Origin of the sequence: Conexibacter sp. CPCC 205762, assembly GCF_030646155.1 — a bacterium.
Classification (GTDB): domain Bacteria; phylum Actinomycetota; class Thermoleophilia; order Solirubrobacterales; family Solirubrobacteraceae; genus Conexibacter.
In genome coordinates, this window is sequence record NZ_JAUTDN010000028.1 from 1 (window position 1) to 55,264 (window position 55,264).

At 72.4% G+C, this 55,264-nt stretch carries 54 protein-coding genes and 1 riboswitch (1 of these 55 cut by a window edge); of the genes, 36 read left to right on the forward strand and 18 right to left on the reverse strand.

Annotated features, from left to right (window positions below):
* The 9 genes from Q7L73_RS19105 to Q7L73_RS19145 form a co-directional block, all read left to right on the forward strand.
* The coding region (locus tag Q7L73_RS19105) for a hypothetical protein (protein WP_304715608.1) at positions 1 to 661 on the forward strand (661 nt) is incomplete at its 5' end.
* Between the two features lie 135 nt (positions 662 to 796).
* Positions 797 to 1,849, forward strand: coding sequence for an ABC transporter substrate-binding protein (locus Q7L73_RS19110; RefSeq protein ID WP_304695877.1), 1,053 nt, complete (start codon positions 797 to 799; stop codon positions 1,847 to 1,849).
* Positions 1,850 to 1,853: 4 nt separating this feature from the next.
* Positions 1,854 to 2,660, forward strand: a complete 807-nt coding sequence (locus tag Q7L73_RS19115) for an ABC transporter ATP-binding protein (RefSeq protein ID WP_304695875.1) — start codon at positions 1,854 to 1,856, stop codon at positions 2,658 to 2,660.
* A complete protein-coding gene (locus Q7L73_RS19120; protein ID WP_304695873.1) occupies positions 2,657 to 3,439 on the forward strand; it encodes an ABC transporter permease in 783 nt (260 codons plus the stop codon). Before Q7L73_RS19115 ends, Q7L73_RS19120 begins: the two co-directional genes overlap by 4 nt.
* Positions 3,436 to 4,851 carry an amidohydrolase gene (locus tag Q7L73_RS19125; protein WP_304695871.1) on the forward strand — a complete coding sequence of 472 codons (1,416 nt, stop codon included), beginning with the start codon at positions 3,436 to 3,438 and terminating at the stop codon, positions 4,849 to 4,851. The genes Q7L73_RS19120 and Q7L73_RS19125 overlap by 4 nt, the downstream gene beginning before the upstream one ends.
* Positions 4,852 to 4,888: 37 nt before the next feature.
* Positions 4,889 to 5,746, forward strand: coding sequence for a DUF6159 family protein (locus Q7L73_RS19130; RefSeq protein ID WP_304695869.1), 858 nt, complete (start codon positions 4,889 to 4,891; stop codon positions 5,744 to 5,746).
* Positions 5,747 to 5,899: 153 nt separating this feature from the next.
* The gene (locus Q7L73_RS19135; protein ID WP_304695867.1) at positions 5,900 to 8,398 is read left to right on the forward strand and encodes a PQQ-binding-like beta-propeller repeat protein; all 2,499 of its coding nucleotides are present in this window, start codon (positions 5,900 to 5,902) and stop codon (positions 8,396 to 8,398) included.
* Between the two features lie 178 nt (positions 8,399 to 8,576).
* On the forward strand, positions 8,577 to 9,764 hold the full coding sequence (locus Q7L73_RS19140) for a hypothetical protein (protein WP_304695881.1): 1,188 nt from the start codon (positions 8,577 to 8,579) through the stop codon (positions 9,762 to 9,764).
* Complete coding sequence (locus tag Q7L73_RS19145; protein WP_304695865.1) at positions 9,761 to 10,057, forward strand: hypothetical protein; 297 nt, start codon at positions 9,761 to 9,763, stop codon at positions 10,055 to 10,057. The genes Q7L73_RS19140 and Q7L73_RS19145 overlap by 4 nt, the downstream gene beginning before the upstream one ends.
* 1 nt (position 10,058) lies before the next feature.
* On the opposite strand, the gene Q7L73_RS19150 is transcribed toward Q7L73_RS19145, so the two are convergent.
* The gene (locus Q7L73_RS19150) at positions 10,059 to 10,196 is read right to left on the reverse strand and encodes a hypothetical protein (RefSeq protein WP_304695863.1); all 138 of its coding nucleotides are present in this window, start codon (positions 10,194 to 10,196) and stop codon (positions 10,059 to 10,061) included.
* Positions 10,187 to 10,603 (reverse strand): hypothetical protein, encoded by a 417-nt coding sequence (locus Q7L73_RS19155; protein WP_304695862.1) that lies wholly within the window; start codon positions 10,601 to 10,603, stop codon positions 10,187 to 10,189. Before Q7L73_RS19155 ends, Q7L73_RS19150 begins: the two co-directional genes overlap by 10 nt.
* Positions 10,604 to 10,709: 106 nt before the next feature.
* Between Q7L73_RS19155 and Q7L73_RS19160 the strand changes: the two genes are divergently transcribed.
* The 8 genes from Q7L73_RS19160 (at position 10,710) to Q7L73_RS19195 (ending at position 19,194) form a co-directional block, all read left to right on the forward strand.
* On the forward strand, positions 10,710 to 14,396 hold the full coding sequence (locus Q7L73_RS19160; RefSeq protein ID WP_304715611.1) for a DNA polymerase III subunit alpha: 3,687 nt from the start codon (positions 10,710 to 10,712) through the stop codon (positions 14,394 to 14,396).
* A 233-nt stretch (positions 14,397 to 14,629) separates the two neighbouring features.
* Positions 14,630 to 15,001: a c-type cytochrome gene (locus Q7L73_RS19165; RefSeq protein WP_304691786.1), complete on the forward strand. Its 372-nt coding sequence runs from the start codon at positions 14,630 to 14,632 to the stop codon at positions 14,999 to 15,001.
* Between the two features lie 29 nt (positions 15,002 to 15,030).
* Entirely contained in the window at positions 15,031 to 15,375 is a 345-nt protein-coding gene (locus Q7L73_RS19170; protein ID WP_304691787.1) for a TraR/DksA C4-type zinc finger protein, read from the forward strand.
* A 224-nt stretch (positions 15,376 to 15,599) separates the two neighbouring features.
* Positions 15,600 to 15,740: riboswitch (cyclic di-AMP (ydaO/yuaA leader) on the forward strand.
* A gap of 6 nt (positions 15,741 to 15,746) precedes the next feature.
* Positions 15,747 to 15,992 (forward strand): hypothetical protein, encoded by a 246-nt coding sequence (locus Q7L73_RS19175; protein WP_304691788.1) that lies wholly within the window; start codon positions 15,747 to 15,749, stop codon positions 15,990 to 15,992.
* A 239-nt stretch (positions 15,993 to 16,231) separates the two neighbouring features.
* Entirely contained in the window at positions 16,232 to 16,792 is a 561-nt protein-coding gene (locus tag Q7L73_RS19180) for a carboxymuconolactone decarboxylase family protein (RefSeq protein WP_304691789.1), read from the forward strand.
* Positions 16,793 to 16,857: 65 nt separating this feature from the next.
* The gene (locus Q7L73_RS19185; protein ID WP_304691790.1) at positions 16,858 to 17,259 is read left to right on the forward strand and encodes a helix-turn-helix domain-containing protein; all 402 of its coding nucleotides are present in this window, start codon (positions 16,858 to 16,860) and stop codon (positions 17,257 to 17,259) included.
* Between the two features lie 50 nt (positions 17,260 to 17,309).
* Positions 17,310 to 18,653, forward strand: a complete 1,344-nt coding sequence (locus Q7L73_RS19190; protein ID WP_304691791.1) for a glutamine synthetase family protein — start codon at positions 17,310 to 17,312, stop codon at positions 18,651 to 18,653.
* 10 nt (positions 18,654 to 18,663) lie between these two features.
* The gene (locus tag Q7L73_RS19195; protein ID WP_304691792.1) at positions 18,664 to 19,194 is read left to right on the forward strand and encodes a hypothetical protein; all 531 of its coding nucleotides are present in this window, start codon (positions 18,664 to 18,666) and stop codon (positions 19,192 to 19,194) included.
* Between the two features lie 25 nt (positions 19,195 to 19,219).
* On the opposite strand, the gene Q7L73_RS19200 is transcribed toward Q7L73_RS19195, so the two are convergent.
* The 4 genes from Q7L73_RS19200 to Q7L73_RS19215 all read right to left on the reverse strand — a co-directional run bounded on the left by Q7L73_RS19200 (position 19,220) and on the right by Q7L73_RS19215 (position 24,668).
* Positions 19,220 to 19,861, reverse strand: coding sequence for a hypothetical protein (locus Q7L73_RS19200; protein WP_304691793.1), 642 nt, complete (start codon positions 19,859 to 19,861; stop codon positions 19,220 to 19,222).
* A gap of 84 nt (positions 19,862 to 19,945) precedes the next feature.
* Positions 19,946 to 21,340: an FAD-dependent oxidoreductase gene (locus tag Q7L73_RS19205; protein ID WP_304691794.1), complete on the reverse strand. Its 1,395-nt coding sequence runs from the start codon at positions 21,338 to 21,340 to the stop codon at positions 19,946 to 19,948.
* A gap of 9 nt (positions 21,341 to 21,349) precedes the next feature.
* A complete protein-coding gene (locus Q7L73_RS19210) occupies positions 21,350 to 22,633 on the reverse strand; it encodes a calcium-binding protein (RefSeq protein ID WP_304691795.1) in 1,284 nt (427 codons plus the stop codon).
* A gap of 37 nt (positions 22,634 to 22,670) precedes the next feature.
* Entirely contained in the window at positions 22,671 to 24,668 is a 1,998-nt protein-coding gene (locus Q7L73_RS19215; protein WP_304691796.1) for a thioredoxin domain-containing protein, read from the reverse strand.
* 55 nt (positions 24,669 to 24,723) lie between these two features.
* Between Q7L73_RS19215 and Q7L73_RS19220 the strand changes: the two genes are divergently transcribed.
* The 4 genes from Q7L73_RS19220 to Q7L73_RS19235 all read left to right on the forward strand — a co-directional run bounded on the left by Q7L73_RS19220 (position 24,724) and on the right by Q7L73_RS19235 (position 27,873).
* Positions 24,724 to 25,116 (forward strand): Rid family detoxifying hydrolase, encoded by a 393-nt coding sequence (locus tag Q7L73_RS19220; protein ID WP_304691797.1) that lies wholly within the window; start codon positions 24,724 to 24,726, stop codon positions 25,114 to 25,116.
* Between the two features lie 2 nt (positions 25,117 to 25,118).
* Positions 25,119 to 26,348: a threonine ammonia-lyase gene (gene ilvA, locus Q7L73_RS19225; RefSeq protein WP_304691798.1), complete on the forward strand. Its 1,230-nt coding sequence runs from the start codon at positions 25,119 to 25,121 to the stop codon at positions 26,346 to 26,348.
* A gap of 99 nt (positions 26,349 to 26,447) precedes the next feature.
* A complete protein-coding gene (locus Q7L73_RS19230; protein ID WP_304691799.1) occupies positions 26,448 to 26,987 on the forward strand; it encodes a sigma-70 family RNA polymerase sigma factor in 540 nt (179 codons plus the stop codon).
* A gap of 28 nt (positions 26,988 to 27,015) precedes the next feature.
* On the forward strand, positions 27,016 to 27,873 hold the full coding sequence (locus tag Q7L73_RS19235) for a DICT sensory domain-containing protein (RefSeq protein ID WP_304691800.1): 858 nt from the start codon (positions 27,016 to 27,018) through the stop codon (positions 27,871 to 27,873).
* A 31-nt stretch (positions 27,874 to 27,904) separates the two neighbouring features.
* Here the strand turns inward: Q7L73_RS19235 and Q7L73_RS19240 are convergent, their stop codons facing one another.
* A complete protein-coding gene (locus tag Q7L73_RS19240; RefSeq protein ID WP_304691801.1) occupies positions 27,905 to 28,687 on the reverse strand; it encodes a gamma-glutamyl-gamma-aminobutyrate hydrolase family protein in 783 nt (260 codons plus the stop codon).
* 62 nt (positions 28,688 to 28,749) lie between these two features.
* Between Q7L73_RS19240 and Q7L73_RS19245 the strand changes: the two genes are divergently transcribed.
* The 8 genes from Q7L73_RS19245 to Q7L73_RS19280 all read left to right on the forward strand — a co-directional run bounded on the left by Q7L73_RS19245 (position 28,750) and on the right by Q7L73_RS19280 (position 40,325).
* On the forward strand, positions 28,750 to 30,384 hold the full coding sequence (locus tag Q7L73_RS19245) for a GMC oxidoreductase (protein WP_304691802.1): 1,635 nt from the start codon (positions 28,750 to 28,752) through the stop codon (positions 30,382 to 30,384).
* 162 nt (positions 30,385 to 30,546) lie between these two features.
* Entirely contained in the window at positions 30,547 to 32,247 is a 1,701-nt protein-coding gene (locus Q7L73_RS19250; RefSeq protein WP_304691803.1) for a methyl-accepting chemotaxis protein, read from the forward strand.
* Between the two features lie 77 nt (positions 32,248 to 32,324).
* Complete coding sequence (locus Q7L73_RS19255) at positions 32,325 to 33,536, forward strand: acyl-CoA dehydrogenase family protein (RefSeq protein WP_370552418.1); 1,212 nt, start codon at positions 32,325 to 32,327, stop codon at positions 33,534 to 33,536.
* A gap of 211 nt (positions 33,537 to 33,747) precedes the next feature.
* Positions 33,748 to 35,847 (forward strand): methyl-accepting chemotaxis protein, encoded by a 2,100-nt coding sequence (locus Q7L73_RS19260; protein WP_304691805.1) that lies wholly within the window; start codon positions 33,748 to 33,750, stop codon positions 35,845 to 35,847.
* 73 nt (positions 35,848 to 35,920) lie between these two features.
* Positions 35,921 to 38,002 (forward strand): methyl-accepting chemotaxis protein, encoded by a 2,082-nt coding sequence (locus tag Q7L73_RS19265; RefSeq protein WP_304691806.1) that lies wholly within the window; start codon positions 35,921 to 35,923, stop codon positions 38,000 to 38,002.
* Positions 38,003 to 38,075: 73 nt separating this feature from the next.
* Positions 38,076 to 38,393 (forward strand): hypothetical protein, encoded by a 318-nt coding sequence (locus Q7L73_RS19270; protein WP_304691807.1) that lies wholly within the window; start codon positions 38,076 to 38,078, stop codon positions 38,391 to 38,393.
* Positions 38,394 to 38,473: 80 nt separating this feature from the next.
* Positions 38,474 to 39,337: a hypothetical protein gene (locus tag Q7L73_RS19275; protein ID WP_304691808.1), complete on the forward strand. Its 864-nt coding sequence runs from the start codon at positions 38,474 to 38,476 to the stop codon at positions 39,335 to 39,337.
* A gap of 73 nt (positions 39,338 to 39,410) precedes the next feature.
* Positions 39,411 to 40,325, forward strand: coding sequence for a CoA ester lyase (locus Q7L73_RS19280; protein ID WP_304691809.1), 915 nt, complete (start codon positions 39,411 to 39,413; stop codon positions 40,323 to 40,325).
* Positions 40,326 to 40,405: 80 nt separating this feature from the next.
* Here the strand turns inward: Q7L73_RS19280 and Q7L73_RS19285 are convergent, their stop codons facing one another.
* Complete coding sequence (locus Q7L73_RS19285) at positions 40,406 to 41,452, reverse strand: CoA ester lyase (protein WP_304691810.1); 1,047 nt, start codon at positions 41,450 to 41,452, stop codon at positions 40,406 to 40,408.
* Between the two features lie 124 nt (positions 41,453 to 41,576).
* On the opposite strand from Q7L73_RS19285, the gene Q7L73_RS19290 reads away from it, so the two are divergent.
* Both Q7L73_RS19290 and Q7L73_RS19295 read left to right on the forward strand, forming a co-directional pair.
* Positions 41,577 to 42,095 (forward strand): MaoC family dehydratase, encoded by a 519-nt coding sequence (locus tag Q7L73_RS19290; RefSeq protein ID WP_304691811.1) that lies wholly within the window; start codon positions 41,577 to 41,579, stop codon positions 42,093 to 42,095.
* A gap of 71 nt (positions 42,096 to 42,166) precedes the next feature.
* Positions 42,167 to 44,011 (forward strand): phosphoenolpyruvate carboxykinase (GTP), encoded by a 1,845-nt coding sequence (locus Q7L73_RS19295; RefSeq protein ID WP_370552417.1) that lies wholly within the window; start codon positions 42,167 to 42,169, stop codon positions 44,009 to 44,011.
* A 50-nt stretch (positions 44,012 to 44,061) separates the two neighbouring features.
* On the opposite strand, the gene Q7L73_RS19300 is transcribed toward Q7L73_RS19295, so the two are convergent.
* Positions 44,062 to 45,030 (reverse strand): hypothetical protein, encoded by a 969-nt coding sequence (locus tag Q7L73_RS19300; RefSeq protein ID WP_304691813.1) that lies wholly within the window; start codon positions 45,028 to 45,030, stop codon positions 44,062 to 44,064.
* A 52-nt stretch (positions 45,031 to 45,082) separates the two neighbouring features.
* Between Q7L73_RS19300 and Q7L73_RS19305 the strand changes: the two genes are divergently transcribed.
* The gene (locus tag Q7L73_RS19305; protein WP_304691814.1) at positions 45,083 to 45,367 is read left to right on the forward strand and encodes a VOC family protein; all 285 of its coding nucleotides are present in this window, start codon (positions 45,083 to 45,085) and stop codon (positions 45,365 to 45,367) included.
* Here Q7L73_RS19305 and Q7L73_RS19310 read toward each other — a convergent pair.
* Complete coding sequence (locus tag Q7L73_RS19310) at positions 45,351 to 45,953, reverse strand: TetR/AcrR family transcriptional regulator (RefSeq protein ID WP_304691815.1); 603 nt, start codon at positions 45,951 to 45,953, stop codon at positions 45,351 to 45,353. The genes Q7L73_RS19305 and Q7L73_RS19310 overlap by 17 nt on opposite strands.
* 68 nt (positions 45,954 to 46,021) lie before the next feature.
* Between Q7L73_RS19310 and Q7L73_RS19315 the strand changes: the two genes are divergently transcribed.
* Positions 46,022 to 46,552 carry a DUF5701 family protein gene (locus Q7L73_RS19315; RefSeq protein WP_304691816.1) on the forward strand — a complete coding sequence of 177 codons (531 nt, stop codon included), beginning with the start codon at positions 46,022 to 46,024 and terminating at the stop codon, positions 46,550 to 46,552.
* 14 nt (positions 46,553 to 46,566) lie between these two features.
* Here the strand turns inward: Q7L73_RS19315 and Q7L73_RS19320 are convergent, their stop codons facing one another.
* The 3 genes from Q7L73_RS19320 to Q7L73_RS19330 are packed head-to-tail and all read right to left on the reverse strand — an operon-like array spanning position 46,567 to position 48,162.
* Positions 46,567 to 47,118, reverse strand: a complete 552-nt coding sequence (locus Q7L73_RS19320) for a methylated-DNA--[protein]-cysteine S-methyltransferase (protein WP_304691817.1) — start codon at positions 47,116 to 47,118, stop codon at positions 46,567 to 46,569.
* Between the two features lie 52 nt (positions 47,119 to 47,170).
* Positions 47,171 to 47,551 carry an FKBP-type peptidyl-prolyl cis-trans isomerase gene (locus tag Q7L73_RS19325; RefSeq protein ID WP_304691818.1) on the reverse strand — a complete coding sequence of 127 codons (381 nt, stop codon included), beginning with the start codon at positions 47,549 to 47,551 and terminating at the stop codon, positions 47,171 to 47,173.
* Between the two features lie 38 nt (positions 47,552 to 47,589).
* The gene (locus Q7L73_RS19330) at positions 47,590 to 48,162 is read right to left on the reverse strand and encodes a hypothetical protein (protein ID WP_304691819.1); all 573 of its coding nucleotides are present in this window, start codon (positions 48,160 to 48,162) and stop codon (positions 47,590 to 47,592) included.
* 63 nt (positions 48,163 to 48,225) lie between these two features.
* On the opposite strand from Q7L73_RS19330, the gene Q7L73_RS19335 reads away from it, so the two are divergent.
* A complete protein-coding gene (locus tag Q7L73_RS19335) occupies positions 48,226 to 48,834 on the forward strand; it encodes a molybdenum cofactor guanylyltransferase (RefSeq protein ID WP_304691820.1) in 609 nt (202 codons plus the stop codon).
* Here the strand turns inward: Q7L73_RS19335 and Q7L73_RS19340 are convergent.
* Entirely contained in the window at positions 48,767 to 49,924 is a 1,158-nt protein-coding gene (locus Q7L73_RS19340) for a lysylphosphatidylglycerol synthase transmembrane domain-containing protein (protein WP_304691821.1), read from the reverse strand. The genes Q7L73_RS19335 and Q7L73_RS19340 overlap by 68 nt on opposite strands.
* An 88-nt stretch (positions 49,925 to 50,012) precedes the next feature.
* Between Q7L73_RS19340 and Q7L73_RS19345 the strand changes: the two genes are divergently transcribed.
* Positions 50,013 to 51,029 carry a hypothetical protein gene (locus Q7L73_RS19345; protein ID WP_304691822.1) on the forward strand — a complete coding sequence of 339 codons (1,017 nt, stop codon included), beginning with the start codon at positions 50,013 to 50,015 and terminating at the stop codon, positions 51,027 to 51,029.
* Here the strand turns inward: Q7L73_RS19345 and moaA are convergent.
* The 4 genes from moaA to Q7L73_RS19365 all read right to left on the reverse strand — a co-directional run bounded on the left by moaA (position 51,026) and on the right by Q7L73_RS19365 (position 54,581).
* Positions 51,026 to 52,018, reverse strand: a complete 993-nt coding sequence (gene moaA / locus Q7L73_RS19350) for a GTP 3',8-cyclase MoaA (RefSeq protein ID WP_304691823.1) — start codon at positions 52,016 to 52,018, stop codon at positions 51,026 to 51,028. The two genes, Q7L73_RS19345 and moaA, sit on opposite strands and share 4 nt — an antisense overlap.
* A gap of 67 nt (positions 52,019 to 52,085) precedes the next feature.
* Positions 52,086 to 52,961 carry an alpha/beta fold hydrolase gene (locus Q7L73_RS19355; RefSeq protein WP_304691824.1) on the reverse strand — a complete coding sequence of 292 codons (876 nt, stop codon included), beginning with the start codon at positions 52,959 to 52,961 and terminating at the stop codon, positions 52,086 to 52,088.
* Between the two features lie 40 nt (positions 52,962 to 53,001).
* Complete coding sequence (locus Q7L73_RS19360; RefSeq protein WP_304691825.1) at positions 53,002 to 53,163, reverse strand: hypothetical protein; 162 nt, start codon at positions 53,161 to 53,163, stop codon at positions 53,002 to 53,004.
* A gap of 95 nt (positions 53,164 to 53,258) precedes the next feature.
* Positions 53,259 to 54,581, reverse strand: a complete 1,323-nt coding sequence (locus tag Q7L73_RS19365) for a glycerophosphodiester phosphodiesterase family protein (RefSeq protein ID WP_304691826.1) — start codon at positions 54,579 to 54,581, stop codon at positions 53,259 to 53,261.
* Positions 54,582 to 54,719: 138 nt separating this feature from the next.
* Between Q7L73_RS19365 and Q7L73_RS19370 the strand changes: the two genes are divergently transcribed.
* Positions 54,720 to 55,264, forward strand: the 5' portion of a protein-coding gene (locus Q7L73_RS19370; protein ID WP_304691827.1) for a hypothetical protein. 148 nt of this gene lie beyond the right edge of the window; only the first 545 of its 693 coding nucleotides appear in the window; the start codon lies at positions 54,720 to 54,722; its stop codon lies beyond the right edge, outside the window.

Sequence of the window (55,264 nt, forward strand, 5' to 3'; positions counted from 1 at the left end):
CGCCGCTGCGCCCGCCCACGCCGCCGCCCGCGCCACCCGCGGCGCCAACGCGCCCGCCCACGCCGCCGCCGCCCGCGGCACCCGCGGCACCGCGGCGCCCACCACGCGTGGCGCCGTCGCCCCCGTCGAACCCTCCGGCTGGGCGCGCGTCCGGCTGCGGATGGCGCGCGGCACGGTTGCGGGGGTGCTGGGGGAGATCGACGACCTCGCGCGGCTGCAGCCGACGCTCGACGGCCCGCGCGCGCTCGCCGCGCTCGCGCGCCTGCTGGCCGGTGACCCGACCGAGGCCCGCGCCCGCCTCCAGCAGACGCAGCCGGACGACCTCGCGCAGCTCTCCCACGCGGAGGGCGGCCAGCTCCACAGCTGGTCGGCGCTCGGCCTCGTCGCCGCCCGCACCGGCGCGCGCCAGCACGCCGCCGCGCTCTACGAGCTGCTGCGCCCGTTCGGCGACCGGCACGCGGTCGCGCCGTGGTCGACGTATCTGACGCCGGTCGCGCGCGCCCAGGCGGAGCTGGCCGGCTCGCTCGGCCTGCCGCAGGAGGCGCGCGAGCGCTTCCGTGCGGCGGTCGCGGCGGCGGAGGCGGTCGGCGCCGCCAGCACCGCTGCTGCGATCCGCCAGGAACTGGGGCGGTACGCTCCACCATTGCGTGACCGTCTGTAGGGGGTGCCGCCGCGAGGTGGCCGAGGACAGGGGATGATCTTTCGCCACGCGGCCAAAGACGCTTGACCAGCCGTGGGAAAGTCTTGGTACAGCCAACTGATCATGGTTCAACCAAGTGAACACACAAAGGAACCGATGAGACAGAAGAGGACGTCTGGGCGGCTGCTCGCGCTCGCGATCGCGTTGATCGCACTCGCCGCCACGTTTGCCGCCTGCGGCAGCAGCGACGACGACGCGGGCAGCGTCTCCACCAACGTCAGAACGACCGACAGCGGTCAGCTGGCTGAGATGACGAGAGCGACGCTCGTGCTCGACTTCGTGCCGAACGCCGTCCACGCCGGCATCTACCGCGCGCTCGCGGCCGGCTACTACAGAAGAAACAACATCGACCTGAAGGTCATCCAGCCGACCTCGACGGCCGACACGCTGCGGCTGATCAACGCCGACAAGGCCGACTTCGGCCTCGCCGACGGCCTCGACGTCGGCAACCAGATAGAGAGAGGGCTCGACATCGAGGCCTTCATGGCGATCGTGCAGAGACCGCTCGGCGGCGTCATCACGCTCGCGGCCGACAGAATCGCCAGCGGCAGAGACCTCGAGGGCAAGACCGTCGGCGTGACCGGCGTCCCGTCCGACAACGCCGTCCTCGACACGATCGTCGACAACGCCGGCGGCGACCCGGGCAAGGTCAAGGTCGTGACGATCGGCTTCAACGGCGTGCAGAACCTGGAGAGCGGCAAGATCGCCGGCTTCACCGGCTTCTGGCCCGCCGACGGCGTGCAGGTCCAGGTCGACGGCAAGCCGACGAAGGACTTCAAGCTCGACGAGAACGGCGGCCCCGCCTACCCGGGCCTCGTCGCCTTCTCGACCAGAAGCCACATGGCGAGAGACCCGGCGCTGATAAGAGCGTTCGCGGACGCGACGATCCAGGGCTACGAGGACACGATCAGAGACCCGGCGACCTCGCTGAGAGACCTGCTCGCGCAGAACAAGTCGCTCAGAGAGGACATCACCAGAGCGCAGCTCGACGCCTACGGCCCGCTCTTCCAGGGCGACGCCGCCAGCTTCGGCACGATCGACCCCGGAGCGGTCGACGCGCTGTCGACCTGGATGGTCGCCAGGAGACTCGCCAGAAGACCGTTCACCTCGGCCGAGTACGGCGGCAACGGCTACCTGCCTGCCGGCTGACGCGATGACGGCCGCGCCCGACAAGCTCGTCGTCGAGGACCTCTCGAAGCGCTTCGAGAGCGGCGACGACGGCGGCGCGGTCGTCGCGCTCGCGGGGGCCGGCCTGCGGGTCGCCCCCGGCGAGTTCGTCTCGATCGTCGGGCCCAGCGGCTGCGGCAAGTCGACGCTCTTCAACATCGTCGCGGGGCTGATCCGGCCGACCGCGGGCCGCGTCCTGCTCGACGGCGAGGAGCCGCGCGAGCTGCTCGGCCGCGTCGGCTACATGCCGCAGAAGGACCTGCTGATGCCGTGGCGCTCGGTGCTCGACAACGTCACGCTCGGGCTGGAGATGAGCGGCGTCGGACGCAGGCAGGCGCGCGCGCGTGCGCGTGAGGAGCTGGGCCGCTTCGGCCTGGAGGGCTTCGAGCGGCGCTGGCCGGGCGACCTCTCCGGCGGCATGCGCCAGCGCGCCGCGCTGCTGCGCACCTTCCTCGCCGGGCGCGAGCTGATGCTGCTCGACGAGCCGTTCGGCGCGCTCGACGCGCTCACCCGCCAGGCGATGCAGGAGTGGCTGCTGGAGATCTGGCAGAGCGATCGCAAGACGATCCTCTTCATCACGCACGACGTCGAGGAGGCGGTCTACCTGTCCGACCGCGTCTACGTGATGAGCGGCCGCCCCGGCAGCGTCCAGCTGTGCGTCGAGATCGACCTGCCGCGCCCGCGCGGCTTCGAGCTGCACGGCTCGCCGCAGTTCGTCGCGCTCAAGCAGCGGCTGCTGACGCCGCTGCACGAGGCGGCCCGCGCCCAGCTCGAAGCGCAGGTGGTCAGTTGACGCTGCGCGGGCGCTCGGCCGCGGCGCGCGTGCTGCCGCCGCTGCTGTTCGCCGTCGCGGTGCTGGCGCTCTGGCAGCTCGGCGTCAGAGTCAGCGGCACCGAGGAGTCGACGCTGCCCGCGCCGACGCAGGTCTTCAGCGCCGGCTGGGAGATACGCGACCTGCTGGTCGACAACGGCTGGGTCACGATCAAGGAGATCCTGATCGGCTACGCCGCCGCGATCGTGCTCGGCGTCGGGCTCGCGGTGCTGCTCGCCAGCTCGCTGCTGGCCGAGCGCGCGCTGTACCCGTGGCTGGTCGTCTCGCAGATGGTGCCGATCCCGGCGATCGCGCCGATCCTCGTGATCTGGACCGGCTTCGACCTGCGCCCGAAGGTGATCGTGATCGCGCTCGTGTCGTTCTTCCCGATCGCCGTCAACACGCTCGACGGGATCAAGGCGACCGAGCCGGAGCTGCTGAACCTGCTGAAGACGCTCGGCGCCGGCCGCTGGAGACGGTTCCGCGTCGCGCAGCTGCCGAGCGCGCTGCCGTTCCTCTTCTCGGGCCTGAAGATCGGCGCCGCGCTGGCCGTCATCGGCGCCGTCTTCGCCGAGTGGGTCGGCACCGACGCCGGCCTCGGCTACCTGATCCTGACGTTGAACAACCAGGTCGCGACGTCGGAGATGTTCGCGACGATCGCCGTGCTCGCGCTGATCGGCATCGCGCTCTTCGGGCTCGTGCTGCTGGCCGAGCGGCTGCTGATGCCGTGGCACCACACGAACCGGAGGGAGAGTCGTTGAGCGAGCGCACGACAGTCGTCCGCGGGGCCTGGCTGCTGGCGATGGACCCGGCCCGCGAGCTGCTGCGCGACGGCGCGGTCGCGTTCGGGTCCGACGGCGCGATCGCGGCCGTCGGCCCGTGGCCGGAGCTGCAGGCGCGCTTCCCCGCCGCCGCGGTCGTCGGCGACGGCAACGGGCTGGTGCTGCCGGGCTTCGTCAACGCCCACACGCACCTGACCGAGGGGCTGATCGCGGGGATGGGGGAGACCGCCTCGCTGTGGGAGTGGTTCGACCGCGTCGTCTCGCCGGCGGCGATGGTGACGACGCGCGAGGACGTGCGCGTCGGCGCGAAGCTCAAAGGGGCGGAGATGCTCTTGTCGGGCATTACGACCGTCAACGACATGTCCTGCCACCGCAACATCGGCGGCCTCGGCTCACTCGGCGCCGCCGACGGCCTCGCCGAGCTGGGGCTGCGCGGGATCGTCTCCTTCGGCGCCGAGAACCTCTACGACGGCGCCCCCGCCGAGGACCGCTTCATGGCCGAGCACGAGGCGCTCGCCGACCGCCTCGCGGGCGAGCCGCTGCTCGGCTTCCGGCTCGGGATCGGGACCGTCCTCGGCGTCAGCGAGGAGCTGATGACGCGCTCGGTCGCCGCCTGCCGCGAGCACGGCTGGGCCGTCCACACGCACCTCGCCGAGGTGCGCGAGGAGCTGACCGAGTCGCGCCACCTCAACGCCGGCCGCACGACGATCGAGCAGAGCCAGCACGTCGGCCTGCTCGACTGCGAGACGATCGCCGGCCACTGCATCTGGTGCGGCGAGGCCGACCTGTCGCTGCTGGCAGCGCGCGACGTCGCGGTCGCCCACAGCCCGGTCGCGAACATGCTGCTCGGCTCCGGCGTCGCGCCCGTGCCGCGGCTGCTGCGGGAGGGCGTGCGCGTCGGCGTCGCGACCGACGGCGCCGCCTCCAACGACAGCCAGGACATGTTCGGCGTGCTGAAGAGCGCGGCGCTGCTGCAGAAGGTCCACCACCTGCGCGCGGACGCGATCACGGCCGTCGAGGTCGTGCGGATGGCGACGCTCGGCGGCGCGCGGGCGTTGCGGCTGGATCATCTCGTCGGCTCGCTGGAGCCGGGCAAGCGCGCCGACGTCGTGCTGCTCGACGGCGACACGCCGGAGCTGGCGACGATCCACGACCCGTGGCAGCAGCTCGTCTACTGCGCGACCCCGCGCTGCGTCAGCGACGTGTGGGTCGACGGCGCGCGGCGGGTCGCCGGCGGGCGGCTCGTCGGGCACGAGCTGCGCGCGCTCGCGGGCGAGGCGCGCGCGCTCGCGACCGACCTGATCGAGCGCGCCGGCATGCACGGCGAGTCGGTCCTCGCCGGCGGTCGCGGCAGAGCGTTCGACGGCGCCGCGTCAGCTCCCTCTCGCTGAGCTTCAGGTTTCCCCGCTCGCGTCCGATACTCCGGGCATGAGCGGATCAGGTCGTATCGGACGCGGTTGGCGGTTGGCGAAGGAGAGCTGGGCTGTCCTGCGCGCCGACAGATCGCTGATGTTGTTCCCGGTCGTCGCGGCGATCGCGATCGCCGCCGCAGCGCTGCTGCTGGCCGGCCCCGGGGTCGTGGTGCTGGCGGTCGACGCCCCGGCCCCGATCGCCTACGCGCTGTGGGTGGTCGCCGCCTACGTGCTGACGTTCATCGGCATCTACTGCAGCGTCGCGCTCGCCGCGGCCGCCTCGCTGGCGATCGACGGCAAGGACACGACGCTGAGCGACGGCTTCTCGGTCGCGCGTCAGCGCGTCGGCATCGTCGCGACCTGGTCGCTGGTGCAGCTGACCGTCGGCGTGATCCTCAACGGGCTCGAGCTGCTGCTGCAGCAGAACGGCGTCGGCAAGCTCGTCTCGACGCTCCTGTCGAGCGTGCTGAGCGCCGCCTGGTCGGTGCTGACCTTCTTCGTCGTGCCGCTGCTGGCGCTGGAGGGGATCGGCCCGCGTGACGCGCTCAAGCGCTCCGGCAGCCTGATCAAGGAGCGCTGGGGCGAGGGCTTCGTCGGCGCCGGCTCGATCAGCGGCCTCGTCTTCCTGATCGTCGTGCTGCCGGGGATCGGGATCGGCGCGCTCGGCGTCGTCGCCGTCAGCTCCTCGGCCGCGCTCGGCGGCGCGCTGATCGCCGTCGGCGCCGCGGTCGTGATCGGCGGCCTGCTGATCTCCTCGACGCTGAACGCGATCTTCCGCGTCGCGCTGTACCGCTACGCGACCTCCGACGAGGTCGTCGGCGGGTTCGACCGCGCCAGCTTCGAGCAGGCGTTCGCCCCGCGCAAGCGGCGCTGATCGCCCGTCACGACGGCGCTCGGCAGGGCCGAGCGCCGTCCCTCACCCGGGACGCACGCGTCTCGGTTCGAATGGTACGATCTCTGTCGAAATTGGGACAACTATGTCTCATTTCGTCGTTTTGAGGTCCGGTCGCAAAACCCAGGAGCCGTCGTGGAAGTGGAGCAGGAACCGTCAGACAGAGCGCCGAGAACGCGCGCTCGCGAGCGCAAGAGCACGCCGATCATCCTCGTCGTGCTGCTGCTCACGATCGCGATGGCGGCGCTGACGGCGTACGTCATCGCCGACAACTCGGACGAGTCGAACAAGCAGATAGCGAGCGTCTCCAACGGCGAGGTCAAGCTGACCGCCGCCGAGGCGAAGGGTCGTGAGCTGTTCGGCGAGACCTGCGCCGCCTGCCACACGCTCAGATCGGCCAACGCCTCCGGTCAGATCGGCCCGAACCTCGATCAGCTCAAGCCGACCAGAGAGCTGGTCCTGAGCGCGATCGAAGTCGGCCGCTCGTCCGCCCGCGGCCAGATGCCCGGCGGGCTCTACTCGGGCGCCGAGGCCGAGGACGTCGCGGCCTACATCGTCCGCGCGACGAACAAGACGATCAGAGCGGCGCCGGCCTTCTCGGCCGCCGAGCTCGACGAGAAGCCGACCGACAACTGGATCACCAACGGCGGCACGCTCAGAAACGACCGCTACTCGCCGCTCACGCAGATCAACGACACCAACGTCGATCAGCTGAGAGGCGTCTGGAGAACGAGCCTCGGCTCCGGCACCGCCGCGAAGTACTCGCAGGAGGGCCAGCCGATCGTCTATGACGGCGTCATGTACGTCCCGACCGGCGCCGACGACATCTTCGCGCTCGACGTCGAGACCGGCAAGACGCTGTGGAGATACGAGGCGAGACTGCCGGCCGAGATCGCGACCGCCTGCTGCGGCTGGAACAACCGCGGCGTCGCGATCGGCGACGGCAAGGTCTACGTCGCGCGCCTCGACGCGAGACTGGTCGCGCTCGACATGAGAAGCGGCAGAGTCCTCTGGGATACGCGCGTCGGCAAGCCCGAGGAGGGCCGCACGATGACGGCCGCGCCGCTCTACTACGACGGCAAGGTCTTCACCGGCGTCGCCGGCGGCGAGTTCGGCGTCCGCGGCCACCTCAGCGCCTTCGACGCCAGAAGCGGCAGACAGGTCTGGCGCTTCTACACGATCCCCGCGCCCGGCGAGGTCGGCTCCGACACCTGGCCCGACAACGACTCGTGGAGATACGGCGGCGCGCCGGTCTGGCAGACGCCCTCGGTCGACCCGGACCTCGGCCTGATCTACTTCTCGACCGGCAACGCCTCGCCGGACCTCAACGGCTCCGAGCGCCCCGGCGACAACCTGTTCGCGGTCTCGATCGTCGCGCTGAACGTCAGAGACGGCACCTACAAGTGGCACTTCCAGCAGGTCAGACACGACATCTGGGACTACGACTCGCCGTCGCCGACGGTGCTGTTCGACTCGACCGTCGACGGCAGAGCGGTGAAGGGGATCGCGGAGCCCGGCAAGACCGGCTTCCTCTACGTGCTCGACCGCGCGAACGGCAGACCGATCTGGCCGATCGTCGACAGAGCCGTGCCGCAGAACAGATACCAGGCGACCTCGCCGACGCAGCCGTACCCGACGCTCGAGCCGTTCTCGCGCGGCACCGTCACCGACGAGGACATCGCGAAGCTGAAGGAGATCGCGAGATCGGCCTCGCCCGACGGCAGAACGCCTGAGATCAAGAAGGGCGAGCTGTTCACGCCCTACGACAGAGAGCTCGTCGCGATGGCGCCGAGCGCCGCCGGCGGCAACAACTGGCCGCCGTCGTCGTTCAACGACAAGACGAAGATGATCTACATCTGCTCGCAGGAGGGCGCGATGGCGCTGTCGACCTTCGAGGTCGGCAGACACGTCCCCGGGCAGCAGTTCATCGGCTCGACGCTGATCCCGACCGGCTTCAACAACACCGGTCACGTGACCGCGTACTCGATGGAGACGGGCAGAATCGCCTGGAGAGTCGAGTTCCCGGGCGAGTCCTGCTACTCCGGCACGGTCACGACCGCCGGCAACCTCGTCTTCGTCGGCCGCAACACCGGCCAGCTGGAAGCGTACAACGCCACCAACGGCAGACTGCTGTGGAGATTCCAGACGGGCGCGGGCGCCAACTCGACCGTCACCTCCTTCCAGCACAAGGGCAAGCAGTACATCGCCTTCCTGGCGGGCGGCAACGCGCTGGCGGCGACGCCGCGCGCCGACTACGTCTGGCTGTTCGGCCTCGACGGCACGCTCGGCGAGGCCGACGCGGCCGGCACCGGCACCGGCATCACCCACGCGGGCGAGGTCGGCGCCGAGGAGGGCAGAGGGCCCGAGAGAGAGACGCCGGGCAACGCCGGCGCCGGCAGAACGGTCTTCGCCGACAACTGCTCGACCTGCCACGGCATCGACGGCAGAGGCGGCAACGGCGGTCCGGACCTGACGGCGATCCCGGCGGCGAGAAACCTCTCCGACGTGATCGACCAGGTCGTCAACGGCGGCGGCAGCATGCCGGCCTTCGGCGGCACGCTCGACCAGAGATCGATCGCCGACGTCTCGGCCTACGTCGTGCAGGTCGTCGCGGGCGGGGGCGACGGGGACTGATCCCCCTGAGCTGACACGCGGCGCCCGCGCGGGCGCCGCTCGTCGCGCTTCTTCACGGGCGGCGCGCTCCTCCTCGGGGCGCGTCGCCCGTCTTGCTTCGTGGGCGCGCGCCCGGCTCGTCCGGCGCGCTCGCGGGGTTGCGTTCCGCCGCCATCGATGCGAACATCTGTTCGTGTCGATGGTCGTCTGCGTCCTGATCCCCCGCTTCCAGCTGACGGTCGCCGCCGGCGACCGCGAGGAGCTGCTCGGCCAGCCGGCCGCGCTCGCGCCGGAGGCCGGCCGCGAGCAGCGCGTCGGCGAGGTCTCGCTCGCCGCCGAGGCGTTCGGCGTGCGCGCCGGGATGCCGCTGGGGGAGGCGCTCGCGCGCTGTCCCCAGCTCGCGCTCGTCCCGCCCGACCCGGCCGGCGTCGCCGACGCCTGGGAGCGGCTGATCGTGCGGCTGGAGTCGATCGGCGCCGCCGTCGAGCCGGAGAGGGCCGGCCTCGCCTGCTTCGAGGCGCAGGGGCTCGTGCGGCTCCACGGCGGCACGCTCGACCACGTGCTCGCGGCCGCGCGCACCGCCCTGCGCACGCCGGCGCGGCTCGGCGCCGGCCCGTCGCGCTTCTGCGCGCTGGCGGCGGCGACGCGGGCGCGGGCGCGGCGGCCGCAGGTCGTGCTCGGGGATGAGCGCGCCGCGCGCGACTATCTCGCGTCGCTGCCGGTCGCGCTGCTGCGCGGGCGTGCGCAGACGGCGGCGCTGCCGGAACCGCTCGGGCGGCTCGGGGTCGAGACGCTCGGCGAGCTGGCGGCGCTGCCGCGCGCCGCCGTCGCAGACCGCTTCGGCGAGCCGGGCCTGCTCGCCTGGGAGCTGGCGCAGGGGCGCGACGGCACGCTGCGCCCGCGCGAGGTGCCGGAGCGGGTCGAGGAGGAGCTGGAGCTGCCGGAGGCGATGTCGGGCGTGCAGCTGGAGCGCGCGCTCGGCCTGCTCGTCGACCGGCTGCTGGCGCGGCGGGAGCGGCGCGGCCGCTCGCTGCGCGCGGTCGTGCTGGCGGCGACGCTGGTCGAGGGCGGCACCTGGCGTGAGCAGGTCCCGTTCCGCGAGGCGCTCGCCGACCCGCTGCGGATGCGGCTGGCGCTGGCGGCGCGGCTGGCGCTGCTGCCGGCGCCGGCGGAGCGGCTGCGGCTGGCGGCGGTCCGCTTCGGCCCGGTCGCGAGCGACCAGCGCTCGCTGCTGGAGCAGGCCGCGGCCGAGCGCAAGGCGCGGCTGCGCGAGGGCGTGCGGCAGGCGCGCGCGGCAGCCGGGCCGGACGCCGCGCTGCGCGTGCTCGCCGTCGATCCCGACTCGCGCGTGCCGGAGCGCCGCGCCGTCCTGACCCCGTTCGAATGAGCGCCTCCGCGATCCCGCGCGACGGCGGCTCCGGCGGCTCCGTCGCCTCCGCGCGCAGACACCGCCTCGCGACGCCGAGACGAGCGCGCGTCAGCGCCGACGAGCGCGACGGCAGGCCGCGCGCCGTCGACGGCCGCCTCGTCGACGCCGTGCGCGAGTCGTGGCTGGTCGAGGACCGCTGGTGGAGCGAGGCGCCGCTGCGCCGCCGCTACTGGGAGGTCGTGACGACCTGCGGCCGCAATGTCGTCGTCTACCACGACCTGCGCGAGGGCGGCTGGTACCGGCAGCGGTGAGCTACCGCCGCGCTCTCACCACCCGCACGACCGAGCCGTCGGCGGCGCGCCAGGTCATCAGCGGCGGTATCGCGTCGGGCGCCGGGCGGTCGACCTGGAACGAGGCGACGTTGTCCTGGACCTTGGCGGTCAGGTGCACGTCGTCGCCGTAGGAGACGCCCGGCCGGTGCGGGCCGTAGCTGACGCGGCGCGCGCCATCCGGATCCAGTCGACGTAGACGCCCTGCGCGCCGCCCATGAACTCGAGCCCGCCGCTGGCGGCGAAGTCGCCGTCCTGCGGGATCGCCGGCCGCCGCAGCAGCGCGAAGGCGTCGAGCATCGCTCTGCTGGGCGCGTCGTGCGTGGTCGTCGTCTCCCAGTCGAGTCTCTGCACGCAGCTGGGGTCGGCGCTGCGCATCGCTCTGGTGGCGGCGTTGATCAGCGCGATCGCGCGCGCCTCCTGGCGCTGCGCGACGACATCGCTGTGGTCGACGGCGAGCGTCGCGGCGGGGCTTGCCGCGAGTGCGAGCGCGGCGCCGCCGGCGGCGCTCAGGATCGTTCGGCGCATCGGGCCACCGTAAGCGGCCGTCAGCACTGCATGCGGCAGTGAACAGATATCCAGTGTCGTGCGGAACGGGGTTGCATCCGTCCGGCGCCGATGCGAACATGTGTTCGTGTCCTACGTCGAGCTTCACGCCCATTCGGCCTTCTCGTTCCTGGACGGCGCCTCGCTGCCGGACGAGCTGGCCGCCGCGGCCGTCGAGCTGGGGCACGAGGCGCTCGCGCTGACCGATCACGACAACGTCTGCGGCGCGATGGAGTTCTCGCGCTCGGCGCAGGCGGTCGGGCTGCGGCCGATCCACGGCGCCGAGCTGACGCTCGACGACGGACGCCACCTGACGCTGCTCGTCGCGGACGCGCGCGGGTGGCAGAACCTCTGCCGGCTGATCACGCGAGCGCACGCGCACACGCGCGGCGCCGCGGAGGAGGCCGTCGCAGACCTCGCGCGCGCTGAGGGGAGCGCACGAGGAGGACGCGCCAGGGGGCCCGGGGCGGGGACGCTCGCCCTGGGGGCGCGTCCCGGCGCGGAGGAGCCGGTCGCGGAAGGGGGCGCGACCGGCTTCGTCCGCGGCGGCTCGCGGCCGGCCGCGCGCGAGGACCCGCTCGTCGCCGCCGCGCTGCCGGGGGCGAGGATGGGCACGCGCGCATTGCGCGGGCGGATCCGCCAGGCGACGCAGCCGTTCGTGACGCTGGACGCCGTCGCCGAGCATGCCGAGGGGCTCGTCTGCCTCAGCGGCTGCGCCACCCACGGCGTCGACGACCTGCCGTCGCTGCGGCGGCTGCGCGCCGCCTTCGGGCGCGACAACCTCTACGTCGAGCTGCAGCGCCCCTACCTGCGCGACGACCGCGCCCGCAACCGCCGCCGCGCCCAGCTCGCGCGCGAGCTGGAGCTGCGCTGCGTCGCGACCGGCAACGTCCACGCCCACGCGCGCTCGCGCGGGCCGCTGCAGGACGCGCTCGTCGCCGTCCGCCTGCACACGACGCTCGACGCCTCCGAGCCCGGTCGCCGCGGCAACTTCAGTCACGTGCTGGCGAGCCCGGCGGCGATGGCGGCGCGCTTCGCGGCCGACCACCCGGAGGCGGTCGCGGAGACGGCGCGGCTGGCCGACCGGCTGCGCTTCGACCTGACGCAGGGGCTCGGCTACCGCTACCCCGGCGCCGAGGACGAGACGGCCGACCAGACGCTCGCGGAGCTGTGCGGCGACCGCCTCGCGGACCGCTACGCGACCGTCTCGGCGGCCCACCGCGCGGAGGCGCGGCGGCGGCTCGACGAGGAGCTGCGGATCATCGCCAAGCTCGGCCTCGCCGGCTTCTTCCTGCTCCATCGCGACATGCTGGAGCTGGCGCGCGAGGTCGCCGTCGAGGTGCGCGGGCCGGGCAGCGTGCGGGCGCTGCTGCCGCCGGGGCGCGGGCGCGGCTCCTCGGTCTCCTCGATCGTCTGCTACCTGACCGGCCTCTCGCACGTCGACCCGGTCGCCAACGACCTCTTCATCGGCCGCTTCCTCAACGACGAGCTGACGGCCCTGCCGGACATCGACCTCGACTTCCCGCGCGACATCCGCGCGGCGCTGATACCGCGCATCCACACCGTCTTCGGGGCCGACCGCTCGGCGCTCGTCGCCGCCTTCCCGACCTATCGCGCGCGCGGCGCGATCCGCGAGCTGGGCAAGGCGCTGGGGCTGCCGCCGGGGGAGATCGAGCGGGTCGCGCGCGGCTCGGAGGGCTGGTCGGCGCGAGACGTCGCCAGAGACGTCGCGACGGCGCTGGGGGAGCGGCGCGTCGGCAGCGGCCGCTGGGCGTGGCTGACGCGGCTGGCCGACGAGGCGCACGGCCTGCCGCGCCACCTGTCGCAGCACTCGGGCGGGATGGTCGTCGCGACGCGGCCGCTGCACGACTGCTGCCCGATCGTCCCGGCGGCGATGGAGGGGCGCCAGATGGTGCAGTGGGACAAGGACTCCTGCGCCGACGCCGGCTTCCTCAAGATCGACCTGCTCGGGCTCGGGATGCTGTCGGCGGTCGAGCGCGCGGTCGAGGCGATCGCGACGACGCGCGGCGAGCGGATCGACCTGTCGCGGATCCCCTACGACGACCCGGCGACCTATGAGGCGATCCAGGACGCCGAGACGACCGGCGTCTTCCAGATCGAGAGCCGCGCGCAGATGGCCTCGCTGCGGCGGACGCGGCCGTCGAACCTGCAGGAGCTGACGATCCAGGTCGCGATCGTGCGGCCGGGGCCGATCCAGGGCGGCGCGGTCAATCCCTACATCGAGCGCCGCCAGCGGCTGCGGCTCGATCCCTCGTTCAGGGTGCCCTACGACCACCCGTCGCTGGTCGAGCCGTTGAAGGAGACGCTCGGCACGATCATCTTCCAGGACCAGGTGATCGAGGTCGCGATGGCCTTCGCCGGCTTCTCCGCGGGCGAGGCCGAGGGGCTGCGGCGGGCGATGAGCCGCAAGCGCTCGGAGGCGGCGATCGAGGCCCACCACCGCAGATTCGTCGTCGGTGCGATGCGCGCCCACGACGACGTGACGCCGGAGCTGGCCGAGCGCGTCTTCCAGATGGTGCGGGGCTTCTCCGGCTTCGGCTTTCCGAAGGCCCACGGAGCGGCCTTCGGCCTGCTCGCCTACCAGTCGACCTGGCTGCGCGTCCACTATCCGGCCCAGTTCCTCTGCGCGCTGCTGAACGAGCAGCCGATGGGCTTCTACCCGCCCGACTCGCTCGTCCACGAGGCGCAGCGGCGCGGGATCGAGGTGCTCGCGCCCGAGATCAACGCGAGCGCGGTCGAGTGCACCGCGCATGCCGTCCCCGCCGAGGAGGCCGCTGCCTCCGCGGGCGAGGCCGGGTCCGCCGCCGTCCCCGCGGGCGCGGCCGTCGCCCCCGCAAGCGACGCCGCCGCGCCGCGCGTGCGCGTGCGGCTCGGGCTCGGCTACGTGCGCGGCGTGCAGCCGCACGACGCGGAGGCGCTCGTCGCCGCGCGGGCGGCCGGCGGGCCGTTCCGCGACGTCGCCGACCTCGCCGCGCGGGCGGGCGCGGGACGGCCGGCGCTGGAGGCGCTCGCCTGGTCGGGCGCCTGCGACGCGCTCGCCGGCGGCGACCGTCGCGTCGCGCTGTGGCGGCTCGGCGTCGCGGTGCCGGGCCAGCGCGTGCCGGGCGGCACGCAGCTGGCGCTGCCGCTGGAGCTGCCGGGGGCGCCGGAGCTGCGCCAGCTGAGCGCCTGGGACGGCATGCTCGCCGACTACGACACGACCGGCCTGACGGCGAGGGCGCACCCGCTGAGACTGCTGCGAGCGCGGCTCCCGCGCGACGTCGTCACCAGCAGCCGGCTGGCGGAGCTGCCGCACGGCGCGCGCGTGAAGCTGGGCGGGATGGTCGTCGCGCGCCAGCGGCCGGGCACCGCCAGAGGCGTCGTCTTCCTGCTGATCGAGGACGAGCACGGCACCGTCAACCTCGTCGTGCGGCCGGAGCTGTACGACAGCCACCGCCTGACGGTCCGCACCGAGCCGCTCGTGCTGGTCGAGGGCAAGCTGGAGCGGCTGCCGGCGGCCGGCGGCGGCATCAGCGTGCTGCTCGACAGAATCGGCCCGCTCGACATCGGCGACGGCCGCATGGGCACGGTCATCTCGAAGGATTTCTCGCCGCTCGACGAGGCCCAGCGCCGCGCGCTGGAGCAGCAGGGCCAGGAGCAGGCGGCGCTCGCGGCAGCCGGCGGGGGAGGCGCGGCGGCCTCGCGCGACGAGCCCGGCGCCTTCCGCGCCGTCGCCCCCGCGGTGATGAACTTCGGCCGCGGCCGCCGCCGCTGACCGAGCGCCCCAACACAGATGTGGTGAACCCCCTCCAGAGCGGGGATGTGGGCGCGCTGACGGTTCTCTCTTCCATTCTGAGGTCCGTTCCGGGTAGGGTCGCTCCGATGCTCGCTACCGTCGCGTTTCTCGCTTTCTGGGTCGTCGTCGGACTCGTGCTTTTCTTCCTTGCGGTCCGGGGCGGACCGCGCGGCGTCCGCGCGACGCTGCAGTCGCAGCGAAGCGGCGCGCGCGTGTTCGCGGCGATCGGCTTCACGATCTTCTACGTCGCGATCGGCGCGGCTGTGCCGCTGCTGCTCATACAGGGCGACAAGAACAGCGCTGACGCGCACATCGGCTCCGCCGAGGTCAAGCTGACGAGACAGGAGGTGGAGGGTCGCGAGCTGTTCGGCGACAACTGCGCCAACTGCCACACGCTCGCCGCCGCCGACGCGGCCGGCAAGGTCGGCCCCAACCTCGACGTGCTGAGACCGCCGTCCGAGCTGGTCTACGACGCGATCGTCAGAGGCCGCAGCCGCGGCGGCGGCACGATGCCCGCCGGCCTGCTCGCCGGCGACGAGGCCGAGGCGGCCGCCGCCTTCGTCGCCGCCACCGCCGGCCGCTGACCCGCCGCCGCTGCGGGTACATTCGCGTCATGGACCTCGATCACGCCCGTCAGCTGCTGGCCCGCGAACGCGACCGCGTCGAACGCGAACTGACCGCGCTGCGCGCCGGCGACGGGGAGGAAGAGGAGCTGTCGCACGTCGACCAGCACATCGCCGACAGCGGCACCGAGCTGTTCGAGCGCGAGCGCGACGCCGGCCTCGTCGAGCAGCTCGAGCAACAGCTCGCCGCGATCGCCCGCGCCGAGGCGCGCATCGACGACGGCAGCTTCGGCCGCTCGGTCGAGAGCGGCGAGCCGATCCCGGACGCCCGTCTCGAGGCGATGCCGTGGGCCGAGCGGACGGTCGAGGAGCAGGCCGCCTTCGAGCGCCGCTGACGCGTCCGCTTCGCATCGCGCAGCCGCCTCGCGCGCGCATTCCGCCTCGCGCGCTGACGCAGCCGCTTCCCCGCCTCGCGCGGCGCCCGCACCGACCCAGGTGGTCGGCCGCCCAAACCTCAGCTTGAGGTCCGTTGGCGCGAGATTCCCGCAAATTCCGACCGACGCTTTCCATAAGATCCACCGGATGCAGGCGAGAATCTGCAAGCCGTTGGTAGGATCGCCACGTCTAACCGCTGAATTCCCGTGTGCCGCACGGGGAGCGGGGGACCCACGACAACGGGGCGAATCGCGCACCTGCGCGTAGCGCCGCTCTTTCGGCGCGAGCCCGTCAGCTAACCCCGCAAGCTCGAGAAAGAGGACCGAACCAGATGCCAACAGAGGCGCCGTCGCGCTCTTCTCAGCAGGGTGAGCGCCGCACGATCGTCATCAGGGGTCAGGTCGCGCCGCCACCGCGCCGCCATGACTACGAGTACGTCTCGACCGCGCGCCGCAAGCGGCCGCGCAGCGCCAGCGAGCGGATCGTCGGCAGCCGTCCCGACCGGGCCGCGATGTACGCGGTGCTGATGGGCGTCTTCCTGATCCTCGTCGCGATCCTCACCGCCTCCGGCGCCTGACAAACGCGCCGCGCCCGCGCGCGGCGTCGCAAGGGGAAGCAACCGCCGCGCCTCGCAAGGGGCGCGGTTTGTCGTTCTCACGAGCTTTTGCGCACATCTCATGCAAAAGCTCCCGTGATCTCGGCTTTAGGGTGCGCTCGTATAAGGGAGGCCGAAGCACGAAGCACCCCACGAGCGCCAGGCGTCACGCCGTTGCCAGGTCGTCACGCCGCCTCCTGACCTCCCCGGGTGATCTCCCTATGAAGACAGCGTGCAGTCGGTTCCAGATCCACGACGATCTGACCGCCCCTGAAGGCTCCGTTCCCGTCCTCCGCGGCGCGCTTGCGACCGGCGGGCAGCTGCCCAACTTCGTCGGCGCGCTTGCCGGCTCCCCCGCCGCCCTGCGCGGCTACGCGCGCTTCCGCAGCGAGCTGCGCCACGGCCACCTCGAGACCGCGACGCTCGAACGGATCGCGCTCGCGATCGCCGAGCACCACGGCTCCGCGCCCGGCATCGCGATGCACTCGCGCGCCGCTCGCGCCGCCGGTCTCGGCCTCGACGAGGTCGCGCGCGCCCGTCGCTTCGGCTCCGCCGACGAGAAGGAGGCCGCGCTGCTCGTCTACCTGCGCGCGCTCGTCGTCGACGGCAGACCGCCGCAGCACCTGCACGAGGAGGCGCGCGAGCAGGGCTGGCAGGACGAGGAGATCCTCGAAGCGATCGCGACCGTCGCGCTGGAGTCGCTCGCGGCGATGGTCAACGTCGCCGGCGAGGTGCCGGTCGACGGCTCGATCGAGCAGTCGCGCCGCCTGACGGCCGCCTGAGCGGAGAGGGGCGGACTGACAACCGCCCCTCTCATCCCGCCGAAAACGCCGTAACATCAGGCGATATGGGCGTCGAGCACGCATCTGCGACGGAGCCGGCGGCCGCCGTCGGCTGCGCGCGCGGGCCGGAGCCCTGCTGCCCCCAGTACCACGAGGCGATCGAGTTTCTCGGCAAGCGCTGGACGGGCGCGATCGTGCGGGTGCTGATGAGCCGCTCGCCGCTGCGCTTCAGCGAGATCGCCGGCGCCGTCCCGCAGCTGTCGGACCGGCTGCTGTCGGAGCGGATGAAGGAGCTGGAGGCGCGCGGCGTCGTCGTGCGCACGGTCACGCCGTCGCCGCCGGCCCCGCCGACCCGCGTCGACTACTCGCTGACGCCGATGGGCCGCGAGCTGGAGCCCGCCCTGGCCGCGCTCGAATCGTGGGCGCAGCGGTGGCTGCCCGGCTGCGACGACAGCCGCTCGCGGTAGGCTGCAAGGCCCGTCGCCACGCCCGATCTTGATCTCAGGAGCCCTTCGACATGACTGACGCCGCGCCGCCGCTGACCCCTGACGACGTGCTGCGTCTGGTCGAGGAGCGGGACATCCGCTTCATCCGCCTCTGGTTCACCGACATCCTCGGTCAGCTGAAGGCGTTCAGCATCAACTCCAGCGAGCTTGCCGACGCCTTCGAGGGCGGCATGGGCTTCGACGGCTCCTCGATCACCGGCTTCAACGCCGTCGAGGAGTCGGACATGATCGCCGTGCCGGACGCCTCGACCTTCGCGAGCCTGCCGTGGCGCCCCGACGAGCAAGGCGTCGCGCGCATGTACTGCGACATCAAGACGCCCGAGCAGACGCCCTACGAGGGCGACCCGCGCCACGTCCTGCGGCGCGCGCTGGACCGCGCCAAGAGCATGGGCTTCGACGACTTCATGGTCGGCCCGGAGCTGGAGTTCTTCTACTTCAGAGACCCGAAGAACCCGATCCCGCTCGACGACGGCGGCTACTTCGACCTGACCACGCTCGACGCCGGCTCGGACCTGCGCCGCGAGACCGTGCTCGCGCTGGAGCAGCTCGGCATCCACGTCGAGTACACGCACCACGAGGTCGGCCCCTCGCAGCACGAGATCGACATGCGCTACGCCTCGGCCCTGAAGATGGCCGACGACTGCATGACCTACCGCATCACGGTCAAGGAGTACGCGCGCAAGTACGGCCTCCACGCGACCTTCATGCCGAAGCCCCTGTTCGGCGAGAACGGCTCCGGCATGCACACCCACCTGTCGCTCTTCAAGGACGGCAGAAACGCCTTCTACGACCCCGACGACCAGTACTTCCTGTCGGATGTCGCGAAGGCCTTCATCGCCGGCCAGCTGCGCCACGCGCGCGAGATGAGCGCGATCTTCGCCCAGTGGGTCAACTCCTACAAGCGCCTCGTGCCCGGCTACGAGGCGCCGGTCTACGTCGCCTGGTCGCGCCGCAACCGCTCCGCGCTCGTGCGCGTGCCGATGTACCACCCCGGCAAGGAGCAGACGACGCGGATGGAGCTGCGCTGCCCCGACCCGGCCTGCAACCCGTACCTGACCTTCGCGGTCCTGCTGCAGGCGGGCCTGGAGGGGATCGAGCACGGCTACGAGCTGCCGGAGCCGATGGAGAAGAACCTCTACCACCTCGCGCCCGACGAGCGCCGCCGGCTCGGGATCGAGCAGCTGCCCTCGACGCTCGGCGAGGCGATCGAGGAGACGGCCGACTCGGAGCTGGTGCTGCGCACGCTCGGCGAGCACATGTTCAACCGCTTCGTCGAGATCAAGCGGCAGGAGTGGGACGACTACCGCGTGCAGGTCACGCAGTGGGAGCTGGACCGCTACCTTCCGGTGCTCTAGCCTGGCGCGGATGCGCCGCCCGCTGATCGCACTGCTCGCGCTCGCCGCCCTCGCGGCGGGCGCCGCCCCGTCCGAGGCCGCTCGCCCGAGAGCCGTTCGCAACGGCGTCATCACCGTCGGCTTCGGTGCCGGCGGGATCGAGGTCGGGATGAAGCGGGCCGAGGTCGTCTCGCTGCTCGGCAGGCCGTTCTACGAGAACAGAAACGGCTACATGCAGTACATGCCCGACGACGGCAGAGGGATCTTCGACGTCTACCGCGCGGGCGGCGGCAAGGGCACGCGCGTGCGGATGATCAGCGTCGTCTCCAGCGGCCGGCACTTCACCCTCGACGAGGGCATCCCGATCTTCGAGCCCGGCGGCCTGCGCGCCGTCAAGCGCTCCTACGGGAGCAGACTGCGGCTCGTGCGCACCTCCGACGGCGAGCTGATCTACCGCATCGTCACGCGCGCCTACGGCCATGTCATAGACACCGACTTCACCGTCACGAGACCGAACCTCGGCGCGCGCGTCATGCAGGTCTTCGTCGTGAAGATCTCCTGAACGACGCGCGCGGCGCGGCTGCGGCTCAGTTGTCCTTGAGGTTGTGCGGCGCCTCGAACGCGACGAGCGTGCTCGTGCTGCGGCAGTTGATGTTGACCTTGAACGGGACGATCTTGCAGCCGTAGCTGACGCCTCTGACGCTGAACTTCTTGACCGGCTGGCCGGCCTTGAAGCGCTTCAGCCAGGTTCTGGCGACGCCGGCCGCCTGCGGGCAGCCGAACGCGGAGGTCGAGCCGAGGCCGGTCGTCTCGATGATCAGGCCGCCGACGCCGGTGCGGATGCCGCCGCAGTTGAGGATTCTCTCCGGGGTGCCGAACTCGAGGAACAGCTTCGCGCCCTTCGGGATCGACTCGACCGCGTTGAGCTTGAGCGTGTAGAGCGAGCCGCCGAGCGAGTATCTCGCGCCCTCGATCGCGTAGGCGCCCTCGACCCAGCTCGGGTTGGCGTGCGCGTAGATCAGTCTCAGCTCGGAGGTGCCGGGCAGCTCGACGTTGATCGTCTTGTTGCTGGCGCCGCCGGCGAGGTTGATCGCAGCGGTGCAGCGGGCCTCGCTGCCCTTGCAGACGACGTTCTGGACGTTCTTCGCGGCATGAGCGGCGCCGGGGAGCGCGAGCGCGCCGACGGCGGCGATCGCGAGCGGGACGAAACGGGAGCGGCGGTTCAGCATGGACTGGCCTTTCCTGGCTAAGGGCAGGGGACGCCAGGAACATCGGCTGCGCTCGATCCGACTTGAGAGCTGGGCGCGGACGTGTCAGCGGGGCAGCACGCCGCCGTGGGCGACGTCGAGCATCTCGGGCACGCGCACGAGCTTCACGCGCGGGCGGCTGTGCGGCTCGCCGAGCGCCTGCTCGTGGGCGTCGATCGTTCTCCAGCCATCCCAGCTGACGAGGTGCGGGACGCGCTCGCGCAGCCACTGCGCGACCGCGGCGGCGTCGCTCACCTCCGGCTCCGGCCGGCCGAGCCGGCCGGCGTCGCGGTCGGCGACGATCAGGTCGACCGTCTCGTGCGCGTCCTTCTTGTTCGTGCCGATCACGCCGCTGGGGCCGCGCTTGATCCAGCCGACCGCGTACTCGCCGGTCGCGCGCTCGCCGTCGTCGCCGATCACGCGGCCGCCGTCGTTGCGGATCAGGCCGCGCCGCGCGTCGAACGGCACGCCCGGCACCTCGACGCCGCGGTAGCCGATCGAGCGCAGCACGAGGCCGCAGTCGATCTGCTCCTCGACGCCGGTCGCGACCGCGCGCAGGCCGCCGCGGCCGTCGGGCTCGAGCGCGTTGACGCCGACGCGCAGGCCGGTCACAGCCTCGTCGGAGGAGCCGAGGATCGCCAGCGGCGAGCGCAGGAATCTCAGCACGACCCGGTGGCTCTTGCCGGCGAGCGGGCGGCCGGCGTACTCCCACAGGATCTCGACGTTTCTGCGGTGCGTCTGGTCGGCGGCGTCAGAGGCGAGCCAGGCGGCGCTGTGCTCGTCCAGCTCGACCTCGTCGCGGTCGACGACGACGTCGGCCCGCTTCAGCTCGCCCAGCTCCAGCAGCTCCGGGTTCGTGAAGGCGGCCTGCGCGGGGCCGCGCCGGCCGAGCACGACGACCTCCTGCACCTGCGCCCGCGCGAGCGCCTCGATCGCGTGGTTGGCGGTGTCGGTCGGCGCGATCTCGTCGGGGTCGAGCACGAGCATCCGCGCGACGTCGATCGCGACGTTGCCGTTGCCGATCACGACCGCGCGCGTGGCGCTGAGGTCGAAGTCGCGGTCGGCGTGGCCGGGGTGGCCGTTGTACCAGGCGACGAACTCGGTCGCGGCGTGCGAGCCGGGCAGGTCCTCGCCGGGGATCCCGAGCCTGTTGTCGGTCGCGGTGCCGTAGGCGTAGACGAGCGCGTGGTAGCGCTCCAGCAGCTGCTCGCGCTGCACGTCGACGCCGAGCTGGACGCCGCCGAAGAAGCGGAAGGCGGGATGTCTCGCCGTGCGCTCGTAGGCGCGCGTGACTCTCTTGATCTTCGGATGGTCGGGCGCGACGCCGGCGCGCACGAGCCCGAACGGCGTCGGCAGCGTGTCGAAGACGTCGACCTCGAAGCCGGCCTGCAGCAGGAAGTCGCTCGCGTAGAAGCCGGCCGGGCCGGCTCCGATCACCGCGACGCGCGCTGCTGAGGGCATGCTGCGAGCCTAGCCGACCGGCGCGACGGGCTGCAGGGGTTCCGGCGGGACGATCGAGAACGGTGCGTAGAGGAAGCTGCGGCCGGTGCGGCTGTACGGACGCGGCGCGGCGCCGCGCCGGCAGACCATCGTCTGCGTCCGCACGCGCAGCAGCAGCGCGGGCCGTGCCAGCCGCAGCGTGAGCGTACGCGTCTGCCGCTGCTGCAGCCGTACGAAGGCACGCGCCAACGGGCGCCGGTCGGCGCTCGTGTCGCGCACCGTCACCAGCTCGCCGCAGGCGCGCTGGACCCACGTCTCCCAACGCGCGAACGTCAGCGTCAGCCGCCGCCCGTCGAGCCGCAGCGACTGCGGCCCGTCGGCCACGCCCTCGCAGTCTCCCGGGACGAGCGCGCTCTCCCACGGGGAGCCGATCGTGTCCTCGCCGGCGCCGCAGCTGATCGGGCCGCGCGCGTCGAACAGCAGGTCGTCGCCGCCGCGCCCGTCGATGCGGTCGGCGCCGGCGGGGGCGGCGGAAGCGCTGCCGCTGGTGCGGTTGAAGACGTTCGGGCCGTCGTCGCCGAGCAGCACGTCGTCCCCGGCCGTGCCGACGACCTCCTCGAAACCGCGCAGCCGATCCTCACCGCCCGGCTGGCCGCCACTGCCGGCGGCGAGGTCGACGCGGACGGGATCGGGCCGCGTGTAGACGATCGTGTCGCCCGTGCCGGCGCCGCCGTCGAGCTGGTCGGCGGCGTACGGCTGCTCGTCCTCGATCACGCTGTCGGAGCCCTCGCCGGCGTCGATCCGGTCGCTGCCCGGCCCGCCGTCGATCACGTCGTTGCCGCCGCTGCCGCGGATGACGTCGTCGCCGGCGCCGCCGCTCAGGCGGAAGCCGTATCCGGTCGCGTCGCCGACGTCGATCGTGTCGTTCCCGGCGCCGCCGTCGATCAGCACGGAGCCCGGTGCCCGTTCGCGGACGCGCAGCTCGTCGTCGCCGTCGCCGCCCGCCAGCGTGAGGTCCGCGCCGTCACCCTTGACGAAGCAGATCGCGGCGCCGTCGGCGAGCGCGCTGCAGTCGCCGCGGACGGCGATCGGGCCGCTGGCGTCGCGCAGGATCACCATGCCGGGCAGCACGTTGCGGACCTCCAGCCGGTTGGTCTCGCCGGGGTCGCCGCGCCACTCGATCGCGGTCCGCGCGTACGGGAATCTGCCGCCGTAGTACTCGTGCGTGGTGCCGTCGAGCGTGGAGGCGGTCGCCGCCCCGGGGAGGGCGGCGACGGCGGCGAGCGCTGCGAGCAGAGCGGTGAACTGGCGCATGTCCGCTCAGACGGCGCCGCCGCGCCGTGGTTGCGGTTCAGTCGAGCAGCTCGGCGAGCGCGGTCGGATCGGTGACCGGGCGGCGGCAGGTGAAGCGCTCGCAGACGTAGGCGGCGGCCTCGCCGTCGACCGCGGTGCGCGCCTCCAGCAGCTCGGGGCCGGGCGCGTCCGCGTCGGAGGCGCCGTCGAGCGCGCCCGCCACGACGACGTGCGGGCGGAAGCGCTCGCGCACGACCCGCAGCAGCGGCGCGGCGCCGGCGGCCGGGCCGACGACCGCGACCTCGTGCACCTCGGCCTGCTGGAAGGCGATCGCGCGCAGCAGGTGCGGGAACGCCTGCGGGTGGGACGCCGCCATCGGGTGCAGCAGCGCGATCACGCCCTCGGCGCGGCGCTCGTACTCGGGCTCGCCGGTCAGCCGCGACAGCCGCAGCAGCGCCAGCGCGATCGCCGACTGGCCGGAGGGGATCGGCGTGTCCTCCAGCTCCTTGCGGCGCGCGACGAGCTGCTCGTGGTCGTCGGCAGTCTGGAAGAAGCCGCCCTGCTCGTCGTCGCCGAAGCGGGCGATCGTGACGTCGGCGAGCCGGCGGGCGGCGGCGAACCAGCGCGGCTCCAGCGTCGCCTCGTACAGCGTCAGCAGCGCGTCGGTCAGGTAGGCGTGGTCCTCGAGGTAGCCGGCGAGCGTCGCGCGGCCGTCCTTCCAGGAGCGCTTGAGACGCCCGTCCGCATCCTGCAGCCCGTCGAGCAGGAAGGCGGCTGCCGTGAGCGCGGCGGCGAGCCAGTCGTCGCGTTCGAGCACGGCGCCGGCCTCGGCCAGCGCGGCGATCGCGAGCGCGTTCCAGGAGGTCAGCCGCTTGTCGTCGAGGCCGGGGCGGACGCGGCGGTCGCGCACGGCCAGCAGCCGCCGTCTGATCTCCGGCAGCTCGGGCGGCTCCGGCGCGGTCGCGCCCTCGGCGCGGACGAGGATGTTGACGCCCTCGAAGTTGCCGCGCTCGCTCGCGCCGTACCAGCGCACCGCGACCTCCAGCAGCGCCTCGTCGCCCAGCGCCGCCCGCAGCTCGCCGAGCGACCAGACGTAGAACCTGCCCTCCTCGCCCTCGGAGTCGGCGTCGAGCGCTGAGTAGAAGGCGCCCTCGGGGCCGCGCAGCTCGCGCAGCAGGAAGTCGAGCGTGTCCTCCACGACGGCGCGCAGCGTCGGCTCGCCGGTCAGCTGCCAGGCGTGCAGGTAGGCGCGCGCCAGCAGCGCGTTGTCGTAGAGCATCTTCTCGAAGTGGGGGACGATCCAGCGCGCGTCGACGGCGTAGCGCGAGAAGCCGCCGCCGAGCTGGTCGTGGATCCCGCCGCGCGCCATCGCCCGCAGCGCGTCGAGGGCGATCGTCGTCTCGCCCGCGGTCAGCAGCAGCTCGATCGCGGAGGACTGCGGGAACTTCGGCGCGCTGCCGAAGCCGCCGTGGACCGCGTCGCTGCTCTGCCGCAGGTGGTCGACGGCGTCGTCGACGAGCCCCGGGTCGACCATCGCCCCGCTCGGCGCCAGCCGCCCCGCGCCCTCCAGCCGCTCCACCAGCGGCGCGCTCTGGGCGACGATCTCCTCGCGTCTGGTCTGCCACGCGTCGCCGATCGCCTCCAGCACCTGGCGCCACGCCGGCAGCCCCTGACGCGGCTCGGGCGGGAAGTAGGTGCCGGCGTAGAACGGCACCTGGTCGGGGGTCGCGAAGGCGTTCAGCGGCCAGCCGCCGTGGCCGGTCATCGCCTGCACCGCGTCCATGTAGAGCGCGTCGACGTCGGGCCGCTCCTCGCGGTCGACCTTGACGCAGACGAACAGCTCGTTCATCAGCTCGGCGATCTCGGGATCCTCGAACGACTCGCGCTCCATCACGTGGCACCAGTGGCAGGCCGAGTAGCCGATCGAGATCAGCAGCGGCACGTCCCGCTCGCGCGCCTCGGCCAGCGCCGCAGGACCCCACGGTCGCCAATCGACCGGATTGTCCTTGTGCTGAAGCAGGTACGGAGAGGTCTCATGGGCGAGCGCGTTGGCCATGCCCCGACCCTAGTACGTTGCGGGAACACCACTCTTCGACAGGAGCTTGCCCGCCGTGTCTTCGAACCGTGAGTCCGTCACCGCGATCGGCGCCCCCGCCGCCGTCGGTCCCTACGTCCACGCCGTCAAGGCCGGCGGCCTGCTCTACTGCTCCGGCCAGATCCCGCTCCATCCCGAGACCGGCGAGCTGGTCGGCGAGACGACGGCGCAGCAGGCCGGCCGCTGCCTGGAGAACCTGCAGGCGGTCTGCTCGGCGGCCGGCGCGACGCTCGCCGACGCGGTCAAGATCACCGTCTACCTCATTGACATGGACGACTTCACCGCCGTCAACGAGGTCTACGCCTCCTTCTTCGAGCAGGACCCGCCGGCGCGCGTCGCCGTCGCGGTCTCGAGACTGCCGCGCGGCGCCAGCGTCGAGCTGGACGCGATCGTCGCGCTGCCGAGCTGAGCATGAGCATGCGCGGCGCGGTCGATCTCGAACGGATCCGCCGCGCCGCCGTCGGCTACGCCGAGGTCGTGCGCGAGACGCCGCTGCTGTCCTCGCGCACGCTCGGCGAGCGCGTCGGCGGCACGATCGCGCTGAAGGCCGAGAACCTGCAGCGGACCGGCTCCTTCAAGCTGCGCGGCGCGCTCGCGAAGATCGCCGCGCTCGATCCCGCGCACGCCGCCGCGGGCGTCGTCGCCGGCAGCGCCGGCAACCACGGCCAGGCGGTCGCGTACGCCGCGCGGGCGCGCGGGCTGGCGTGCGAGGTCTTCATGCCGCTGAGCGCGCCCAACCAGAAGCTCGACGCCTGCGCCGAGTTCGGCGCGACCGTGCAGCTGGTCGGCGACTCGGTCGACGCGGCGCTGGCGGCGGCGCGCGAGCGGGCGGCGGCGAGCGGGATGGCGTTCATCCACCCGTTCGACGATCCCGACGTCGTCGCCGGCCAGGGCGGCGTCGGGCTGGAGCTGGCGGCGCAGGCGCCCGACCTCGCGCTCGCGATCGTGCCGGTCGGCGGCGGCGGGCTCGTCTCCGGCACCGCGATCGCGCTGAAGGCGCTGCGGCCGGGCGTGCGCGTCGTCGGCGTGCAGGTCGACCGCTGCGCGCCGGTGCCGGCGTCGCTGGCCGGCGGGGCGCCCGTCGAGACGACGAGAGCGGCGCCGACGATCGCCGACGGCATCGCCGTCAAGCGCCCCGGAGAGCTGACGGTGGCGCTGATGCGCGCGTGGGTCGACGAGGTCGTCGTCGTGCCCGAGGACGCCGTCGCGGAGGCGATGGTGCTGCTGCTGGAGCGGGCGAAGCTGGTGGTCGAGGGCGCGGGCGCGGTCGGCGTCGCGGCGCTGCTGTCGGGGGCGGTCGCGCCGGCGCAGCGGGGGACGACGGCGGTCGTGCTGTCGGGCGGGAACGTCGACGCCGGCCTGCTGGCGTCGGTCGCGCGGCGCCACGAGTCGCAGGCGGGCCGGCGGCTGGTGCTGCTGACGCGCGTGCCGGACCGCCCCGGCGCGCTCGCGACGCTGCTGGAGCTGGTCGGCCGCCAGAACGCGAACCTGGTCGACATCACGCACGTGCGTGAGGGGCTCGACCTGCACGTGCGCGAGACGGCGGTGCAGCTGGTGCTGGAGACGCGCGGCCCTGGACATGCGTCCGAGGTGCTGCGTGCGATCGCCGACGCGGGGTACGCGACAAGCACCTTGGCGTAGCGCAGACAGCGCGTACGCGCCAGGTTTTGCCGATGGCGCGTTTGTGCTCGGCAATTTGGTCGTATAAACCTCCTCAACACGATGTTGAAGGAGCGACCCATGTGGGACTCGCGTGAGTTCTCAGAGACGTATCGCCGTCTCGCCCCTGCCGCCGTCCGCGCGGCCGAACGCGTCCTGCACGATCGTGCCGCCGCCGAGGACGTCGCTCAGGACGTCTTCGCGCGGCTGTGGGAGCGGCCGGACGCCTACGACCCCGCACGCGGGTCGCTCGCCAGCTACGTGACGATGGTCGCGCGCAGCCGCGCGCTCGACCGCTGGCGCTCGCGCCAGGCGGCCGACGCCGCGACCGAGCGGCTCTCCTACGACGCCGACCTGCACAGCGACGGCAACGCCGTCGAGCTGGCCTGGCACCGCCAGCGCGTCGAGGCGTCGATCGCGGCGCTGCGGGAGGCACCCGACGAGCAGCGCCAGGCGGTCCTGCTCGCCTACGGCGCGGGGCTCAGCGCGCGCGAGGTCGCGGCCGCGACGAAGGTGCCGATCGGCACCGCCAAGAGCCGCATCCGGCTCGGCCTGATCCGCACGCGCGAGGCGCTGGCCGCCGGCATGCTCGCCGACAGCCCGCTCGGGAACGCGGCCTGACGCGCCTGCTCCCGGTAGCGTGCGCACGATGGCGAAGCTCTCGATCGGCGAGGTCGCGGCCCGCACCGGCGTGGGGGAGGGAACGCTGCGCATGTGGGAGCAGCGCTACGGCTTCCCGGAGCCCGAGCGGACGGCCGCCGGCGCCCGCCGCTACAGCGATCGCGACGTCGAGATGATCAGGCAGATCTCGCTCGACCGCGACCGCGGGCTCGCGATGCGCGCGGCGATCGCGCGCGCCCGCCAGCCCTCCGGCCGTGACGTCTCCGTCTTCGCCGCGACCCGCAGGGCGGTCCCCGGGCTGGTGCCGCAGCGACTGCGGAAGTGGGCGTTGATCGCGATGTCGAGAGCGATCGAGGACGAGTCGCTCGCAGCCGCCGAGCAGCCGGTCGTGCTCGCGACCTTCCAGAAGGAGCGCTTCTACCGCCACGTCGAGCGGCGCTGGGAGGAGCTGGCGCGGACGGCGCGGCTGGCGGTCGTGCTGGCCGACTTCCCCGCCCCCGACATGCCGCTGTGGAAGCCGATCGAGGTGCCGATCGCGCCCGACGTGCCGCTCGTGCGCGAATGGGCGCTGGTCGTCGACGCGCCCGGCTTCGCCGCCTGCCTGACGGCGTGGGAGGTGCCCGACCAGGCCGAGGTCCCCGACGCCGAGCGGCTGTTCGAGGCGATCTGGACGGTCGAGCCGGAGCCGGTCCGCGAGGCCGCGCGCGTGCTGCTGCGGACGGCTGTCGCGAACGGGCCGGAGCTGCTCGGCAACGCCGAGCGGCTGCTCGACGACGTGCCGCCGGCCGGCGCCGACGCCGTCGCGCAGCTCAACCAGCTGACCAACCGGATGGTCGCCTACCTCGCGCGCGCCGCGGTGCCGGCGCCGCCGCGGGCGTCGGTCTGAGACCCGCGACCGCGCGCCGCCCGCAGCCGCGTCAGCCGTGCGCGCCGGTGGTGCCGGCCTCGCCCGTCGCACCGGCCTCGTGACGGGCGTGGCGGTAGGCGCGCGCCTCATCCACCAGCGTCGCGATCAGCCTGCTGCCGGTGTCGGCCTCCGGATGCCACTGGACGCCGAGCACGAAGCCGTGCGCCGGCGACTCGATCGCCTCCGGCAGCTCGTCGCGCGTCGCCCAGCCGCTGACGACCAGCCCGTCGCCGATCCTGCCGACGCCCTGGTGGTGGTGCGACTTGGTCCCGTGCAGCGTCTCGCCGGCCGCGCGCGCGACGAGCGAGCCCGCGGCGAGGCGGACGTCGTGGTCGGCGCCGTCGAAGCTGCCGATCGCCTTGCGGTGCTCGTGGTGGCCGAACTCCTCCGGCAGGTGCTGGCGCAGCGTCCCGCCGGTCGCGACGTTGAGCAGCTGCATGCCGCGGCAGATGCCGAGGTAGGGAATGTCGCGCTCCAGCGCGCGGCGCGTCAGCGCCAGCTCGAAGGCGTCGCGCTCGGGCACCGTCTCCTGCGTCTCGGGATGGCGATCGGCGCCGTAGATCGCGGGATCGATGTCGGCGCCGCCGGCCAGCATCAGGCCGTCGACGAGGTCGAGCGCCTCGTCGGGCGCCTGCGTCAGCGCCGGGTCGGGGGCGAGCATCAGCGCCAGCCCGCCGGCGGCGCGGATCGCGTCGAGGTAGTTGGTCGGGAGCAGTGCGGCCTGCTGGTCCCAGACGCTCCATCTGGCTCGTTCGAGCGGCGTCAGGACGCCGATCACAGGGCGGTTCGCCATGCCCTGAGCGTAGCCGCGGTTCAAACGTGACGCGGGCGTCACCTTCGTGTACGGTGAGCGTCATGGAGGAGAACGAGGTGCGTCACGACTACGACTGGCTCGTCGTCGGATCGGGCTTCGGCGGCAGCGTCTCCGCGCTGCGGCTGAGCGAGAAGGGCTACCGCGTCGGCGTGCTGGAGTGCGGGAGACGGTTCGCCGACCGCGACTTCCCCAGATCCAACTGGAACCTGCGCCGCTACTTCTGGATGCCGCGGCTGGGCATGAAGGGCTTCTTCCGCATCTCGGTCTTCAAGGACGTGACGGTCCTCAGCGGCGCCGGCGTCGGCGGCGGCAGCCTCGGCTACGCGAACACGCTGTACGTGCCGCCCAAGCGCTTCTTCGACGATCCGCAGTGGAGCGGCCTCGACGACTGGGAGCGCGCGCTCGCGCCCCACTACGACGAGGCGCAGCGGATGCTCGGCGTCACGAGAGTCACGACCGACGACCCCGCCGACGAGCTGCTGCGCGAGCTCGGCGACGAGCTGGGCGTCGGCCACACCTACAGAAAGACGCCGGTCGGCGTCTACTTCGGCGAGGCCGGCAAGACCGTCCGCGACCCCTTCTTCGGTGGCGCCGGGCCCGACCGCACCGGCTGCACCCACTGCGGCCGCTGCATGGTCGGCTGCACCGTCGGGGCGAAGAACACGCTCGTCAAGAACTACCTCTGGTTCGCCGAGCGCAAGGGCGCGCAGGTGCTCGCCGATCGCACCGTCGTCGACATCCGCCCGCTCGGCGCCGCCGACGGCTCCGACGGCTACGCGATCACGCACGAGTCCTCCGGCACGTGGCGCGGCAAGGACCGCAAGACGGTCACCGCGCGCGGCGTCGTCGTCGCGGCCGGCGCGCTCGGCACCAACAGACTGCTGCAGCGCTGCCGCCTCGGCGGCTCGCTGCCGCGCATCTCCAGCCGCCTCGGCGAGCTGGTGCGCACCAACAGCGAGGCGATCCTCGCCGTCACCGTCCCGAAGGACTACCCCGACGACCTGACCAAGCGGGTCGCGATCTCGGGCTCGGTCTACCCGGACCCGAACACGCACATAGAGACGGTCACCTACGGCAAGGCCGGCGGCGCGATGAGCACGATGTTCACGCTGCTGGTCGGCGACGGCACGCGGCTGACGCGGCCGCTCAAGCTGCTCGGCCAGATCGTCCGCCATCCGGGCAGGTTCGCGCAGGTGCTGTGGCCCGCGGGCTGGGCGAAGCGGACGATCATAATCCTCGTGATGCAGACGCTCGACAACGCGATCGCGCTGCGTCCGCACAGACTCCCCGGCGGCGAGATCCGGCTGCAGACCGAGCAGGACGCCGACAGACCGAACCCGACCTTCATCCCGATCGCCAACCGCACGGCCGAGTGGCTGGCGGAGCGGACCGGCGGGATCGCGCAGTCGTCGGTGCTGGAGGCGATCGACATCCCCTCGACGGCGCACATCCTCGGCGGCGCGGTGATCGCCGCCGACCCGGCGCACGGCGTCGTCGACGCCCGCCAGCGCGTCTTCGGCTACGAGAACCTGCTCGTCTGCGATGGCGCGGCGGTGCCGGCGAACGTCGGCGTCAACCCGTCGCTGACGATCACCGCGCTGGCCGAGCACGCGATGAGCCACGTGCCGCCGGCGGGCGCCGCGGCGGCGCCGGAGCCGGTCGTCAGCGCCGCATAGCGCGCCACCGCGGCGGCGGCCGTGGGTACAGCGCTGTTCATTGGTGAAGGAAGTTGGCGTGAGCACACTGCTCACGCTGCCGATGAACCGGATTGTCGGGTGGTTCGGAAGGGGTCCACCCGGCAGTTCAAGCCCGCAGTGCATCAGGGGGGAGGCCCTGACATGACAACCAGCATCCGCACGAAGCTGCTCGGCAGCTTCCTGCTCGTCGCGACGTTGATGCTCGTGCTCGGCATCGTCGCGATCACGCGCCTCGGCGCGGTCGAGGACGCGGCCGGCGGCGTCGACGCCGCGCAGGCTGAGCGGATCCACGACGCGGTCGCCAGCGGCCGGACGTGGACGATCGTACTCGTCGTCGTCGGCGCGCTTGTCGCGGTCGGCCTCGCGCTGCTGCTCGGACGGCAGGTCGCGGGCGGGCTGAGACAGCTCGTCAGCGCCGCGCGCGGGATCGCCGGCGGCGACGTCGAGCAGCAGGTGAAGGTCAGCTCGCGCGACGAGATCGGGCAGACGGCCGAGGCCTTCGGCGCGATGATCGCCTATCTGGAGGAGATGGCGCAGGCGGCACGGCGGATCGCCGCCGGCGACCTGACCGTCGAGGTCAAGCCGAAGTCCGACAGAGACGCGCTCGGGACCGCCTTCGCGGCGATGAGCACGGAGCTGCACGAGGCGCTCGGCGACAGCTCCTGCCTCGACGCGCTGCTGCAGCGGATGGACTCGATGTCCTCCCACTGCATGATCGACCTGGAGAGCGCGCTGACGGCGGCGCGCGACGGCGACCTGACGCTCGAGGTGACGCCGGTGACGAGCCCGATCAGCGCCGCCGACGGCGCCGAGCTGGGCCGCCTCGCCGAGATCTTCAACACGATGCTCGGCCGCGCGAAGGGCTCGATCGACGCCTACAACGCGATGCGCGGCAACGTCGCCGAGCTGCTGCGCGAGATCTCGCGCGAGACGCAGGCGGTCGCGGCCGCCTCGCAGCAGATGGCGACGACGTCGGAGGAGTCTGGCCGCGCGGTGACCGAGATAGCGACCGCCGTCGGCGAGGTCGCGGCCGGCGCCGAGCGCCAGGTCCGCACCGTCTCCGAGGCGCGCGAGCTGAGCGAGGAGGTCGTGCTCGCGACCCGCTCCTCCAGCGAGGAGGCGGCCGAGACGGCGCGCGCCGCCGCGGCCGCACGCCAGGTCGCCGAGGACGGCGCCGACGCGATCGCGCGCGCGACGGAGGGAATGCGCGCGCTGGAGCAGATGTCGGACGGCGTCTCGGAGGCGATGCGCTCGCTCGGCGCCAAGTCGGACGAGATCGGCGGCATCGTCGGCACGATCACCGGGATCGCGGAGCAGACCAACCTGCTCGCGTTGAACGCCGCGATCGAGGCGGCGCGTGCCGGTGAGCAGGGGCGCGGCTTCGCGGTCGTGGCGGAGGAGGTGCGCAAGCTGGCGGAGGAGTCGCAGCAGGCGGCGGCCTCGATCGCCGGCCTCGTCGGCGAGATCCAGGCCGAGACGGTCTCGGCGGTCGGGCGCGTCGAGTCGGGCAGCGGCGAGATCGAGCGCGGCGTCACGACCGTCGACGAGGCGCGCGAGTCGTTCGTGCGGATCGGCGGCTCGGTCGAGGACATGAACGGGCGCGTCGAGCGGATCGCCGCGGCGATCGCGCAGATCGCCGAGCGGACCGCGACGATGGGCTCGAACATGAACGACGTCGCGATCGTCGCCGAGCAGTCGTCGGCCTCCAGCGAGCAGGTGTCGGCCTCGACGCAGCAGACGAGCGCCTCGACGCAGGAGATCGCCGCCTCCGCCCAGCAGCTCGCCAACACGGCCGAGCAGCTGGAGCTGCTGGTCTCGCGCTTCACGCTCGAACCGGCCTGAGGCGCGCCAATCGGGGTGGTTCTCCTGGGGCCGGAGCTAGCATCGGCCTCAGGAGACCTCACCCCGGAACCGGAGCGCTGACCAGCATGGCCGTAGCGATCGACAAGACTGACGAGCAGAAGGCGATCTGCGAGATGGTGCGGCAGTTCGCCGACGAGCAGATCATCCCGAACGCCGAGCACTACGACCACGCCGACGAGTTCCCCGAGCCGATCGTCGAGCAGATGAAGGAGCTCGGCCTGTTCGGCGTCACGATCCCCGAGGAGTACGGGGGCATGGGGCTCGACCTGACGACCTACGCGATGATCGTCGAGGAGCTGTCGCGCGGCTGGATCTCGATCTCGGGCGTCGTCAACACGCACTTCATCGGCTCCTACCTGCTGATGAAGTTCGGCAACGACGAGCAGAGACAGAAGTACCTGCCGCGGATGGCGACCGGCGAGATCCGCGCCGCCTTCTCGCTGTCGGAGCCGGAGCTGGGCTCCGACGTCGCCGCGATCAAGACCGCCGCCAGAAAGCTCGACGACGGCGCCTGGGAGATCAACGGCCAGAAGATGTGGGTCACCAACGGCCTCCGCTCCGACCTCGTCTTCGTGCTCGTCAAGACCGATCCGAACGCCGACAAGCCCCACCGCGGCATGACCTGCTTCATCGCCGAGAAGGAAGCGGGCGTCGGCGAGAACACGGGCGAGTACAAGGGCCTCAACGTCCCGCCGCAGCTGAGAAAGATGGGCTACAAGGGCGTCGAGTCGACCGAGCTGGTCTTCGACGGCTACCGCTGCCCGGCCGAGAACATCCTCGGCGGCGAGGCGGCCGGCCTCAACAAGGGCTTCCCGCAGATGATGGACGCGCTCGAGCTGGGCCGCGTCAACGTCGCCGCCCGCGGCGTCGGCATCGCGCAGCGGGCGCTGGAGCTGGCGCTGCGCTACTCGCAGGAGCGCAAGACCTTCGGCAAGCCGATCGCGCAGCACCAGGCGATCCAGTTCAAGCTCGCCGACATGGCGACGCAGGTCGACGCCGCGCGGCTGCTGACCAACCGCGCCGCGCGCATGAAGGACGCCGGCGAGCGCTCCGACATCGAGGCCGGCATGGCGAAGCTGTTCGCCTCCGAGGCCGGCCGCTTCTGCGTCGAGGAGTCGTTCCGAATTCACGGCGGTTACGGTTACTCCAGAGAGTATGAGATTGAGCGTCTCTACCGTGACGCCCCGCTGCTGCTGATCGGTGAGGGCACCTCGGAGATCCAGCGCATGGTGATCGGCCGCAAGCTGCTGGAGCGGCACAAGATCTGAGGTTCCGCCCCTCTCCCGACGGGATGGTCGGGTTCAACAGCTTGAACCCGACCATGTTTCCCTGTTCACCATGAGTAATAAAAGGTGAACTTGGCGTGAAAGCGTTCACTTGCCTGCCGATCACGGCATGTGAAACCGACTCGCGTCTGCGTCGCCGCAAGGAAGCGGCGCAGCAGGCCCCGCACGCGAGCCATCCCGTCAGGAGATCGCTGTGAAGCTGACCGTCAGGACGAAGCTGCTCGCCAGCTTTCTCGCCGTCGTCGTGCTCATGTTGGTCGTCGGGGTGGTCGCGATCGCCAAGATCGGGTCGATCCACGACGTCAACAAGGCCTACGCGACCGACGCGATACCGAGCGCCCTCGCCTCCGCACAGGTCGAGATCGACGCCAACAGAGTCCGCAAGGATCAGCTGCGCCACGTCGCCACGCTCGCGCTCCACCAGGGCAGAGGCACCGCCGCCGCGGAGATCGCCGAGACGCTGAGAGGCGACCTCGCCGAGATCGAGAGAGACCTCGCGAGCGCGACCGCGCTCGCCGACGAGGCGGCCGACCGCGCCCCGCTGCAGGCGCTCAGAAGCGCCTGGGAGGACTACCTCGCCGCCTCGGCTCCGGCCGAGACGCAGGCCGCCGCCGGCCAGTTCGGCCCGGCGCTGAGAACGCTGACGGAAGGCCCGGCCAGCGCCGCCTACGACAGAGTCAAGGCGGCGATGGTGACGCTGCACGACAGGCAGACGGCCCACATCGCCCGCGAGAACGAGCGCTCCGAGTCGGTCTCCAGCAGCGCCCGCACGTGGGTGATCGGGCTGTTGATAGCGGCCGCGCTCGTCTCGGTGGGGCTGGCGCTGCTGCTCGCCCAGCAGCTCGGCAACGGCCTCCGCCAACTGCTCGCCGCGGCCCGCGGGATCGCCGGCGGCGACGTCGAGCAGCGCGTCGAGGTCAGATCGCGCGACGAGCTGGGCGACACCGGCGAGGCGTTCAGGGAGATGGTCGCCTACCTCGACGAGATGGCGGACGCGGCGCGCGCGATCGCGGCCGGCGACCTCGCCGTCGACGTCAGACCGAAGTCCGACAGAGACGCGCTCGGGACCGCCTTCGAGCACATGAGCAGCGAGCTGCGCGAGGCGCTCGGCGACAGATCGTGCCTCGAGCAGCTGACGACGAGAATGGACTCGCTCGGCTCCAACTGCCTCAGCGACCTCGAGACCGCGCTGACCGCCGTCGCCGACGGCGACCTGACGCGCGAGGTCCATCCGGTCACGACGCCGATCGTCGCCGAGGAGGGCTACGCGGCCGGTCGCCTCGCCGAGTACTTCAACGCGACGCTGGCGAGAACACAGGCGTCGGTCGTCTCCTACAACGGGATGCGCGACAAGGTCGCCGGGATGCTGCACGAGATCACGCGCGAGTCGCAGTCGGTCGCGGCCGCGTCGCAGCAGATGGCGACGACGTCGGAGGAGTCGGGCCGCGCCGTCGGCGAGATCGCCGCCGCAGTCGGCGAGGTCGCGGTCGGCGCCGAGCGGCAGGTGCGGACGGTCGAGCAGGCGCGCCTGCTGGCCGAGCAGGTCGTCGGCGTGACCGCCAACTCCAGCGGCGATGCGCAGGAGACGGCCGCCGCGGCCGCGCAGGCGCGCGAGGTCGCCGAGCAGGGCGCGAGCGCGATCGCCGACGCCAGCGACGCGATGGAGGCGGTCCAGAGCTCCTCCTCCGCCGTCACCAGCACGATCCGCTCGCTCGGCGAGAAGTCCGACCAGATCGGCGGGATCGTCGCGACGATCACCGGGATCGCCGAGCAGACGAACCTGCTGGCGCTGAACGCCGCGATCGAGGCGGCGCGGGCGGGCGAGCAGGGGCGCGGCTTCGCCGTCGTCGCGGAGGAGGTGCGCAAGCTGGCTGAGGAGTCGCGCGAGGCGGCGCGCTCGATCGCCGCGCTGATCTCCGAGATCCAGCACGAGACCGGCCGCGCGGTCGAGGTCGTCGAGAGCGGCGCGCAGCGCACCGCCGACGGCGTCTCGACCGTCGAGCAGGCGCGCGCCTCGTTCCTGCAGATCGGGACCTCGGTCGAGGACATGAACGGGCGTGTCCAGCTGATCGCCGGCGCGGTCGCCGAGATCGCCGACAGCGCCGGCCGCATGGCCGGCAACATGGCCGAGGTCGCGGCGGTCGCCGAGCAGTCGTCGGCCTCCGCCGAGCAGGTGTCGGCCTCGACGCAGCAGACGAGCGCCTCGACGCAGGAGATCGCCGCCTCGGCGATCAGCCTCGCGAAGACCGCCGAGGAGCTGGATCGGCTCGTCGCGCAGTTCACGCTCGCCTAGGAATTCGGAAGGAGCAGGAGCTTTTGGCGCGTTTGCGCCTCATTGCGCTCCTGCTCCGTCCGATCACCAGAGCATGAAGATCACGGTTCGCACGAAGCTGCTCGGCGGCTTCCTCGTCGTCGTCGGACTGCTTCTGGTCGTCGGTCTGGTCGCGATCAGCAAGCTCGGCTCGATCAACGACGTCACACGTCAGCTGTCCGGCAACGCCGTCCCCAGCGTCGAGGCGGTCGGCTCGCTCAACGGCAGAATGAACGCCTACCGCAAGGACCAGCTGCGGTTCGTCACCTCGCCCGACCAGGAGTCGAGACCCGGCTTCCTCGAGGACCTCAGAGCGGGCGCCGCCTCGATCGAGGGCGAGCTGGCGAGGCTGCGCAGACTGTCCAGCGGCGCGGCCGACCTCGCGCAGACGAACGCCTTCGCGGCGGCCTGGAGACGCTACGCCGCGGCGACCGCCGGGATCGCGCAGGAGCCGTCGGCCGCGGCGGGGATGGAGATCCTCGTCGGCGACAGAGGCAAGCCGGCCTTCGACGCGATGGAGGAGGCGCTGGCGAGCGTCGTCGCCTTCCAGCACCGCGCGGCCGTCAGACAGGGCGCCGACGCCGACGACACCGTCTCCGGCGCGAGAATCATGATCATCGTGCTGCTGATCGCCGCCGTCGCGGCCGCGATCGCGATCGCGCTGCTGCTGTCGCGGCAGATCGCGGGCGGCCTGCGGCAGATGGTCGCCGCGGCCCGCGGGATCGCGCGCGGCGACATCGAGCAGCGGGTCGACGTCAGATCGCGCGACGAGCTCGGCGACGCCGCCGAGGCCTTCCGCGCGATGATCGCCTACCTCGACGAGATGGCGGTCGCCGCCCGCTCGATCGCGGACGGCGAGCTGGACGTGAGCGTGACGCCGAAGTCCGACAGAGACGCGCTCGGCAGCGCCTTCAAGCTGATGAGCGAGCAGCTGCGCGAGGCGCTCGGCGACGACTCCTGCCTCGACGCGCTGGTCGCGCGGATGGAGCAGCTCGGCGAGCAGGACATGAGAGCGCTGGAGCAGGCGCTGGCCGCCGTCGCCGCCGGCGACCTGACCGTCGACGCGCCGATGACGACGACCGCGATCGTCGCCGCCGACGGGCGCGCCCCCGGCCGCCTGGCGGAGATCTTCAACGAGATGCTGGGCCAGCTGGAGACGTCGGTGCGCGGCTACGACGGCATGCGCGCGAAGGTGACGGCGATGCTGCGGCAGATCGCGACCGAGACGCAGTCGGTCTCAGCGGCGTCGCAGCAGATGGCGATGACGTCGGAGGAGTCGGGCCGCGCGGTCGGCGAGATCGCCAACGCGGTCGGCGAGGTCGCGGCCGGCGCCGAGCGGCAGGTCCGCACCGTCGGCGAGGCGCGCGAGCTGACCGAGGAGATCGTCACCGCGACGCGCGACTCCAGCGCGAACGCGGAGGAGACGGCCGCCGCGGCCGCGCAGGCGCGCGAGGTCGCCGAGCTGGGCGCGAGCGCGATCGCCGACGCGACCGACGCGATGGAGGCGGTCCAGGCCTCCTCCGGCGCGGTGACGGAGACGATCCGCGCGCTCGGCGAGAAGTCGGGCCAGATCGGCGGGATCGTCTCGACGATCACCGGGATCGCGGAGCAGACGAACCTGCTCGCGCTCAACGCTGCGATCGAGGCCGCGCGGGCCGGCGAGCAGGGCCGCGGCTTCGCGGTCGTCGCCGAGGAGGTGCGCAAGCTGGCGGAGGAGTCGCAGGACGCCGCCAGGTCGATCTCGTCGCTGATCGCGGAGATCCAGCAGGAGACCGGCCGCGCGGTCGACGTCGTCGAGTCGGGCGCGGCGCGCACGGCCGACGGCGTCACGACCGTCGAGCAGGCGCGCAGCTCGTTCCTGCAGATCGGCGCCTCGGTCGAGGACATGTCGACGCGAGTCGAGCAGATCGCCAGCGTCGCGGGCGAGATCAGCGCCCGCGCGGTGCGGATGGAGGAGAACATGGCCGACGTCGTCTCGGTCGCCGAGCAGTCGTCGGCCTCGACCGAGCAGGTCTCGGCCTCGACGCAGCAGACGAGCGCCTCGACGCAGGAGATCGCGGCGTCGGCGAGCGAGCTGGCGAAGACGGCCGAGGAGCTGGAGCGGCTCGTGGGGGAGTTCCGACTGGCGGCCCACTAGACTCCCCGCTCTGTCCTCCTCGACCGACACCAGAGCGCTGATCGAGCAGGCCGTCCGCAACTTCCTCGCGGACGTGCCTGCACTGCAGCCGCTGAAGCTGGTCGTCGGCGTCGAGCTGCGCGGCCGCGGCGACATCCAGATGTACCGCGTCGAGCTGCCCGGCCCGGTCGTGATCAAGGACATCGCCTCCGACGCGAGAGTGCGCCTGGAGCTGCCGCGCGCGACCTTCAACCAGCTCGCGCCCGAGGGCACGATCAGAGGCTGGCGCACCGCCTTCGAGCACGGCGACGCGAAGGTCACCGGCGTCGATCAGATCATCAGACTGATCCGCCAGGTGGTCGAGAAGCAGGAAGAGCGCAACCGCACGCGCAGAGCGCGCGGCGGTCACTGACCCCGCTCCCTGGCGATCGACCGAAACCTGTCGCGTCTGACAGGGTTCTCCTCTCGACAGAGACGATGCGAGGGAGAACGATGTTGAGCCGGGAGAAGCTGCTGCATCCTGCGACCGCGATCGCGCTGCTGGCGCTGTTCGTGTCGCTCGGCGGCGTCACGTACGCGGCCGCGACGATCGGCACCAGCCAGATCAAGAACAGCGCCGTCACGAACGCGAAGCTGAAGAACGGCGCGGTCACGGGCAGCAAGCTGAAGAACGGCGCCGTCACCTCCGCGAAGATCGGCCGCGGGGCGGTTCGCGGCGACCGGATCGCGAGAGAGGGCGTGACGGCGCGCGAGCTGGCCAGAGGCGCCGTCAACGGCGCGGTGCTCGCCGACAACGCCGTCGGCAGCAGCAAGCTCGGCCTCGGCGCGGTCACCGGCCCCAAGCTCTCCGACGGCGCCGTCGCCGGCGCCAAGCTGGCCGACAGAGGCGTCGCCGGCAGCAAGCTGGAGGACGGCGCGGTCACCGCCGCCAAGCTCGCGCCGGGCGCCGTCACGGCCGACAAGCTCGCGCCCGGCACGGCGGTCGGCGGCTACGGCCAGGTGCTCTCCGGCTCGGCGAGATTGACCGCGGGGGCGGTCGACACGGCATTCCTGGCGCTGCCGGGCATCGGGCTGCTGAGCGCCGCCTGCGACGTCGCCTCCGGCGGCTTCGCGCTGACCGCCTCGGCGCCTGCCGACGTCCGCATCTTCGGTCAGGGCGACGGCAGAGCGTCGAGCGTCAGACGCGCGCAGCTCGCGGCTGGCGGCAGCGTCTCGGCCAGCAGCAGCGACGCCGGCGACGGCACCTACGCGTCGACCTGGCAGATCGTCGTCGGCGGCCGCGTGGCGACCGTGTGGGCGACGGTCGGCGTCAGCGGCGGCAGCTGCGACGCGGCCGCGCAGGCGCTGCTCTCCTAGCGCGCCGGCGGGCGCAAACGCGCCGGTCCCAAACCGGGGCCGGCGCGCGATGGCCTCTGGCAGGATGGCCCGCATGAACCGATCGCGACGCAGCTGCCATGCCGTTCCTGGCTCCAACGAGCGCTTCCTCGAGAAGGCGACCGGCCTCGACGCCGACGAGGTCTTCCTCGACCTCGAGGACGCCGTCGCGCAGGGCGAGAAGGCGAGAGCGCGCGGTCAGGTGATCGCCGCCCTGCATGACCTCGACTTCGGCGACACAACGGTCGTCGTGCGCGTCAACGGCACCGACACGCCGCACTACTACCGCGACCTGATCGACGTCGTCGAGCAGGCCGGCGACAAGCTCCACGCGATCATGCTGCCGAAGGTCCAGACGCCCGGCGACGTCGAGATGACCGACAAGCTGATCACGCAGATCGAGCTGGCGAAGGGGTGGGAGGTCGGCCGCATCGGGATCGAGGCGCAGATCGAGGACGCGAAGGGCCTGATCGCCTGCGAGCAGATCGCGACCGCCTCCAAGCGGATGGAGACGCTGATCTTCGGCCCCGGCGACTACTCGGCCGCGATCGGCATCCCGATCACGACGATCGGCGGCGTCCCGGAGGGCTACCCGGGCGACCACCTCAACTACCTCTACAGCCGCCTCGTCGTCGCCGCCCGCGCCGCCGGCATCCAGGCGATCGACGGCCCGTACGCGAACTTCAAGGACGAGGAGGGGCTGCGCACCCGCTCGCGCATCTCGCGCGCGCTCGGCCTCGACGGCAAGTGGACGATCCACCCGAGCCAGATCGCCGTCGTCAACGAGACCTTCAGCCCGTCGCAGAGAGAGTACGAGCGCGCCGCCGCGATGCTCGCCGCCTACCGCGCGGCCGCCGACGACGGCGGCCAGGGCGCGGCTATGTTCGACGGTGAGATGATCGACGAGGCGAACCGCAAGATGGCTGAGCGCGTCGTGCAGGCTGGAGCTGCCGCCGGCTACGCCGCGTAGCCGCACGCGCCGAGAAGTACTGCGGCACGGCGGGCTGCTGGGCAGCCCGCCGCCGTCCGCCGCAGCAGGCCGGCTGCGGCTTACAGCCCATACGCCTCGGCCAGCTCGGGGTCGCGCTCGGCCAGCGAGCGGGCGAGCGTGACCATCACCTGCGCCTGCTTCCAGGTCGCGTCGTCCTGCATCTTGCCGTCGATCATGTGGACGCCGCGGCCGTCCGGGATCGCCTCGATCACCTTCTTCGCGAACGCGACCTCGTCCGGGTCGGGCGAGAAGACCTTCTTCGCGATCCCGATCTGGACCGGGTGCAGCGACCAGGTGCCGACGCAGCCGAGCAGGAAGGCGGCGCGGAACTGCGCCTCGCAGCCGGCGACGTCCTTGATGTCGCCGTACGGCCCGTAGTACGGCAGGATCCCGGTCGCCGTGCAGGCGTCGACCATGCGCGCGAGCGTGTAGTGCCACGGGTCCTGCTGGGCGGTCGCGCGCGGCGCCTCGGGGTTGGCCGGATCGGGGTCGTCGATCACGCGGTAGCCGGGGTGGCCGCCGCCGACGCGGGTCGTCTTCATGCGGCGCGAGGCGGCGAGGTCGGCCGGGCCGAGCGAGATCCCCTGCATGCGCGGGCTGGCGCTGGCGATCTCCTCGACGTTGGCCATGCCGAGCGCGGTCTCGAGGATCGCGTGGATCAGGATCGGGCGGTCGAGGCCGGCCTTCGCCTCCAGCTGCGCGATCAGCCGATCGGCGTAGTGGATGTCCCACGGGCCCTCGACCTTGGGCAGCATGATGACGTCGATCTTGTCGCCGGCCTCGAGCACGGCGGCGGTGATGTCGTCGAGCACCCACGGGCTCTCGAGCGAGTTGACGCGGGTCCACAGCGTCGCCTCGGGCGCCAGCGACTTGGCGATGCTGACGAGCCCGGCGCGGGCCGCCTCCTTGCGGTCGGCGGGGACGCCGTCCTCGAGGTTGCCGAGCACGACGTCGGCCTTCTGAGCGATGTCGGGCACCTTCGCCGCCATCTTCTCGTTGCTCGGGTCGAAGAAGTGGATCATCCGCGACGGCGTCGCGGGGACGTCGAGCAGCGGCTGCGGGGCGCCGTTGGCGAGCGGCTTCAGGAAGTCACGGGGATTGCGCACTGGGGAGGCTCCTGTTCAAGAGATCGCGCCCGATCGTAGGCATCCGGGGTGCTCACAGACCCCGATACGGCATCCTTGCCGCCTTCGCATCCCAGAACCCGCGAAACCCGAGCAGGAGACAGCGATGAGCGAGACGACCAACCACGTCGACACCGACCAGGACGTGCGCGAGGCCTCAGGCGCGCACAGCTACGGCCGCTACCTCGAGGAGTTCGAGGAGGGCGCCGTCTACAAGCACTGGCCGGCGAAGACCGTCACCGAGGGCGACGACCACCTCTTCTGCCTGCTGACGATGAACCACCACCCGCTGCACATCAACGACGTCTACGCGGGCAGATCGCAGCAGGGGAGAAATGTAGTTGTCGGACCGTATGTCTACAGCCTCGCGCTCGGAATGTCCGTTTCGGATATTTCCGGCAAGGCGATCGCGAACCTCGCGACCGAGGGTCTGAGCCACCCGAACCCGGTCTTCCACGGCGACACGCTGTTCGCCGAGACCGAAGTGCTGGAAGTCAGACCTTCCCGCAGCAAGCCGGATCGCGGCCTCGTCAAGGTCCACACGCGCGTCCTCAACCAGGACGGCGTGCTGGTCGCCGAGTTCAGACGCCTGGTGCTCGTCCCGAAGCGGAATCCGGGGGTCTGAGGCAGGACCGGAGGTCAGGGTCGCGACGGTTCTGGAAGCACACTTCCGAAAGCGATGAAATACTGCCGCGGATGCCACGCGAGCCAACCGAGGGAGTGCACGTGAGCATCACCGAAACCGACGCCCCGCCGACTCGCCACGAGAAACTCGTGGCATGGGTCGAGGAGATCGCGGCCCTGACCCAACCCGATCGCATCCACTGGTGCGACGGATCCGCCGACGAGTACGACCGCCTCTGTCAAGCGCTGGTCGACGCCGGCACGTTCGAGCGTCTTTCCGACGCGAAGCGACCGAATTCGTACCTCGCGCTCTCCGATCCGGGCGACGTCGCCCGCGTCGAGGACCGCACGTTCATCTGCTCGGCGTCCGAGAGCGACGCCGGTCCGACGAACAACTGGCGCGAGCCGGCCGAGATGCGCGCCCACCTCGACGGCCTCTTCAGGGGCTCGATGAGGGGCCGCACGATGTACGTCGTGCCGTTCTCGATGGGCCCGCTGGGCTCCGACATCGCGCACATCGGCGTGCAGCTGACCGACTCCGCGTACGTCGCCGTCTCGATGCGGATCATGACCCGCATGGGCGCCGGCGCGCTGGAGGTGCTGGGCGAGGACGGCCACTTCGTGCCGTGCGTCCACTCCGTCGGCGCACCGCTGGAGGAGGGCCAGGAGGACGTCCCGTGGCCCTGCAACGCGGACAACAAGTACATCGTCCACTACCCCGAGTCGCGCGAGATCTGGTCGTTCGGCTCCGGCTACGGCGGCAACGCGCTGCTCGGCAAGAAGTGCTTCGCGCTGCGGATCGCCTCGGTCATGGCCCGTGACGAGGGCTGGATGGCCGAGCACATGCTGATCCTCAAGCTGACCTCGCCCGAGGGCGTCGTCAAGTACGTCACCGGCGCCTTCCCGTCGGCCTGCGGCAAGACCAACCTGGCGATGCTGATCCCGACGCTCGAGGGCTGGAAGGTCGAGACGATCGGCGACGACATCGCGTGGATGAAGTTCGGCTCCGACGGCCGTCTCTACGCGGTCAACCCCGAGGCCGGCTTCTTCGGCGTCGCCCCGGGCACGAGCGAGAAGACCAACCCGAACGCGATCGCGACCGCCGCCGCCAACGCGATCTTCACCAACGTCGCCAAGACCGATGACGGCGACATCTGGTGGGAGGACATGTCGGACGAGCCGCCGGCTCATCTGACCGACTGGCACGGCAACGACTGGACGCCGGACAGCGGCCGCCCGGCCGCCCACCCGAACGCCCGCTTCACGGTCCCGGCCGCGCAGGACCCGGCGATCGCGCCCGAGTGGGAGGACCCGGCCGGCGTGCCGATCGACGCCTTCCTGTTCGGCGGCCGCCGCTCCAGCGTCGTGCCGCTCGTGCACGAGGCGTACGACTGGGACCACGGCGTCTTCCTCGGCGCGACGATGGCGTCGGAGACGACCGCCGCGGCGACCGGAGCGGTCGGCAGACTGCGCCGCGACCCGTTCGCCCAGCTGCCGTTCGCCGGCTACCACATGGGCGACTACATCGGCCACTGGCTGAAGATCGGCCGGCGCGAAGGCGCCGATCTGCCGAAGATCTTCTACGTCAACTGGTTCCGCAAGGACGAGGACGGCCGCTGGCTGTGGCCCGGCTTCGGCGAGAACAGCCGCGTGCTGAAGTGGGTCTTCGAGCGCACGGCCGGCACCGCCGACGGCGTCGAGACCCCGATCGGCATCCTGCCGACCGCCGACGCGATCGACACCGACGGCCTCGACATCGACGCCGCCGACCTGGCCGAGCTGCTGAAGGTCGACGCGGAGGAGTGGAAGGCCGAGCTGCCCTCGATCCGCGAGCACCTGGAGACGTTCGGCGACCGCCTGCCGGCCGAGATCCGCCAGCAGGTCGACGCGCTGCAAGCGCGCTTGGACGCCGCCTGAGACAGCACCCGCCCCGGCACCCGGCCGGGGCGGGACCATGAACCGCCGCGCTACGCCAGCAGCTCGGCTGCCGCCGGCGGCAGGTCGTACTGCGCGCGCAGCTCGTCGAGGCCGACCTCGGTCGCGCCCCAGAAGTCCCAGTCGGCGGCGACGATGTCGGTGCTCATCGCGGCGCCGCGGTCCCACGCGGTCCAGAAGCGGCGCGGCTCGAAGTAGCCGGTCGCCGCGCCGGCGATGTCGTTGAGGTGGATGCCGAGGTGCCAGCTGAACAGCACCGGCAGCACCTCCGCGGACATCGGGTGGTCGGGGTGCATCGCGCCGATGAAGGTCGAGACGCACAGCTCGCCCAGCTGCGAGGTCGAGTAGCCGCTGAGCACGTGCGAGGAGTCGTGCGGCGTCGTGAAGCCCTCGGCGAGGCCCGCGGGATTGCCGGGGAAGGCGAAGCCGTGGCTGACGAAGTGCTCGTGGAAGGCCCGCCCGAAGCTGCCGTGCGGCAGCTCGCCGAGCGCGCTGTAGCGCGCTTCCAGCTGCGCGTCGGGCGCCTCGCGATAGGGCAGGAACGGGGCGATCGCGTCGTGGTCGATCCCGGTCGTGTTCAGGTGCGGGAACGACTCGGCGTTCTTGCGCACGATGCAGGCGGCCGCCTGGGCGACCTCGCCGGCGGCCGTCTCGGCGAGGATCCGCAGGTACTCCTCGTCGACCCCGAGCGCGTCGGCGAACTGCTGCACGAGCGCGGTCTTGCCGGCGTCGACGCGCCCGTCCGCGAGCGACAGCACGGCCAGCATCCGGATCGCCTGCCGGGCGTCGTCGGGGCTGAGCATCGTCGCCGCGAGCTGCTGCGGGTCACGCGGGGTGACGCTGTCGGCATCGCCCGGGTCGCGGCCGAGCACGATCTGGGCGGCGGCCGCGATCGTCTGCCGGTCGGCGTCGGCGACGCCCTCCTCGCCGTGGGCGAGCGCGATCGCGCGCATCGCACCGAGGATCGCGTCGGACTGAGGACGGGGGACACGCAGGATCATGGTGCGGGAGCGTAGTGTGCGCAGCCCGCGCCGGTAGCATCGGACCCGACCGATGTTCGACCACGTCACGATCCGCGTCGCAGACCGCGACGCCTCACGTCGCTTCTGGGAGGCGCTCGCGCCGTCTGCGCGGCTGCACGTCGGCGCGGAGCGGCCGGGGCGGGTGCTGTTCCGCCGCGAGGGCGGTGGCGGCGGGTCGTTGTCGATCGTCCAGGCGGCGCCCGGCGAGCCGGTGACGAGCGGTGCGCAGATCGCCTTCGGCGTCGAGGACGGGGCCGCCGCCACCATGCTCGACCCGGACGGCAACGCGATCGAGCTGGTCAGCCACCCCCGCTGAGCAGCTCGGCGACGAGCCGCAGCTGCTCGGCGTAGCGGTCGGCGAACTGCTCGGAGCCGGGGTCGAGGCCGGTGAGCCGGCGCGCGTCGCCGGGGAAGGCGGCGCCGGCGCTGGCGATCGCCTGCAGCACCAGCATCACGAAGGCGGGGTCCAGTCGCGCGTCCAGCTCGCCCGCCTGCTGGCGGCGGCGGAGGTCCTCCAGCTCCTCGCGGTCGCGCGATGCGTGCGCCTCGGCCGGATCGGGGCCGCCCTCCAGCGCCTCGCGCAGGAACAGCCGCGTCATCTCGCGGTCGCGGACGCTCTCGCGCATGTAGTGCACGACCAGCTCGCCGAGCGGCAGCGCCGGGTCGGCGAACTCCTGCTCGCGCGCCAGCCAGCGCTCGCCGAGCGCCTCGTAGAGGCCCTGCTTGCCGTCGAAGTGGTAGGAGATCAGCTGCTTGTTGACGCCGGCGCGGGCGGCGATCTCGCTGACGCGCGCGCCCGCCAGCCCCTTGGCGGCGAACTCGACGAGGGCGGCGTCGAGCAGCGCCTGACGGGTGCGCTCGGGGTCGCGCGGCTGGCCTCTGCGGGGGCGTCTGTCGCTCATCTGCGTCGGAAGCCTACTGCTGCGCGCCCTAGCTTTCATCCGGGTGGTTGACACTTTCATCCATTTGGATGAGAATGCTCGCCATGCAGACCGAGACGACGGACCTCAGCTCCCTCAGCACGCCGGCCGCGCTCGAGTTCGAATGCCAGGTCGAGACGCTCGTCGCCGGCGGCGTCCCGTGGACCGCCGGGCTCACCGACGAGCAGTTCCGCGCGCTCGTCGCACCGCTGGCCGAGCGCGCCGTCGCGCTGTCGTCGGACGACGGCCGCCGCGAGCGGCCGCCGGCGCGGATCCCGTTCACGCTCGTCGTCGCACCGGAGCTGCTGCCGGCCGAGCGCGCGGTCGCGCTGCTGCAGCGGCGCGGCGACCGTGCGGCCGGAGCGCTCGCGGAGGCCCGCGACGAACAGCTCGTCGCGATCCCGCGCGGCGTCGCCTACCTGCTCGCGGACGTCGTCGCCGGCGGCGCCGTCCCGCCGGGCTCGGGGCGCTCGCCGCTGACGGCCGAGGAGCGGCTCGCGGTCACGATCCAAGCGGCCTGGGCAGGCGCCGGCGCGACGATGCCGCCGGCCGCCACGTGCGGCGCGCGGATCGGGCTCTAGACGGCGCGGCGGCGCTAGAACAGCCGCGCGGTGCCGTCGCCGTGGACGCGCTCCAGCTCCAGCATCCTCAGCTTCGTGTCGACGCCGCCGGGGGCGGAGAAGCCGCCGGTGCCGCCGGAGGCGGCGACGACGCGATGGCAGGGGACGACGATCGGCCACGGGTTGCGGCCGAGCGCCTGGCCGACGGCGCGGGCGGCGCCGGGCTCGGCCTCCAGCTCGCGCGCGATCGCGCCGTAGGTCGTGGTGCGGCCGGGGCGGATGCCGCGCGCGAGCGCGTAGACCGCGCGCGGGAAGTCATCCAGCTCGCGCACGTCGAGCACGACGTCGGCGAGGTCGTCGTCGGCGCCGGCCAGCAGCGCGACGATCCCGTCACGGGCGCGGGCGGGGACCGAGCCGTCGAGCACGGGCAGCGGCAGCGCGCGCGGGAAGGCGCGCACGATCTGCGCCCGCGTCGCCGCCTCGCTGCGCTCCGGCAGCCAGACGCCGGTCAGGCCGTGCTCGCCCCAGGCGATCCCGACCCACCCGATCGCCGTCTCGAAGGTCGCGTAGCCGAGCTGCTCGTCCATCGCACCACCGACGCTAGCAGCGGCTGCGGCGGTGGCGCGGGGGAGCGATGGTCTAGCGGACGCCGATCAGGTCGACGACGAAGACGAGCGTCTCGTCCGGGCCGATCACGCCGCCGGCGCCGCGCTTGCCGTAGCCGAGCAGCGGCGGGATCGTGATTCTGCGGCGGCCGCCGACTCGCATCCCTCTGACGCCCTCGTCCCAGCCCTGGATGACCTGGCCCTGGCCGAGGCCGAACTTGAAGGTGTCGCCGCGGTCCCAGGAGGCGTCGAACTGCTCGCCGTTGGACCACGAGTGGCCGACGTAGTGGACCTCGACGATCTGTCCGGCGGTCGCCTCGTCGCCCTCGCCGACGACGATGTCGTCCAGCTCCAGCTGGTAGGAGGGCGGCGTGCCGACGGGCACCTCGACGATGGGCTTCTCGTTCGTGCTCATGCCGCCACGATAGCCGCCCGGCCAGCCTGAGCCGCGGCTCAGTGCGGGTCGTCGCTGGAGGATGCCGGCGGGCGCGACTCCTCGGCCAGCGACGTGATCGCGAGCGCGCCGCGTGCGGCCGTCTCCAGCACCTCGGTCGCCTCCTCGGCCGAGCGCGCATACAGCTCGACCAGCAGGTGGACGACGATCTGGTCGTCGTCGTGCTTGTGGAAGCGCACGTGCGTGAAGAACTCGCGCGTGCCGTGGTCGCCGAAGGCCGCGTAGGAGAGCGCGTCGCCCGCCTCGGGGCCGGAGCAGGTCTCGACGTCGTCGGCCTCGACCGTGACGGTGCACGAGGCGACCCACGGCGTGCCGGCGACCATCCGCTCCCAGCGATCCTCGATCGGCTCCACCCGTCCGTTGTGGAAGCCGAGGTGCGGCTGGTCGTGCATGCAGTCGAGGCATTGCACGACCGCCTCCTGCATCTCGTCGACGACTTCCGCCCGTTCGCCCGTCTGCGGGTCGATCCGGTGGATGCCCTCGTAGTGGACCTGGACCTCGAGATTCTGCGACCAGCAGCGGTAGCAGCGGAGCCAGGCCCGAACGGTCTCCTGATCTGTGGAACCTTCCATCGTCACTGATTCTATGCTCCCCGCATGCGGCGGGAGCACCCGCCCGTCATCAGGAGCTGCTGAGTGGGCCATCGGAACGCACCGGTCGGAGTCGTGCTGGCGGGCGGAGCCGGCCGCCGGATGGGCGGCGGCAAGGCCGTCGTGGAGCTGCACGGACGGCCGCTGATCAGCTATCCCGTCGGCGTTCTGCAGGCCGCGCTGGGGACGGTCGCGGTCGTCGCGAAGCCCGCCAGCGAGCTGCCGCCGCTGCCCGGCGTCGAGATCTGGACCGAGCCGGAGCGGCCGTCGCATCCGCTCGCCGGGATCGTCCACGCGCTGGAGGGGGCGGAGGGGCGCGCGGTGCTCGTCGCCGCCGGCGACCTGCCGTTCCTCACGCGCGAGCTGGTCAAGACGGTCGCCGAGGCGCCCGCCGACGGCTGCGCGGCGGTCGTGCCGCGCGCCGGCGGCCGCCTGCAGCCGCTGCTGGCGCGCTACGAGCCGCAGGCGCTCGAACCGCTCAGCGAGGCGCTCGTGCTCGACGACCGGCTCGGCTCGCTGACGCGCGTCGTCGCGGCGCTGCCGCCGTGCGAGCTGGCGCTCGACGAGGCGGAGGCGTTCTTCAACGTCAACCTGCCGGAGGACCTGCTGACGGCGACGGCGATGATGGACCGGATCGATCCATCCGCGCGATGACGCGGCGGTGGCCGAGCATCCCGACCAGCCCCAGCGGCAGCGGCAGCCAGTAGGAGAACAGCCGGTAGGCGAAGGTCGCCAGCACGGCGTTGCCGGCCGAGACGCCGGCGAGCGTCAGCATGCCGGTCAGGCCGGCCTCGACGAAGCCGAGCCCGCCCGGCGTCAGCGGGATCTGCGTCAGCACCTGGGCGGCGCAGAAGGCGAGCAGCACGAGGCCGGGGCTGGGGGAGGCGTGGACGGCCGCCAGCGCGGCCAGCAGCGTCAGGTAGTCGAACGCCCAGCGGCCGACGGTCGCCGCCAGCGCCCGCTTCCAGCGCGGCCCGAACGTCGCGAGGATGCGGTCTCGCTCGCGCAGCAGCCGCGTCGGCAGCGAGCGCACCGGCGGCGATCTCCTGCGCATGCGGTTGCGGATCCGCTGGATCGTTCTGCCGACCCAGATCAGCAGGCTGTCGCGCGCGAGCATGACGCTGCCGACGATCGCCAGCACGACGAAGACGGCGATGCCGAGCGCAGCGACCTCGACGAGGTTCTGGTCGACGCCGCCGCGCAGCAGCGTCGGGATCGTCAGCACCGGCAGCGCCAGCACCATCGCGAAGGTGAAGACGTTGACGACCGCGATCCCGCCGACCGCCTTCTCTCTGCCGACGCCGGCCTGCACGAGCATTCTGTACTGCAGCGCGGCGCCGAGCGCGCCGCCGCCGGGGGCGATCTTCGCGAGCGCGTTGCCGGCCAGCTGCGAGGTGATCACCGGCGCGATCGGCACCGGCCGCAGGGCGAGCTGCTGCAGGAACCAGAGGCAGCCGAGCGAGCAGCCCTGCAGCACCAGCATCGCCAGCAGCCACTGCCACTCGAAGCGGCGCACGTCTCTCCACGAGCCGAGCGTGTCGAGCAGGCTCGGCGCGACCAGGTAGAGCGATATGCCGGTGACGAACAGCCAGATGCCGGTCTGCACCAGCTTGCGTCTGCGCCCCGCCTCCTCGTCCGGCGAGGAGACCATCTCGAACTCGCCGGTCAGCTCGACGCGATCCTCGATCGCCTTCTCGAGGCGATCGCCGAGGTGGGGATGGGGTCGTTGGTGGCGCGCGGTCACGTGTCAGACAAGCATCACAGGCGGCGAGGCGGCGGCGCGCGGGCAGCGGGCGGCGGGCCGGACCGGGTCGTCGGATAGCCTGCTCTGGATGCGTCTCATTCACTCCTCGCCGCTGGCGCTCGGGTGCGCCGCGCTGATCGCGCTCGCCGGCTGCGGGTCGAGCGACGGCGGCGGCGGCGCCACCTCGCCCAACGCGAGAGCGGCGCCGGCCTCCTCACCGCAGCTGGTGACGGCCGCGAGCCCGACCGAGGCCGAGTTCCCGCAGGCCGGCGGGAAGACGCTGCAGCAGCTCGCCGACACGATGAGACCGGGGCCGCAGCTGGGGCTGGCGACCTCCGTCTACACGCCCGGCACCGACCGGCTCGCGTTCGGGCTGATCGACGGCGACAACAAGTTCGTCTACGGCAGAACGGCCGTCTACATCGCCAAGAGACCCGGCGGCCCGGCGCAGGGCCCGTTCCTCGCGCCGGCCGACTCGCTGGAGGTGCGGACCGCCTTCCGCAGCCAGACGAGCAACTCGACGGCGGGCGAGCTGAAGGCCGTCTACCACGCGACCGTCGACTTCCCCAGAGCGGGCAGATGGTACGTCCTGTCCGCCACCAGACTGGGCGACCAGCTGTACGGCGCGACCGCCGACGTGAAGGTCGGCGACCACCCGAGAATCCCCGCCGCCGGCGACAGCGCGCCGCGCGTCGACACGCCGACGCCGGCCTCGGTCGGCAACGACGTCAGCAAGATCGACACGCGCACGCCGCCGAGCGAGATGCACAGAGTCAGCCTCAGAGACGTGCTCGGCAAGAAGCCGGTCGTGCTGCTGTTCGCGACCCCGGCGCTGTGCCAGTCGCGCGTCTGCGGCCCGGTCGCCGACATCGGCGCCCAGCTGCAGGCCGCCTACGGCGACAGAGTCGAGTTCATCCACAACGAGGTCTACGTCGACAACGACCCGAGCAAGGGCCTGCGTCCGCAGCTGACCGCCTACGGCCTGACGACCGAGCCGTGGCTGTTCGCGATCGCCAGAGACGGCAGAGTCGTCGAGCGGCTGGAGGGCGCCTTCGGGATCGAGGAGTACCGCCAGGCGGTCGAGAAGGCGGAGCGAGGGAGCTAGCCGCCGATCGCGGACATCGTCCGCGCCGGCTGCACGAAGCCGGGCTCGTTGACGTGGTGCTTGAGCTCCTTGCGCCAGACGGCGTCGCGGATCGTCTCGACCAGCTCGTCGTCTGAGGCGCCGGCCCGCAGCGGGTCGCGCAGGCTCGTCTCGCCGATCGAGAAGAGGCAGGTGCGGAGGTTGCCGTCGGCGGTCAGGCGGATGCGGTTGCAGTCGCCGCAGAACGGCTCGCTGACGGGGTTGATGAAGCCGATCCGGCCCTGCCCGTCGGCGAAGCGGTAGACGCGTGCGGTCGCCGACGGCTCACGCGGCTCCGGCTCCAGCGGGTAGCGCTCGGCGATGATCGCGCGCAGCTCCGCGCCGGTCAGCACCTGCTCGCGCGACCAGGCGTGGTCGGCGTCGAGCGGCATGAACTCGATGAAGCGGACCTCGTACGGGTGGCGGCGGGCGAACTCGGCGAAGGGGATCGCCTCCTGCTCGCTGAAGCCGCGCAGCGCGACCGCGTTGACCTTGATCGGATGCGCCTGCGGATGGGCCGCGAGCGCGTCCAGCCCGCGCAGCACCTGCGGCAGCGCGTCGCGGCGGGTCATCGCGAAGAAGCGGTCGCGCTGGAGCGAGTCGATCGAGACGTTGAAGCGGTTGACGCCGGCCGCGACGAGCGCGGCCGCGTCGCGCTCCAGCAGGTAGCCGTTGGTCGTCACCGACAAGTCGTGGACGCCGTCGATCGCCGCCAGCATCCGCACCAGCAGCGGGAAGTCGCGCCGCACGAGCGGCTCGCCACCGGTCAGCCGCACGTCGTGGACGCCCAGCTCGCTCAGCAGCCGCACGATCCGCTCGATCTCCTCGAACCGCAGCACGTCGGCCCGCTCCAGCCACGGCAGCCCGTCGGCAGGCATGCAGTACTGGCAGCGGAAGTTGCAGCGGTCGGTGACCGAGATCCGCACGTCGCCGATGCGGCGGCCGTGACCATCGATGAGTGGATCGCGCATCTGTCCAAGAGGGTATCCGCGCCCGCCGGCGTCAGCTGGCGTGGCGCGTCTCCAGGTCTGTCTGCGCTCAGTCGCTGAAGAACGAGCGCGCGCGCTCGACGACGAGGGCCGGCCGCTCCTCGGGGAGGAAGTGGCCGGTCTCCGGCACCCACTCGATCTCGAGGTTCGGCGCGAAGGCGCGATGCTCGCTGTCGCTGGCGCCCTGCAGGATCGGGTCCTTTCTGCCCCACAGCAGCAGCGACGGCGTCGTCAGGATGCGGTCGTGGAAGCCGCCGGAGGCGATCGGCTTCAGCTCGTGCAGCAGGAACGAGCGGTAGTACTGGGCGGCGGCGAGCGCGTGGTCGGGCTGCTTCAGCACGTCGACGAACTGGGCCAGCTCGAAGTCCGTGTAGCGGCCGTTGTGGCGGGCCGCCGTCAGCACGCGGCGGGTGAACTCGCCCTGGCGCATCAGGCCCTGGCCGAGGCCCGGCGTCGCCAGCGCGACCTGGTACCACAGCTGCGCCAGCCGTCTCAGGCTCGGCCGCTCGGCCGGCGGCCAGATGTGCGGGATCGAGCAGCCGATGAAGCGGTTGATCCGCTCCGGCGCCGTCAGGCAGACGAGGAAGCCGGTGAAGGCGCCCCAGTCGTGCGCGAGCAGGTCGACTCTGTCGAGCCCGAGCGCGTCGAGCAGCGCGATGTTGTCGTCGGCCAGCTCCTGCTTGACGTAGCCGCGCTTGGGCGCGTCGCTCCAGCCGAGGCCGCGCAGGTCGGGCGCGATCACGCGGTGGACTCTGGCCAGCTCGGGCAGGATGTCGCGCCACATCCACCAGTGCTGCGGCCAGCCATGCAGCAGCAGGATCGGCGGCGCGTCGGCCGGGCCGCCCTCGGCGACGTGGAGGCGGATGCCGCGAACGGTGACGTCGCGGTGGGTGATCCCTTCGACCTGCGGCAGCGGGAGGGGCATCCCGGCAGCCTAACTGGCCGGCTGGCCAGGATGCGCCGGCTCAGGCGTCGCGGTCTCTGTACAGCATCATGCCGACGAGCACGGTCGCGAAGGCGATCGTGCCGAACGTCAGCGCGGTGCCGAGGTTGGCGGCGCCGGCGAGGCCGGCGATCGCGCTGACGACGACGAAGACGGCGACGAGGACGGCGAGGTCGCGAAGCACGCGCCGAAGTCTGACGGACGGCGCGGCGCGGTGCTGCGCGGCCGCGCGACCGGCGAGAGGCGCCCGCGCGTGCGCGGGCGCCTCTCGGAGCCGGGTCAGCGAGCGGCGAGCGGGCGCGTGCGCGTCTGCGCGACGCGCGCTCTGACGGTCGCCGTCAGCGTCAGCGCTCTGCCGCCGCGCACCGTCGCGCGGCCGGCTCTCGTCAGCTTCAGCGGCGTCAGCGCGGCGATCCGGCCGGCCGGCACCGTGACGCGGCCGCTCGCGAGCGCGAGCGCGCCTCTGCGCGCCGGCGATCTGACCGCGATCGTCGCCGTGCAGCGGCCGCGCAGGTCGCCGTGGCGCTCCAGCCGCGCCGTCACGCCGCCGGCCGGCGTGCGCACGAGCTTGGAGACGGTGACGCGGCAGCCGGGCTTCTGCCTGGTCGGCGCGGGGCATCTGTCGCTGCCGCCCTGGCCGCCGAGGCGGGGCGCTCTGCGGGCTTGCAGGAACGCCTCGAACTTGGTCGGCTCGGCCGTCATCACGCCGTCGACGCAGAGGTCGAGCAGCGTGCCGTAGACCGCGTCGTTCTCCTCCGACTTGTCGAGCCAGACGTGCACGGCCGCACCCGCCGCGTGCGCCTTCGCGACGTACTCGGGCGTGACGATCTGCAGCGTCGTGGCGCCGAACTGGTAGGTGATCGGAATCTGCAGCGCCTTCGTGCCGCTCGGCAGCGGCTGGCCGCCGAGCAGGAAGCCGGAGATCCCGGCGACGCCGGCCGCCACGTCGATCCGCGGCGCGGCGGCGTGGAAGCGGTCGATCGCCGCCTGGTCGAACGAGACGACGATCACGTCGCTGCGGCCGGCGCCCTTCAGGAAGCTGGCGAGCAGGTCGGCGACGCGGAACTTCTCCTCCTGCGTTCTGCCCTTGATCTCGACGTTGACCGGGACGTCCGGGTAGGCGTCGAGCACCTCGGCGAGCGTCGGGATGCGGAAGTCCTCGGTGTCGAAGCCGGCCGGCGGCTTCTTCCTGCCGCTGCGGACGCCGCGGTACGGGTAGGCGCTCGCGGGCCGGCCGGCGACCGCGTTCTCGCCGGGGACGAAGTTGTAGGCGGCGTCGAGCCGGCGCAGCTGCGCGAGCGTCTTGCCCGCGACCTCGCCCGTGCCGTCGGTCGTGCGGTCGACGGTGTCGTCGTGGATCGCGACCAGCTGACCGTCCTTCGACGCGTGCACGTCGAGCTCGATCATGTCTCCGCCCTTGGCGAGACCGTCGTGGTAGGCGAACAGGGTGTTGGACGGCGCCTCGTTCTCGCCGCCCTGGTGGATCTGGTTCAGGACCCGCATGCCGAGCCACTGGTTGCCTGCCGCGCCGGCGCTCGCCGGCAGCGCGCAGGCGGCCGCGACAGCGACGACCAGGCCGAGGACGTGCCTTCCTCGTCTCACGCGTCGATCTCCTCCGATGAAAGTGACGATGGGCCCCGGACTGTAACGAGCACCGCCGCGACAGCGATCTCCGGTCGAGACGTGAAATCGCGTGAACAAGCGCGTCGATGCGCCCGTTCGCTCGTCACCGCCAGCACCATGATCCGTCCCGCGCTGCTCCTCTCGCTCGCCGTCGTCGCGGCGGCGCCTCCCGCCGCGGCCTCCGCCGCCCCGCACGCACCGACGACGCAGCGCCAGGCCGGCGTCAGCATCGACTGGCCGGCGAGCCGGGCGAGGGTGACGCTCGCGCCGGGCGCGACGGTGCGCGTCGCGGTCAGATCGCTGCGGCGCAGATCGGCGCCGGTGACGGTGCGGCTGCTGCGCACCGACACGAGCACGCCGCGGCTGGTGAAGCGCCGCACGCTGCGGCGCGGCAGCTTCGTCGCGAGACTGCCGCAGACGGTGACGGCGCGCTACCTGCTGACCGCCGCCGTCGCCAGACGGACGCTGCGCCGCCTGACGATCGCGACGCCGCCGCGCAGAGCCGAGAGAACCGCGCAGCAGCCGCCGCAGCCGCCCCAGCCACCGAGCTGCCCGTTGGTGGAGCCGTGGGAGGCGAGAGCGACGCTGACCGGCGATCGCACTGTGATGACGATCGGCGAGACGCTGAGAATCACGTACACGAACACCGGCCCGACCTGCCT

What these genes read in the sequence shown, in the direction of transcription:
- Q7L73_RS19110 (WP_304695877.1), top strand. Translation starts at nt 797, where the DNA reads ATGAGACAGAAGAGGACGTCTGGGCGGCTGCTCGCGCTCGCGATCGCG.
- Q7L73_RS19115 (WP_304695875.1), top strand. Translation starts at nt 1,854, where the DNA reads ATGACGGCCGCGCCCGACAAGCTCGTCGTCGAGGACCTCTCGAAGCGC.
- Q7L73_RS19130 (WP_304695869.1), top strand. Translation starts at nt 4,889, where the DNA reads ATGAGCGGATCAGGTCGTATCGGACGCGGTTGGCGGTTGGCGAAGGAG.
- Q7L73_RS19140 (WP_304695881.1), top strand. Translation starts at nt 8,577, where the DNA reads ATGGTCGTCTGCGTCCTGATCCCCCGCTTCCAGCTGACGGTCGCCGCC.
- Q7L73_RS19145 (WP_304695865.1), top strand. Translation starts at nt 9,761, where the DNA reads ATGAGCGCCTCCGCGATCCCGCGCGACGGCGGCTCCGGCGGCTCCGTC.
- Q7L73_RS19155 (WP_304695862.1), bottom strand. Translation starts at nt 10,603, where the DNA reads ATGCGCCGAACGATCCTGAGCGCCGCCGGCGGCGCCGCGCTCGCACTC.
- Q7L73_RS19170 (WP_304691787.1), top strand. Translation starts at nt 15,031, where the DNA reads ATGGACCTCGATCACGCCCGTCAGCTGCTGGCCCGCGAACGCGACCGC.
- Q7L73_RS19175 (WP_304691788.1), top strand. Translation starts at nt 15,747, where the DNA reads ATGCCAACAGAGGCGCCGTCGCGCTCTTCTCAGCAGGGTGAGCGCCGC.
- Q7L73_RS19180 (WP_304691789.1), top strand. Translation starts at nt 16,232, where the DNA reads ATGAAGACAGCGTGCAGTCGGTTCCAGATCCACGACGATCTGACCGCC.
- Q7L73_RS19185 (WP_304691790.1), top strand. Translation starts at nt 16,858, where the DNA reads ATGGGCGTCGAGCACGCATCTGCGACGGAGCCGGCGGCCGCCGTCGGC.
- Q7L73_RS19190 (WP_304691791.1), top strand. Translation starts at nt 17,310, where the DNA reads ATGACTGACGCCGCGCCGCCGCTGACCCCTGACGACGTGCTGCGTCTG.
- Q7L73_RS19195 (WP_304691792.1), top strand. Translation starts at nt 18,664, where the DNA reads ATGCGCCGCCCGCTGATCGCACTGCTCGCGCTCGCCGCCCTCGCGGCG.
- Q7L73_RS19200 (WP_304691793.1), bottom strand. Translation starts at nt 19,861, where the DNA reads ATGCTGAACCGCCGCTCCCGTTTCGTCCCGCTCGCGATCGCCGCCGTC.
- Q7L73_RS19205 (WP_304691794.1), bottom strand. Translation starts at nt 21,340, where the DNA reads ATGCCCTCAGCAGCGCGCGTCGCGGTGATCGGAGCCGGCCCGGCCGGC.
- Q7L73_RS19210 (WP_304691795.1), bottom strand. Translation starts at nt 22,633, where the DNA reads ATGCGCCAGTTCACCGCTCTGCTCGCAGCGCTCGCCGCCGTCGCCGCC.
- Q7L73_RS19215 (WP_304691796.1), bottom strand. Translation starts at nt 24,668, where the DNA reads ATGGCCAACGCGCTCGCCCATGAGACCTCTCCGTACCTGCTTCAGCAC.
- ilvA (WP_304691798.1), top strand. Translation starts at nt 25,119, where the DNA reads ATGAGCATGCGCGGCGCGGTCGATCTCGAACGGATCCGCCGCGCCGCC.
- Q7L73_RS19230 (WP_304691799.1), top strand. Translation starts at nt 26,448, where the DNA reads ATGTGGGACTCGCGTGAGTTCTCAGAGACGTATCGCCGTCTCGCCCCT.
- Q7L73_RS19235 (WP_304691800.1), top strand. Translation starts at nt 27,016, where the DNA reads ATGGCGAAGCTCTCGATCGGCGAGGTCGCGGCCCGCACCGGCGTGGGG.
- Q7L73_RS19240 (WP_304691801.1), bottom strand. Translation starts at nt 28,687, where the DNA reads ATGGCGAACCGCCCTGTGATCGGCGTCCTGACGCCGCTCGAACGAGCC.
- Q7L73_RS19245 (WP_304691802.1), top strand. Translation starts at nt 28,750, where the DNA reads ATGGAGGAGAACGAGGTGCGTCACGACTACGACTGGCTCGTCGTCGGA.
- Q7L73_RS19250 (WP_304691803.1), top strand. Translation starts at nt 30,547, where the DNA reads ATGACAACCAGCATCCGCACGAAGCTGCTCGGCAGCTTCCTGCTCGTC.
- Q7L73_RS19265 (WP_304691806.1), top strand. Translation starts at nt 35,921, where the DNA reads ATGAAGATCACGGTTCGCACGAAGCTGCTCGGCGGCTTCCTCGTCGTC.
- Q7L73_RS19275 (WP_304691808.1), top strand. Translation starts at nt 38,474, where the DNA reads ATGTTGAGCCGGGAGAAGCTGCTGCATCCTGCGACCGCGATCGCGCTG.
- Q7L73_RS19280 (WP_304691809.1), top strand. Translation starts at nt 39,411, where the DNA reads ATGAACCGATCGCGACGCAGCTGCCATGCCGTTCCTGGCTCCAACGAG.
- Q7L73_RS19290 (WP_304691811.1), top strand. Translation starts at nt 41,577, where the DNA reads ATGAGCGAGACGACCAACCACGTCGACACCGACCAGGACGTGCGCGAG.
- Q7L73_RS19295 (WP_370552417.1), top strand. Translation starts at nt 42,167, where the DNA reads ATGCCACGCGAGCCAACCGAGGGAGTGCACGTGAGCATCACCGAAACC.
- Q7L73_RS19300 (WP_304691813.1), bottom strand. Translation starts at nt 45,030, where the DNA reads ATGATCCTGCGTGTCCCCCGTCCTCAGTCCGACGCGATCCTCGGTGCG.
- Q7L73_RS19305 (WP_304691814.1), top strand. Translation starts at nt 45,083, where the DNA reads ATGTTCGACCACGTCACGATCCGCGTCGCAGACCGCGACGCCTCACGT.
- Q7L73_RS19310 (WP_304691815.1), bottom strand. Translation starts at nt 45,953, where the DNA reads ATGAGCGACAGACGCCCCCGCAGAGGCCAGCCGCGCGACCCCGAGCGC.
- Q7L73_RS19315 (WP_304691816.1), top strand. Translation starts at nt 46,022, where the DNA reads ATGAGAATGCTCGCCATGCAGACCGAGACGACGGACCTCAGCTCCCTC.
- Q7L73_RS19320 (WP_304691817.1), bottom strand. Translation starts at nt 47,118, where the DNA reads ATGGACGAGCAGCTCGGCTACGCGACCTTCGAGACGGCGATCGGGTGG.
- Q7L73_RS19325 (WP_304691818.1), bottom strand. Translation starts at nt 47,551, where the DNA reads ATGAGCACGAACGAGAAGCCCATCGTCGAGGTGCCCGTCGGCACGCCG.
- Q7L73_RS19330 (WP_304691819.1), bottom strand. Translation starts at nt 48,162, where the DNA reads ATGGAAGGTTCCACAGATCAGGAGACCGTTCGGGCCTGGCTCCGCTGC.
- Q7L73_RS19345 (WP_304691822.1), top strand. Translation starts at nt 50,013, where the DNA reads ATGCGTCTCATTCACTCCTCGCCGCTGGCGCTCGGGTGCGCCGCGCTG.
- moaA (WP_304691823.1), bottom strand. Translation starts at nt 52,018, where the DNA reads ATGCGCGATCCACTCATCGATGGTCACGGCCGCCGCATCGGCGACGTG.
- Q7L73_RS19355 (WP_304691824.1), bottom strand. Translation starts at nt 52,961, where the DNA reads ATGCCCCTCCCGCTGCCGCAGGTCGAAGGGATCACCCACCGCGACGTC.